This is a genomic window from Myroides marinus (assembly GCF_900109075.1).
Classification (GTDB): domain Bacteria; phylum Bacteroidota; class Bacteroidia; order Flavobacteriales; family Flavobacteriaceae; genus Flavobacterium; species Flavobacterium marinum_A.
The window spans coordinates 57,672-115,342 of record NZ_FNYS01000010.1 but is presented as its reverse complement, the minus strand read 5'-3'; the positions used below and the strand labels follow the sequence as shown (position 1 = coordinate 115,342).

The window sequence follows — 57,671 nt, the reverse complement described above, 5'->3', positions numbered from 1 at the left end:
TACACTACTAGAAGACTTTGGTTATCTACCCCGAGTAGCTTTTAATTTAGACAGGCTGTTTAAAGGAGCTGGTGCACATGGTAAGCAGGCATTGACTATGAGTATGGGGTTTGGGTGTAATGCAGCAGGAGTAGTAGCTACACGTATTATCAATAGTCCAAGAGAAAAACTGATAGCTATAATCACAAATAATTTTTCTTTGTGTAATGGGCGTTGGCCTACTCAGATATTAATGGCAAGTATATTCATAGGAGCATTAGTACCTTCGTATTTATCACATACTGTGTCTACATTGGCTGTAGTGGGAATTGTGGTGTTAGGTATAGGGTTTACATTCTTTACTTCGTGGATGCTGTCAAAGACAATGCTTAAAGGGCAAGCATCTTTCTTTACACTTGAGTTGCCACCTTATAGACCACCTAGAATACTACAGACTATTTATACATCTTTGATTGATAGAACGCTAATTGTACTATGGAGAGCTATAGTATTCGCTGCACCTGCAGGAGCTATTATTTGGTTAATCTGTAATATCTCTATTGGTGATAAGAGTATTGCTTTATGGACTATACATGGTTTAGATCCTATTGGTCTTTTCTTGGGGTTAAATGGAGTTATTTTATTGGCTTATATAGTAGCAATACCAGCTAATGAAATCGTTATTCCTACGGTACTTATGCTTACTGCTATGGTATTAGGAGACGCATCTATAGGTGAAGGAGCAGGAGTAATGTTTGAAGTATCAGATGGAGAGATAGCTAATATATTACATATGGCTGGTTGGACGACATTAACAGGAATAAACTTAATGTTATTTAGCTTATTACATAATCCTTGTAGTACAACGATTTATACAATTTATAAGGAAACTAATAGCGCTAAGTGGACAGCAGTAGCTTCATTATTACCTATTTTATTTGGTGTAATAGTATGTTTTGTTGTAGCACAAATATGGTATTTATTGACTTAAAATTGTTTTTATTATATAAAAGAGCCTCTTAAAGTTTATTTTAAGAGGCTTTTTTAAAGGTTTTACGGATGGATTTGGGAGTAAACATTGACAAATTGATGTGTTATTGGCTTAGTTTTACTGTAATGTTAAACAAAGTGAGTGTTTAATTGTCAAATTATGTGAATTAACTATTTATAGTTGTCTAATTCTGTGCAAGTTGTTTTATTTGAGTAATCTTTATAAGGATAAAGATTGTTTTTAATTTTAAAACATTTAGCTATGAAAAGAGTTTTATTATTGGGGACATTGTTATTTACAATGCATAATATTTATGCACAGTCTCCAAAGAAGAATGTAGAATCTAATTATGAAAAAAGTTCTTCTGAATTATTAAATAGAAGTGAGTATTATGAGCTTACAGCAGATCAGCGTAATAGAATTATAGAACGTAAACGTTCCATTGGTCGTGAGTTTGCTGCTATTGGAAGAGATCATTCTCTGACAGGAAGAGAAAAAGGCCAAAAGAAACGTCAGTTATCTATGAGCTTTCGAAATGATATTTATGCCATTTTAAATGAATCTCAAAAGGTCAAGTGGGATAAAGAATCTTATAATAAATACCAAGTTAGTACTGCAAAAGCTGAGATAGAGTACAAATTAGAATTATTAGAAATAGAGTATGAGAAAGATATTAAGAATATTGAAACAAAGTACAGAAATAATGATTCTAAAAGAAAGTTAGAGAAGAATAATAGAAAAGCGGAATATAAACTTCAAAAATCTGAATTAAAAAGACTGAAAGATAACTTGTCGTAGATTTTAATAATTGAAGTTATTCGTTTAAAAATGAATTAAATAACAGTATGTTATATACTAAAGCTGTCTCATTAGTGAGGCAGCTTTTTTTGTATGTAGTAATTTTTGGTGTTTTTTTAAGAGTGCAAAACGTGATTATTTTTTCACTGTAAAGGACATTTTAAGAAGAATGTTGTTTTATGAATGAATAAAATCAAATAATTAAAAAAGTAACAAAGAATAAATAGTAACACAGCAAAGTTGAATAATCCCAAAAGAAGGTGTTTTTTTAGTGTGCTTTACTCAAAAAAAACACAGTTTCACATTTTTTTTTACGGTTTTATTGAGATTACAGAGACATGTTTGTTTTGTATATCTTATTTTTTTAAATGTCATGTTGAATTGATATAAATTTGTGTTAAAAGATATTGTAAAAATATTTGTATAACATAATTTATTGAAAAATGAATAAATATTCACTTGTTTTGTTATGTGCGATATTCTCGATTTCAGCACATATTACTTTCGCTAGTAATCCTAAAAAAGAAGCTGCTCAATGGAAATATGACATTGAATGTGCTGGTACCGGAAGTGAAGGAACCTTCTTAGTTAAAATATGGACTTATAGTAATAAAGGTACTATACCTAATGAAGAGGCTAAGAAGAATGCGGTACATGGAGTCTTATTCCGTGGTTTTGCTGCAAATGGAGTTGGTTGTGTTTCTCAACGTCCATTAATCAAGGATGCTTCAATTCAACATGAAAAAGCAGATTATTTCAATTCTTTCTTTGGTAAAGAAAGCCCTTATTTAAAATATGCAACTATTTCATCTTCTGTTCCAGAGGTAGTGAAAGTTAGTAAAAAAGAGTACAAAGTAGGATACGTAGTATCTGTATCTAAAGATTTACTTCGTAAAGATTTAGAAGTAGCTGGTATTGTTAAGAGTTTATCAGCTGGGTTCTAATATATTTTCTATCACCTTACTTAATTTAAAACTTTAGAATGATGAATAGAATACTAAGAATATCTTTTATCCTTTTGGTCTTTGTACTGACTTCTTGCAAAAGTAAACCTACTAATACAATGGCTAGTTTTTATACAGGCAATAATGTTGAATGCATTAGTGCAGATATGTATGGGAATGAGATTGTACAAGTCTTTGCTCAGGGAAGAAATAGAAGTGCAGCTATAGCAGAAGCAAAAGAAGAAGCTATTAAGACTGTTATGTTTAGAGGTATTGTTACTGATAAAAAACAGTGTTCTGTAAAACCTATAGTAAAAGAAACTAATGCAGAGGAAAGATATAAGAAGTACTTCGATAAGTTCTTTAAAAAGGGAGGAAAGAATAGAAAGTATACTTCAGTAAGACGAATAGCCTTTCAGAGTAATGTAATTAAGAATGGGATTACTTATGAGTCTTACAGTGTAGAAGTAACAGTTAATCGTAAAGAAATAGAAAAGCGTCTTGTTAAGGACGAAATAATAAAAATAAATAGCTATGAAAAATAAAATTATGACTATCTGCTTGTGTTTATTTAGTGCAGCACTATTTGCTCAAGCGAAGAAACCTTCATTAATGGTAGTACCATCAGATTCTTGGTGTACAACTAACCGTGTGATGGAAGTATATTATAATCAAGGTGTAGAAGAGTATATTCCAGATTATAAATTAGCATTATTACATGCAGATTTGATGAATGTAATTTCTAAGATAAATATCTTAATGGCTGACAGAGGATTCCCTCTTAAAGATTTATCTGCTACGATGAAGTCAATTAATAAGGTGAATGCAGAGAATAGTCAATTGACAAGTAAAACTTCGGGAGCAGCATTAGCTGAGAGCCCATTGGATCGTATTAGACGTGCTGCTAAATCAGATATTATATTAGAAGTTGACTGGCAAGTAAAATCAACAGGACCTAAAAAATCAATTACTTATAACTTAAGAGCATTAGATGCATATACAAGTAAACAAGTTGCAGGTGCTCAAGGTACAGGTGCCCCTTCATTTTCAGCAGAAGTAGCTGTATTATTAGAAGAAGCAGTATTGGTAAACATGGACAGTTTTGTTAACCAACTTCAAGCGCACTTTGATGATTTATTGACTAATGGTAGAGAGGTAACTTTAGATTTATTAGTATTTGATAATGGTTCAGGAGTTGATTTAGAAAGTGAATTTGGAGGAAGTGAGTTAATCGAATCTATTGATAATTGGATGGCTCAGAATACAGTAAATCATCGTTTTAATAAATCGGATGCTACTGAGACTATGGCATTATATGAGGGTGTTCGTATCCCATTATACAAAGCTAATGGTATGGCTCAAGATACAGATGGTTTTGCTCGTGAATTAAGAAGCTTCTTAAAAAAAGCACCTTATAACTTAGATGTTAAGATTGTAAATAGAGGGCTTGGGAGAGCTGCTTTAGTTATTGGAGAAAAATAACAGTTAAATAACAACTATGAAAAAATTAATAGGAAAGGTATCAACTGTAATAATGTTCTTGGCAGGAGTGGTTAGTTATGGTCAAACAGAGAAATGTGAATTATCTCTTATGGCTTATATACCAGAACAAACTGATGGACTTTATTCAGGAGCTTCTGGTCAGTTAATGACTAAGTTAAAGAGTTTTATTACGGCTAGTGGGCTTGGTTCATCAGATGACTATGCTCAGTTTGCTATTACTCCAGAGTTCAATGTAGTAGAAAAGAATATACTACCTGGCCCACCACGGTCATTTGTATTAGACTTAGAGATGACTCTTTTTGTTGGCGATGCTTTTGGACAAAAGGTTTTTGCATCAACTACAGTACCTTTAAAAGGAGTGGGAGAGAGTGAGACTAAAGCTTATATCAATGCATTTAAAAAGTTAAATCCAAAAAACAAGGAGGTAGCAGCTTTTATTGATGAAGCAAAGAAAAAGATAATAGCATACTATGACAATAATTATACAACTATAATTAAGAAAGCTGAAACTCAGGCTAATCAAAAGAATTTTGAAGAAGCAATGTTTTTATTAATGGCTATTCCTGATTGTAGTAAAGGTTATGATGCAGGTATGAAGTCTGCAGAGAAAGTATATCAGTTATATGTAGATCATACATGTATGGAGAACTTCAATAAAGCTAAAGCAGCGTGGAATTCACAACAGGATGCATATGGAGCACATGAAGCAGGACAATATTTAATAGATATTTTCCCTGAGTCTAAATGTTATTCTGCAGCTATAGCTCTTCAAAGAGAAATGAAAGCTAAAGTAAAAGAAGATCTTGATTTTGAGATTAAGGTATATAATGATGCAGTTAGTTTAGAACAGCAAAGAATAGAAGCGTGGAAAGCTGTAGGTACTGCATTCGCAAAGAGAAAAGGAGACACTTATGTAATCCTTAGAAGATAGTCTTTCACAAAACAATATAAAAAAAATTAGATATGAATAAATTAACATTAATGTTAGCAGCATCATTGATCACTACATCAATAGCTGCGATAGCACAAGATAAAAAACAAGTTACCGAAGATTATATGCGTAGCTCATTGTATACTATTATCGTAGATGATCATGGTATTAATGGTAATGGTAACGCTAAAGGAGCAATTATAAAAGAAACTTTTTATAAGACTCCACTACCTGAGAAGTTTAATGATCACAACTTAGATAAGACATTGCGTTCTTTTAAACCTAGTCAATATCAAGTAACAGATGCTGAGATAGCTGCTGTAGGTGGTAAAGAAGACGGAGGAAAGAAAAAAGGTGGTTTTGGTAAAGCTATGGGTAAGATTGGTAAAAGTGTAGCTAGTGATGTAACAGTAGGCGTTGTAGATACAACAAATACTGATAAAGTGACTGCTCAGTTTATCAAGTTTATGGATCAGAACAATATTGCTGATAGATTAATTGCTAAATGGTTTAACGCTGGTAAATACAATGCTGCTACTCAATCTCCATATAATATGGAATTGATTAAAGAGCGTGGATTGTATAATGCATCTACTTTTGATAAAGATATCGCTGACAAATCAACGAGAGGTCGTGCTATGTTAGAAGATGCAGGTGAGAACTTAATTGGTAATACATTCGTAGTAGGTCTTCGTTTTAACTATGTGAATAAAGAAGAAATGGCTAAAGCATTAGGTGCTGGGTCTAATAGTTTGTTAGGTCAAGCTGCTTCTGTTGCAGGTAGAGGGTATGTAATCAAAACTACTGCTTTCTTGTTTAAATTAGAGTGGAACGAAGAAGCTGCAGCTAATTTCTATACTAAATACTATAATGCTAAAGACGCTAATGCATTCTTAAAATCAGGATTGTTTAAAGTGAAATTAGTAGGTACAGAAACTTCTTGGGCAGATGTACAATCTACTACATTCTCTAAAGTATCTGAAAAAGAGTTAGTAGAGCGTGCTACAGTTCGTGCTATAGATAACGTAATTGCTAAGTTACAACGTAAGTTTGAACCTTTCCGTACTAAAACCCCTCTTGCTACTACTGAACCAGAAATTACTGCATTCATCGGTATGAAAGAAGACGTAGAGTCTGGTGATAAATTTGAAGTTTTAGAGAAAACAGAAGATCCAGAAACTAAAATTGTTAAGTACAAAAGAGTTGCTACAATCAAAGCTGAGAAAAACAAGATTTGGGATAACCGATTTGAAGCTGATATTGAGCAAGCAGAGAATGCTGCTAATAAATCAGGTGAAGTACAAAAAATTAAAGCTACTTCATTCTCAGGTAATGCTAAGAACATTTATCCTGGTATGTTAATTAGACAAATTGACTAATCAGATATTTTTATTAATATTTTTTTGCACACACAGCCTCTAAGTTTACCTTAGGGGCTTTGTTTTTTTAGGTATAAGAAAAGAGCTCAAGATTATTTGTCTTGAGCTCTTTCTTGTATTACTCCTTCACCTATGATAACAGGATCTCCCAGATATTTAGGCTTCTTATTGATTAGATTATCTAGAAGTACTTTTACCCTAGCGAACTTTTCTCTTAGCATCGTTTTAAATCCGTAGTTACGAGAAACATCTTTAGCGTTATAGGCTACTGTTTTTAAGTCTAAGTGATTAGCGATATAAACAGCCCTTTCGTTGTGAAAAGGTTGAGAGATAATCGTAAAACTATCTTGCCCAAATATGGCTTTCATACGATATACAGAATCTAGTGTACGAAGACCAGCATAGTCTAAATATATCTTCTCTTTAGGAATACCATGTTCTATCAGAGCCTGCTCCATATCCTTAGGTTCGTTATAATCATTTCTGCTGTGATCACCACTGACTACGATATAGTCAATTTTACCAGCTTTATATAGTGCAACGGTGGCATCTATACGATAAGTAAAGTAGTAATTCACAAAACCGCCAGCCAATAGTTTAGTAGTACCTAAGACTACACCTACCTTGTTATGTGGTATCTCTGAGACAGAGTTATATAACTGTTCTTTTGTTGTTTTGGTAACTCTGTAATTAGCAAACCAAGTCGTCAGTATTAGAATACACACTAGGTATAATCCGTACTTAATTATCTTTTTCATAGAATAGGAAACTAGCAATTTAGAATCAAATATAAAGTAAAAAACGTTAGTACTAATACCAACGTTTTTTATTCTTTTTAGAGTTCTCTGATTTACGTGAGTTACTTTGACCAGGTTTTTTGCGATAATCCTTTTTAGGAGCTTGTCCATCCTTAGTTGTAACTTCTTTCCATGGGAAAGGATGGTCTGTAATTATCTTTGGTTGTAACCTACCGAACTTGCAGATAGCCTCCCAATATGTCTTTTCTGATTTATCACAGAACGAAAGAGCTAAACCATCGTTACCCGCTCTACCTGTACGACCTATACGGTGTACGAAGGTTTCAGGAATATTAGGTAAGTCATAGTTAATTACTACAGGAAGATTATCTATATCTATACCTCGCGCAGCAATATCAGTAGCTACTAATACCTTTGTTTCCTTGTTTTTAAAACTATCTAGAGCAGCTTGTCTAGCAGTCTGAGACATATCACCGTGAAATGCTTCTGCATTTACATTATTCTTTTTTAATGACTCTACCACATTGTCTGCCCCAGCTTTAGTACGAGTAAAGACTAGTACATCAGATAGTTTCTCGTTGCGTATGATGTGATATAATAATTTTTTCTTATCTCCTTTTTCGACAAAGAATACTTTATGCTTAACAGATTGCGCAGTAGACGAAATAGGATCAACAGTTACATATTCAGGCTTTTGTAGAAACTCATGCGCCAATTCTCTAATCGGCAATGGCATTGTCGCAGAGAATAATAATGTCTGTCTGTTAGAAGGAGTAAGCTGTATAAGTTTTTTAACATCATCTATGAATCCCATATCTAACATTAAGTCAGCTTCATCTAGCACTAAGAAATGCAAGTGATCTAAGTCAAGATGTTTCTGTTTATATAAGTCTAATAGACGACCAGGAGTACCGATGATTACATCAGCCCCTTTGTTTAATTGTTCTATTTGTGGTTTGATAGACATTCCACCGTATAGGGTGATATAAGTAACATTTGTGTACTTAGCATATTTCTCGAAGTTATCACCTATCTGTACAGCTAGTTCACGAGTAGGAGTTACAATCAATACTTTCGCTTTCTTTGCTTTCTTCGTATTTCCTAATTTGTGTAAATAGTGAATAATAGGCATCGCAAAGGCAGCTGTTTTTCCTGTACCAGTCTGCGCACACCCTATCAAATCTTTTTCAGCTAAGATAAACGGGATTGCTTTTTGTTGAATTGGAGTAGGTTCTTTATACCCTAATTCATCTATGGCACGTAAAATGTTTTTGTTTAATTGTAAGTCTTCGAATGTCATATACTTCATCTATTAATTGATACAAAGGTAATTTTTTTATTTTTAATCCTACTGCTAAGAGCTAAACACATCTGTTCAATTTAAGAGTAAGTTAATGGATATAAAATGGCATTAATAGTAAAATAATGCTTACGCTACTTCTTTATTTGAAGAAATGTGTTTAAATTGGAATATTAATTCTCCTTATTATGGTTAAACAACTAGAAAAAATGTTTTATCCTTTGACTGTGTTTATGGTCTTTATAGTACTAATTGGTGTGATGAATAACATGATGTTTCTCTTGTTATTTATACCTGTGTTCTTACTTTTAGGATTTATAAAGAAGTATACGATCAGTTACCGTCTGACGTATAAAGGTGTAACTACTAAGGCTAAGATAATTAAATATGAATCGTATCTAAACTTTGATGAAGATTTAGCTACTAGTAGAAGAGGTGATGTGAAGAAGGAAGTACTTATTATGGAGTTCACCACTAAAAATAATAAAGTAATCAAAGGACAACCGCTTAAATATGATATCAATGTTCCAGAATTAGAAGATAAAGATTTTGAGTATCCTTATAACGAAAAGTTTATTGCATTTAGAGACTTTAATCCAGTAGGACAAGAGTATGAGATTATATATGATAAGAAAAGGCCGACAGTATTTACATTCAAAGAGTTTTTAGGAAAACACCTAAACGTATATCTCAATCTGATCTTTATACTGAGTGCTATTATTATTGCCGCATTTATCTATATCATTATAGAGTATAGTATTGTAGGTACTATAGCTAGCTTATTTAATTAAATCAAGAAGAATATTACTCTAATGCTATAGAACAATAATAAGTTCAGAAAAGCATAGTAGTGTATTAATATATTAGAATTATAGTAAATGAAAAGGGCTGTCTCAGAAGAGGCAGCCCTTTTAGTTTATCATTTATTAAGCATCTTCGCCTAATAGAATTTCTAACATTGTTATAGCAGCATCGCTAATCTTAGTACCAGGACCAAAGACAGCTACTGCACCAGCATCGAATAAGAATTGGTAATCTTGAGCAGGAATAACCCCACCTACGATAACCATAATATCATCTCTACCGTATTTCTTTAACTCCTCGATAACTTGAGGAACTAACGTTTTATGCCCTGCAGCTAGAGACGACACACCTAATGCATGTACATCATTTTCTACTGCTTGTTTAGCAGCTTCTGCAGGAGTTTGGAACAACGGACCTATATCCACATCAAAACCTACGTCAGCATAACCCGTAGCTACTACCTTAGCCCCACGGTCATGACCATCTTGTCCCATCTTCGCGATCATAATACGAGGACGACGCCCTTCTACTTCAGCGAATTTATCAGCTAGATCTCTTGCTTTTTTAAAGCTTTTATCATCTTTTATCTCTTTGCTATACACACCACTTACAGATTGGATTTGTGCTTTAAATCTTCCGAATACGCTTTCTAATGCGTCACTAATCTCTCCTAAAGTAGCTCTATGCGTAGCAGCTTCTACTGCTAGAGCTAATAGGTTACCATCACCAGTCTTAGCACATTCTGTCAATGCAGCTAGAGCCTCAGCTACCTTAGTATTATCACGAGTAGCCTTGATATGGTTTAGTCTATCTATCTGAGCTTTACGCACAGTCTGATTATCTACCTCTAAGATATGTAATGGATCTTCTTTCTCTAATCGATATTTATTAACACCTACGATTACATCTTGTCCACTATCTATACGAGCCTGCTTACGAGCAGCCGCCTCTTCTATACGAAGTTTAGGAATACCAGCTTCGATAGCTTTAGTCATACCACCTAACTCTTCTACTTCTTCTATAAGCGCCCAAGCTTTCTCAGCGATTTCTTGAGTTAAACTCTCTACATAATAGCTACCAGCCCAAGGATCCACTGTTTTACAAATCTTAGTTTCCTCTTGTAAGAATATTTGAGTATTACGCGCTATACGTGCAGAGAAGTCAGTAGGTAAGGCAATAGCCTCATCTAATGCATTCGTGTGTAATGACTGTGTTCCACCAAAAGCAGCAGCAGCAGCCTCGATAGCCGTACGAGCCACATTGTTAAACGGGTCTTGCTCTGTAAGGCTCCATCCAGAAGTCTGACAGTGTGTACGCAGTGCTAACGACTTGTCAGATTTAGGTTCAAACTGTTTTAACAGCTTCGCCCATAACATACGTCCAGCACGCATCTTAGCGATCTCCGTAAAGTGGTTCATCCCTATTGCCCAGAAGAACGATAAGCGAGGAGCGAAGTCATCGATCTTCATTCCAGCATTAAGCCCAGTGCGGATATATTCTAATCCATCAGCTAAAGTATAAGCTAACTCAATATCTGCTGTAGCTCCAGCCTCTTGCATGTGATAACCAGAGATAGAGATAGAGTTAAACTTCGGCATGTGGTTACTAGTATAATCAAATATGTCTGCGATAATCTTCATAGACGGAGTAGGTGGGTAGATATACGTATTACGCACCATAAACTCTTTCAGGATATCGTTTTGTATCGTACCAGATAAGAGTTTTTTGTCTACTCCCTGTTCCATAGCAGCTACGATGTAGAATGCTAAGACAGGTAATACAGCTCCGTTCATCGTCATCGATACAGACATCTCACCTAAAGGAATTTGATCAAATAAGATCTTCATATCCTCTACGCTATCTATAGCCACACCAGCCTTACCTACGTCACCTACTACGCGCTCGTGATCTGAATCATAACCGCGGTGAGTAGCAAGGTCAAAGGCTACAGATAACCCTTTTTGTCCAGCAGCTAAGTTACGTCTGTAGAAAGCATTACTCTCTTCAGCAGTAGAGAACCCTGCATACTGACGTATCGTCCACGGACGGCGTACATACATCGTAGCATAAGGGCCACGTAAGTTAGGCGCAAAACCTGCTCCAAAACCAATGTGTTCTACCTTGTCTAAATCAGCTTCACTGTAAACTTTATTTATATCTATCCCTTCAGCAGTAGTGAAGTCAGAAGCTTCTGACTCTGTTCTCACGGCTGAGGTATTTATAGTCAAGTGTTGTAAGTCCTTTCTTTTCATACCTTATTGTTTAGTAGTTTTTTCTTCCTCTAAGCGTTTTTGCTCATAGCCTTCAGCTAATCTTTTCTCTATAATCGGAGTGATTAACGTCTTGCGAGGGTTCTGTTTAACAAAAGGGAATAGCTCAAGCTCGTGATTCATTACATCTTGAGGATTAGGATACTTATTAGTACCTAGTAAGACTTCTTTACCATTGTTGAAAAGCTCTTGTTCTTTTTGAGCACTTTCATTTATTTTTCTTTGGATAGTTCCTTCGATTAACGAAGTAATTAATCCATCTGCTTTTTCTATTGTTTTAAATAACTCTAGCGCTTTCTCTGCTAGTTGAGCAGTTAAGGTCTCGATATAGTATGCACCCTCAGCAGGATTGTCTACAGTATCGAAGTAACTCTCTTGTTTTAAAATCAACAATTGGTTACGTGATATACGGTCTCCGAACTCGTTTTCTTTGTGATAGATTACATCGTATGCTAAGTTACTCACATAATCAGCCCCCCCTAGTACAGCACTCATACATTCCGTAGTAGTACGCAGCATATTCACATTATAGTCATATAATGTTTTATTGCGTTTAGTAGGTATAGCGATGATTTGTATTTTTTGAGTAATGTTATATTCCTTGCTAACTAAGTCAGCTAGTAGGCGAAGTGCACGTAGCTTAGCTATCTCGAAGAAATAGTTCGTTCCCACTGCAGTCTCTATAAATATAGGAGTATCCTTAAGCTCTACGCGATTTAGGTATTCATTTAGATGAGCTAATGCGTACGCTAGTTGTTGTATCATATTAGCCCCTGCATTTTGATACACAGTAGCATCTATATGTACAGCTACGTTATTAGCTATATTCACACACTCAGTCAGACTACTCATATCACTGTTCAGGTTAGTGTACCAGTTACCATCAGTAGTTAATTGGTGTATAGGGTCTAGTAATATAGATACTTGATATTCATTACTAGTAGCATAAGTAGATAACTTTCTAGTATAAGCAGTATCTAGGAAGTTAAATATGAAGAAATATTGTTGCGTTTTTGGTAGTGCAGTTAATAATTCTGTAGCATCTATAGAAGGATTGTCTATTGTAAAATAGATTACTTCAGCTCCTCTATTCAGCGTATCTAGTGTTTTAGCAATTGATTTCTCAATGTCAAAAACGTAGATGCGTTGTACAATGTTGAAGTTGCTAGTATGAGTCTGTACAGGTATAGGTTTATTATCCGCATCACTGTGATAGAACGGTTTTACCTTAATACCCTCTAGACTTTCCCAAACAAGTGTCTCATTGTAATCAGCGCCTTTTAACTCAAATTGGATTTGGTTCTTCCACGCTTTAGAAGAAACTTTTTCAAATTCTTCAAATAATTGGTTAGTCATAATTTTTGGTTGGTAGTGAAACTTATTTTGCAGGCAACGAATCAAACTCTATGATGAAGACATCCTCATTCTCGCGTTTCATATAGTAATTCTCACGAGCATACTTTTCGGTAGCGTCTCCACTTTTTAATCCTTTGATTGCTTTTTTATCTTTTTCTATTTCTTTTTCAAAATACCTTTTGTTGTCTTCAATCTTTTCGATTTCGGCATTTATTGTCCGCTGTTCTAACAAAGAAGAGCTGTCAAAAAATATTATCCAAATTACAAATAAAAGACCTACTAAAAAAAAAGGATTTTTTAGTAGGCTTACATATTTATAACTTTTAAGGGTATCAACTATTTTCATAGTCTAAAGATAGTAAATTAACCGATTTTTTCATTAATAACTGTACGAACTATATCGATCGCTACAGTATTATATGTATCATTAGGGATGATGATGTCCGCAAATGCTTTAGAAGGCTCGATAAACTGGTCGTGCATCGGCTTTAAAGTAGTCTGATATCTGTTTACCACTTCCATCATATCTCTACCGCGCTCAGCGATATCTCTCTTTAATCTACGAATAAGACGTTCGTCAGAATCAGCGTGAACGAAGATCTTGATGTCACACATATCGCGTAACTCAGGATGACATAGAATAAGAATTCCCTCTACGATCATTACCTTACGAGGATGAGTTAATACATAATCATCAGTACGATTGTGTTTTACGAAAGAATAAACAGGTTGATTGATACTGTTACCTTCTTTTAGTTCTTTAAGATGCTGAACTAATAGTTCAAAGTCAATTGAACGTGGGTGGTCAAAATTGATTAATAATCTCTCTTCTAATGATAGATTATCAGTGGCCTTGTAGTATGAGTCTTGTGATATAACACCAACTTCAGTTTCTGGAAGTTCATTCATAATCTGGTGAACTACTGTAGTTTTACCACTTCCAGTACCTCCTGCAATTCCTATAATAAGCATGTTGTAATATATTTTTAGCAAAAGTATAAATTAATACTCTTGCGTAGAAACATTTTTTATTGATTGACTGTTTTTTAGCTTTTATTATTAAAAGTTTAACCGCCTTGTTTTTCTACTTCTCGACATTGTTCTTTTTTTAAAGTTTAAAAAAGAGGGATGCTTTTTTGTTTTTACTAACCATAATGTTCATTTTTCAGAATGCTTTATAGTAGAAATAACCTATTTTTTTAAAGATAAGCTCTTTTTGAGGGGTATAAAGGACTCTTTTTTAAAAAAAGTACTTCACTTTTTTTTGAGTAAAATTTAGTTAATTGATTGATATGTAATATGTTAATTGTTTTTTGAGTAGAGTAAACAAATGCCTTAATCCCAGTAAAATAGGGTTCTGCGAGGAGATTGTTCTAGAGTTCTCCTAGGATTCTCCGTATTTGCTCTATGTAGAAGGCATTTTGTAAAAGAAGTTTAGAGGAAGCGTAGAAGAATCTTAGGAGGAAGTGAGTGCTGTACTTCCCTAGGAGAGTTGCTCAGAGCATCTAGGGATATATCTTAAAGAGATTGGACAAAGAGGGGTAGATATTGGATAATTATGTGATTTGTGTAGTAGTTTATATTGAATCTAAATAAATAAAGTATATTTGTCTACTTCAAACCAATTAGAATAAAGAATAAACAACAATATGGCAAAGAAAGGTAATATACAACGCAAGGTGTTTACGTTAAAAGATAGAGAGTATATCACACCTCATTATATCCGTATCACATTAAGTGGTAACGATGTATCTGACTTTAAAGAGACAACTATAGGGGTGAATAATAAAATATTTATTGCACCTGAGGGAGTGGCAGAGGTACACTTACCTGAGTTTGATTATGATAAAGGAGCGTGGAAACCTATGGATGAGGCTATCAAACCATATGTTAGAACATATACGCATAGAGGTATCGATCTAGAGAAAAATGAATTATATATAGACTTTGTAGCTCATGGAGACGAAGGACCAGCTTCTAACTGGGCTATTAATGCTGAGATAGGTGCTCCTCTAGGAGTAGCTATGGGATGTGATCCGAGTGAGCTATATCCTGAGGCTGCTTGGTATATCTTAGTAGGTGATGGTACAGCTATCCCTGTGCTAGGGGCTATACTAGAGACATTACCTGCAGAAGCTAAAGTTAATGCGGTGATAGAGGTAGAGAGTGCAGAAGATATTCAAGAATTATCTACTCAAGCACAATCGAAGATAGAGTGGATTATCAATCCTACTTCTGGACAGAATTCTGAATTAGCAAAGAGAGCTAAGGAGATCATAGCTGAGCATGCTGATGAGGTATCTAAGTTCGGATATGTAGCGGCTGAATTTGATACTGTGAAGGAGTTGAGAAATCATTTGCGCAAAGATTTAAACTGGACTAAGGATGAGTTATACGCATATTCATACTGGAAATTCGGTAAAGCTGAGTCTGCATCAGAGGCTGATCGTAGAGCAGAGAAAGCAAGTATGGAGTAATTTTCTCAAGATTGTGTCTTATTCTAAACAACATTACTTTAACCTTGTATGTTGTAAAATAAGTCTTCTTTTATCTTTTACTTTTTTTCTTGATAAAAAAAGTAAAGCAAAAAAATCAAGGCTGTAATTCCTAAATGGTCAATTACGACACAAATTCTTAGAACTAAACAAACTCGCTACGCTCAAACACTGTTTAGTTCTTTAGAATTTGCATCTATTGACACTCATTTATCCATTAAGGCCATTTTTATCGCTTCGCAAGGTTAATATGACTAAATAGTTTATTTATAAAGCGCTTCGCAATCTCAATTCGTTTTATAAGGTTATTCTTATATGACTAAGCAAAAGTATCTTTTACCAAATTTTTACTTTAATGAGATCTTCGGTTAATAGAACTTTTTGTTTTTTTAAAATAACAAAAGGTGCTAGTATAAAGGGTTTATCATAGTATTAATTATATATACGTTATTTTTATAAGTCTTAAGTGAGAGGGGAAAATAGAGTAAATTAGCTGATATAGGGGAGGGAAAGTTCATAGAATTATCTGACTTTTGTACCCGTAAATAAATATAGGATGAAACAAAATGTTGTAATTATAGCTATTGCTCTATTGAGTATTTTTCTAGTACAATGTAAGGAGGGAAAAACGACAGAAGAGACACCCATAACTGTAGAAGAAACTACTCCTGTGTCTACTGAATCAGTGGTAGAACCTGATACTACTAAATCTCTATTAGGAACTTATGAGGGAGTATTCCCATGGGAAGAAGAAGGTGGAGAAGAGATAGAGTCTCTTAAGGTGACTGCTGTGATTAAAGATGGCAATAAATATGTATATAAAGTGGTTAGCTCTACAGGCACGCATACAGAAGAGGGAGAATGGGAATTAGATAAGGATAGACTGTATTTAAGAGAGGATGAGTATAGTGCTGCTCATGCTTTTTTAGTAAAGGAGGGTAAGTTATACTTCTTAGACAGTGAAGGTGAGGTAGTGAATGAGACAGAGAGTGGGGATTATACATTAGTGAAGAAATAATAAGTTTTCTATAAGAGCTTGTTTATGTTTATCAGTTAGACGTAAATAGGCTCGCAATATTATCTATAAATATGACTAGGAGAGGCAAAGCGATATTTCGTTTTGTCTCTTTTTTTTGGAGATATGTGAAGTTGTGTGTTTATAGATAGTATAATAAATTGGGGTAGTACTCGTTATTTAAAATAAAATATTGAAAAAGAGACAAATAGAACTATTATGAAAAAAATATTAAGTGCATTACTTCTTCTGTGTACACTTAGCATCTCAGCGCAGGATACGGTAGATAAATATTTTAAGAAGTATGTGCCTAAAGGTTATGTATTACAGGAGACAATAAGAGGGGATTTGAACAAAGATGGGGTAGATGACTGTGTATTGATTATTAAGGGAACAGATAAGCATATGTTCTTACCTAATCAATGGGAAACTGAGATAGTGGATAAGAATAGAAGAGGTATTATAGTGCTGTTTAAGAAAGGAAATGAATATGAAGTAGCTTCTAAGAACTATTCTTGCTTATCGTCAGAAAATGAAGATGGAGGGGTGTATTATGCTCCAGAGTTAGATTTATTTGTCAAGGATAATAAGCTATATATAAGTTATACTCATGGTCGTTATGGGACATGGGGATATACTTTTAGATATCAACGTGGTGATTTGGAGTTGATTGGGTATGATAGTTATAGTAGTAGAGGGCCAATAAGTTTGTCTATAACAAGTATTAATTTTTCAACACAAAAGAGATTAGATAGAGTAAATGTTAATGCTGAGTTAGGAGATGAGGTAGAAGAAAAGTTTGTAGATACATGGTCAAATATAAATATGCCTAAGCTAATTCGATTATCAGAAATTAAAGATTTTGATGGTTTATATTTTTAATGATTAGGTATAGTATTTGCTATTTAAAAGATGACGGCTAAGTAAAGAGAAGGTTAAGCTTTTGATTTTCTTTTAAAAAAAGTTTTTAAAAATGCTGATAATTAAATAAAGTATTTATATTTGTGGCAAATCAATGAAGAAAATGTTTATATCAATTATAAAGAAGGGAAAGAAACAGTACTTACGTCAAGCATCGTGAGCAGCTTTCCTGTGGATATAAATTAAACATATACAAAAAGGAGCTTGTCATCACGACAAGCTCCTTTTTTTTTGGTCGATTATTATTAACAAATTAATTTTATATGAAAGTTTTAAAATTTGGAGGTACTTCAGTAGGAAGTCCAGAGAGGATGCAACAGTTGTTGCCGATTATTCATTCGCAGCAAAGCGATCGTCATTTAGTAGTGTTATCTGCAGTGTCAGGTACTACTAATGCTTTAGTAGGGATATCAGAAGCTTATACTAACGGCAAAAAGGAGGACGCAAAGAAACAAATCGATAACTTATACGCTACATATAAAACTTTCATAAAGCAATTATTTACAACTGAGGATGGTCTGCGGATGGCGACAGAAGTAATAGATCATCACTTTAATTTGTTAGAGTCTTTTAGTAACGATTTATTTACTTCAATTGAAGAGAGAATAGTATTAGCACAGGGAGAGTTATTATCTACTACACTGTTTCACTTTTATTTAAAAGAGATAGGTGTAAGTTCTGTGTTACTTCCAGCACTTGATTTTATGCGTATCGACGAGGAGCAAGAGCCAAACTTAGAGTATATCCGTACTCAGGCAAGTGCTTTATTAGCTCAGCATCCTGCGGAAACACTGTTTATCACACAAGGTTATATTTGTAGAAATGCCTTCGGAGAGATAGATAATCTTAGACGTGGAGGTTCTGACTATACTGCTTCATTAGTAGGTGCAGTGCTTCAGGTAGAGGAGATACAGATATGGACAGATATAGATGGATTCCATAATAATGATCCTCGCTATGTACCAAATACGAAACCTATTGCTAATTTGAGTTTTGATGAGGCAGCAGAGTTAGCTTATTTTGGAGCGAAGATATTACACCCACAAAGTGTGTTTCCAGCTAAGCGATTTAACGTACCTGTACGTCTTTTAGATACAATGGAGCTTAGTGCACCTGGTACACTTATCTCTGATAACTGCCAGAATGATGATCAGATAGTGGCTATTGCAGCTAAAGATGGGATTACAGCTATTCGTATTCACTCGTCACGTATGTTATTGGCTTATGGATTCTTAAGAAGAGTATTTGAGGTATTTGAACGTTATAAAACACCTATAGATATGATTACTACTTCAGAGGTAGCAGTATCATTAACTATAGATAATACTCAATATTTAAAAGAGATTATCGAGGAGCTTAACTATTTCGGTAACGTTGAGGTAGATAATGATCAGGCTATTGTATGTATAGTGGGAGATTTTCGCAATAATAAATTGGGACATGCTACTATCGTATCAGAGGCTGTGAAGCACCTGCCTATCCGTATGATATCTTACGGAGGAAGTGAGCATAATATCTCTTTATTAGTACCAGCTAATCAGAAGTTAGAGGCTCTGAGATCGTTACATAGTAGATTGTTTTAAAAGTAGGGAATAATGATGACTAAAGATATAATTAAAGAATTAGAAGGAGCTCAGACTCCTCTGTATTACTATGATTTACCTCTTTTAAGAGAGACATTATCTGTAGCTAAGAGTGCTGCTGACCGTTTTGGGTATCACATTCACTATGCTATTAAGGCTAATAATAATCCTCGAATCCTAAGAGAAGTTAGTGCTAAGGGCTTCGGAGCTGACTGCGTGAGTGGTTTAGAGATAGAACGTTCTATAGCAGAAGGATTTAATCCTTCAGATATTGTATTCGCAGGAGTGGGTAAAACGGATAGAGAGATATTAATCGGATTAGAAAATCAGATTATGTCTTTTAACGTTGAGTCTGTTCAAGAGTTAGAAGTAATCGGTGAATTAGCCAATAAACATCAGTTAAAAGGACGTATCGCTCTGCGTATTAATCCAAATGTGGATGCTAAGACGCACCATTATATTACAACAGGTCTGGACGAGAATAAATTCGGTATCATGAAGCACGAACTTAGCAAGTGTATTGAGATTATTAATGCTAATGAGTACTTAGAATTAATTGGACTACACTTTCACGTAGGGTCTCAGATTACAGATTTAAATGTATTTAAAAGTTTATGTCTTAAAGTGAATGAGTGGAATGAATGGTTCTATGAACGTGGACATGATGTGCCTGTATTAAATTTAGGAGGTGGGTTAGGTATTAATTATAGCGAACCAGATGAGGAGGCTATTGTTAACTTCTCTAATTTCTTCTATTTATTTCATGAATTCTTAACTGTGAGATCACATCAGCAAATACATTTTGAGCTAGGGCGTTCTATTATTGCTAACTGTGGTACATTAGTGAGCAGAGTATTATATATTAAAGAAGGAATCAAAAAGAACTTCGCTATACTAGATGCTGGAATGACAGAATTACTTAGGCCAGCTCTTTATCAAGCGTATCACAAAGTAGAATTATTGTCAGATAAGCATACAGAAGAGTCTGATACTAAGGAAGAAGTGAAATATGATGTAGTAGGACCTATCTGTGAGAGTAGTGACTGTTTTGGTAAAGATGTTTTATTGCCAAGATTGAAAAGAGGAGATCTTATCGCTGTTCGTTCTGCTGGAGCTTATGGAGAAGTGATGTCATCTAGATATAACTTGAGACAAGAATTGGAATATTTTTTCAAAGAATAACATTAAAATAGTTTTATATTTAGAATAGTTTGTTAAATTTGGTTTCGAACAAAAGAAATTATAAATTTTAAAAAATAGGACTAATGACATTAGGAGACATCGATGTAGCAGGAGAAATAATTGATTTAAACTTTCAATTATTAAGAACACAAATTTTATTAGAAGAGGTTTTAAAGCACAATGCTGAAACAATGAAACTTCCTTCACCAGAAGCAATGAATGAAATCAATGAGTTCGCTTTGAAATCTATTCAAAAGAAATTTCCAAACATGAATATTGGAAGAAGAGAAGATGAGCAACCTCAAGCTGAACAAGCAGAAGCATAATAAAAAAGCCAAGCATATTGCTTGGCTTTTTTTATGTTTTTAAGTGTTGTACAGTATTATGTAATTAATGGCAGTAATCAGAAGCCCAATCTTGGTGCCCTCTGTTCTTCCAACATTGGTAACTTTCTTTTATAGTTTTTACTCTAAAAGAATCATTCTTTTTCTCTACAGTCATAATAACTTTTAAGGCTTTTAGAGAATCATCATTGATACCATCTTCTAATAGTGATAGTGTGAATTTATTAGGGTCAGTACTTGTAGACTTAGTGATGATATAAGTATAGTTACCTTCAGCTCCCATATCTTCTGGAGCATACTCTTGCATAATCTTTTCGACAGAGTCTATCTTGTGTTCTATAATAGATTTATTAAGAGCATTAATTTCTTCTTGCTCTATTTCTCTGAACTCTCTATCCTCAGCCGTCATTGTAGTTAATAAATTAGGTTGATCCATAGGAGTATTTCCTGCAGTAGCACTATTATTTCCACAACCCATTGAGATGAAAGCAAAAATAAAACCTACTACAACGACTATCTTTTTCATACTTATTTGATTTTAGCTTTTGAACTATGGTCCAAAATTAATCAATAAGAACTTAAAGTTAGGTTATAGTAGGTTAGGGTTATTACTAAATAATAGTTAATTATTTAGAATATATTTTTTAAAATACAATTACAAATTGTGATTTTGGTTATTAAATTCCTATTTCAAACTGAACTCTGAAGTACCAGTTGTTCTTAGTAGGACCTTGGTAAAACTCTTGTTTGTCATAAGTTAACTCAGCTTGTAACTTAAATGTATGCTCCCATAAATACTTGTTTGCACCTAAACTGAATTGCGTAGTATTAGGCATATTTAGAGTCTCGAATAACTGATCTTTCATCTTTTGAGTAGAAACTCTACCTATAACTTCATAGTTGCTAGGGAAGATGTAACTCAATTGGTAGTCCATACCACGTCCTGCAAATACTGCAGAAGTTCCTGTTTTAACATTATTTGCATCATAACTATATGTGATAGCATCATCTAAAGTTCTATCCATATATGAAATCATACCTGCCCATCCGTTGTACTTAACGATACCATCTAGCATAATAGAGTTAAATGATTTAGGATCGTATAACTTACTACCTGTTTGCCCTTGCGTTTTCTGAGCATTGTTGTTTCGGTGATATGTTCCTGACAACATTAGTTTAGGAGATTGTTCTCTAGCTAAATCCCCTTCAAAGAATGCTCCGTTTTTAGAGAAACTACCTAAAGGGAATAATTCTACCCTTCCAGTTAATGCATAACTATCACTTTCACTACCTGAGAAGTTACGCCCTCTACCTGTAGATACAGCCGTTTTAATATTATATCCAAACTCGTTTTTCTTCTCGTGTAAATAGTATGCCTGAATACCGAAGTCACGGTCGATATTAAACTTAGCGTTGTTGATAGAACGGTCTGTTAACTGAAGTGCCCCAGATGAGTTGATACGTTGTCTATTTCCTGGTAATTTAGTTTGTCCAAATATAAAGTTCCAGTTCTCATTAGGACGATAAGTTAAGGCTGCATCACGTATAATATTGATTGGTTCGTTCTCTTTAGTTGTACCTAAGTCTTTTGGAGCAAAAGAAAGTTGGATAACGTAAAGGAATTTAGGGTTACCAACGAAACCATCTAAACGCAAACGAAGTCTTCTGATTTCTCCTTCGTATGTATTCTTTTCTCCATCATTCTCGTTGAAGGTTAATCTATTTTGCATTCTAAAGCGAATGTTCAATTGGAATATACTATCAGCTGATGTCATTCCCAATCCTTTACCGTAACTATAGTAAGGTAATTGTTCTAATTTTAATTCGTTACTCTTAGTGCTATGTTTTAATTCCTGTGCCGCTATGAACATTGGAAATAGCAAGAATAAAACGTGTAAAAGCTTTTTCATAGTGTGTTGTATTTATTTTGCAAAAATAACATTAGTTTTGCAATTGATTTACATATAGTATTATAGCAATGTAAATTTAATGTTACCAAAAGGTTAAGTAATAGTGTTTTAAAAGAAAAATATGGAATATATCGGTTATCACTTTAATGTAGAACCAAAAGAGTTAGGTACTGAAATACTAATAGCGGAGTTAGGAGAGAAGGCATTTGAGAGTTTTGAAGAGACTGCTACTGGGGTAAGTGCTTATGTGCAAAAAGTATTGTGGACAGAGGATATCTTAGAAGATATCTTTATTCTTCAGTCTGATCAGTTTACAATTACGTATAGAAAGGAAGAGATAGAACAAGTAAACTGGAATGAGGAGTGGGAAAAAAACTTTGACCCAATCGATGTAGATGGTGTATGTTATGTTAGAGCTCCTTTTCATGCTAAAACGGATGCTCAGTATGATATCGTGATAGAACCAAAGATGAGTTTCGGTACAGGGCATCACGAAACTACATTTATGATGATTCGTCAGATATTAAGTAATGATATGCAAGGTAAGGAAGTACTAGATATGGGATGTGGTACTGCTATCTTAGCAATTCTAGCTTCTATGCGTGGTGCTAAACATGTGGATGCTATCGACATTGATAACTGGTGTTATTTAAACTCTATAGAGAATGCAGAGAGAAATAATTGTACTAATGTAGATGTATTCGAAGGGGATGCTTCTATTATTACAAAAGAACCTAAATACGATGTTATCCTAGCTAATATTAATAGAAATATCTTATTAAATGATATGGATAAATATGTAGCAAGTTTACATAAAGGTGGGGCTATTTACTTCAGCGGATTCTATACTGAAGATATTACTGCAATAAAAAATTGTGCAGAAAAGATTGGTTTGGTTTTTGAAAGTAATTTTGAAAAGAATAATTGGGTATCTTTGAAGTTCGTAAAAGCGTAAAAAATTCATTATTAGGTATATATTATGAGTACACAAGAACAGATTCAAGAGAAGGTAGATGTATCAGAATTATTGAACGGGAATAGTGAAATTATTCTATACAATGATGATGTAAATACATTTGATCATGTTATTGAGACTCTTATTCGTGTATGTGATCACACATCTGAACAAGCAGAGCAATGTGCTATGTTAGTACATTATACAGGTAAATGTACTGTAAAAACAGGGGAGTTTAAAAAACTAAAATCTCAATGTCTACAATTGTTAGATGCAGGCTTGAGTGCAGAGATAATGTAATTAGTTTTTTTGGTTCGCAATAATATCGCGATGAGAATCTAAAAAGTATAAAGCAGGCTATCTATATTTAGATAGTCTGCTTTTTTTATACAAAAAAGAGGTTGTCTGACTAGACAACCTCTTCTCTTATTATTTCTCTCTAAACTTTATGCCAATGAAAGTGCGTGTAGGATTACCTCTTTCTACTTTCGTTTGGTTTAGCCACGTATTCTTTTCTTCTAGTTTCACTTCATTTAATGCCATATTCTGAAGCTTCTCTATTAGCCTTTCGGTAGCTAATTTTTTGTTTTGATGTTGAGATCTACTATCCATAGCCATTACAGTAATACCTGTAGATAGATGTGTAGCTCTCACAGCAGAGCTAACTTTATTAACGTTTTGTCCGCCAGCTCCCGAACTGCGTACAGCTTGGTATTGAATATCACGGTCAAGAATCGCAGAATCACTTGCTTTAGTGCTTTCAAAAATACCAATGTACCAATTCTTTCTTTTGTGTTTAGGTCTAAATGGGCTTTCACAAATCCATTGTATAGTACCTAACCAGGTTCTCAAAAAAGTATCAACTTCTTTAGACATTTCGACGATTTGGATAAATACCGACGCGCCATGTGCGTCGGTTTCATCCTGTATTGGATCAACTTTAATATTGGATTTGACTGCGTCGTCTATAAAAAGTTGTGCAATCTTCTTAACGGCAAAATCACACTCTTGGGGACCTCTACCTGATGTAATCTGAATAATCTTTGCCATAACTACTTATCCATTCTTACAAATTTAGGGGTAAAGCTTCCCAATACTTTTACTAATTCACTTTGAGCTTGCATTACTGCATTGATGTCTTTATAAGCCATTGGTGCTTCATCAATACTACCTCCTATAAGCTGAACACCAGTAGAACTTAGTTCTTTTTTAATCTCACTCTTGGTAAACTTCTGTTTACATGCCGCGCGTGAGTGTAGGCGTCCCGCTCCATGAGAAGCTGAATTTAAACTCTCTGTATTTCCCAGACCTTCGACTATATAGCCATTAGTAGTCATCGATCCAGGTATAATTCCTAATTGTCCTTCTGCAGCAGGAGTTGCTCCTTTGCGGTGAACAATTAATTCTTTGTCATTTATTATTTCTTTCCATGCAAAGTTGTGATGGTTCTCAATAGTGAAAGCGATTTGCTTACCTAATGCTTTAGCAATACGACGGTGTATATCATCGTGGCAAGCTTTAGCATAATCTCCAGCAAGGTTCATCGCTAACCAATACTCTTGACCATCATGTGTGTTGAGGTCTAACCAAGCTAAATGCTGTGCATTACTTGGTAGAGGGCATTGCTTCGTTGCTAAATATGTATAATGTTTAGCGATGTTAGCCCCTAATCCTCTAGATCCACTATGTGAAAGAACAGCAATGTATTCTCCTGGTTCTAATTTCCACTCCGGTTTAGTCTCTGTCAATCTTACGATTCCGAATTCTACAAAGTGGTTACCGCTACCAGATGTTCCTAATTGTTTATAGGCCTTGTCTAACAAGCCTTTGACAAAAGGGATATTTTTAAATTCCTCTCTGCTGAATACCTCGTGATCAGCTTTTATCTTATGTGTGTCGTACATACCAAATTTAGTGTGTTCTGACAAGATATTTAATAACTGATGGTCTTTACCTTTTAAGAAGTTAGCTGGTAGATTAAAGACTGACATACTCATACGACAACCAATATCTACACCAACTCCGTAAGGAATAACTGCATTATCTGTAGCTAGTACTCCTCCAATTGGCAAACCATAACCATAATGAGCGTCAGGCATTAAGGCTCCCTGTACTGCTACAGGTAGTTTTAAAGCAGTGAACAGCTGATACTTAGTCTGTTCGTCAATAGCATCTTCTCCATAGATAGAGAACGGTACTCTATTGGTATTGAGTTGATGTTTTTTGACTTCTACTTGTTTGATCATACTTTCAGCTACTTTCCCCCAGATACCATCTCCTATAAAGGATTCAGGGTTAAGTAGTACTTGTTTAGCCTCTTCAAGTATGTTGTTTTTATTTTCTTTTTTCTTATATCTATTTACTTGCCCTAAGGCGATGTTTATTGTATTGTTTTGAGGAAACCCTATTTTAATAAAGTCTCTCCCAGAAAGTTTCCTTCCCATGATGTAAAATTTAAATTGACTAAATGCTCAATCCTTATGAATAGGATTGATTTGATTTTTTACTGATGATCTTTAGCATCTATCAGTCAATTCGGGCAGACTAAGAATAAACAATAGGCATAGTAACGAAAGTTAATTATACAGTAGAATTGACTTGTAGTAAATGACTATGTTGATTCTTGGTTTGATCTTGTTAAGGGTCCGGAATAAACAAAAAAAAGCCCGAATTATTCTTCGGGCTTTTCTATTATATGTAAAATTTAGATATTTTAAATAAAAGTAGCACGAAGACACACCCCAGCAATCCCTGCTGATGCGAATGATGTAGAAGTATAATTTAGTACAAACATTGTTCTTCGTTTTTAATGGTTCAACTTTATTTCAGCGCAAAGATTGTGATAAATATTTGAATTATGCAAGAGTTGACTAAAAAAAAATATAAACTAACTGTTTTTTTTTAAATGAAAGTGTTTAAGAATTGTTTGTATGTTACAAAAACATAGTTATATTTTATTTTATGTTAAAATCTTTAATGTTTGGGTTTAAAATATTTAATAATTTAATTTTATTACTTAAAATTGATATTGTTAACATAATTTTGTAGCTATATTAAAGGTGCGTTTACTTTAAACACTCTTTTAATAGAAAGTTGCTATTAAAAAATGTAAAAGAAAAAATATGAAAAAGTTATTACTTATTGGATTGATGTTCATGGGAGCTAATGTTGGAGTGTCTTATGGGCAGGTATTAATAGGAACTCCTGGAGTACCTGTTGAAGGAGCATTACTAGATTTAAGAGATAAAGATGTAAAGGCGGACAACGTGTCGGCAGGAAAAGGTTTTTTGATGCCAAGAGTTATGCTAACTGATTTAACTAAATTAACCCCTTTAGTAAAGACAGAAACTGCTGCAAACAAAATAGAGCATATCGGTTTACAAGTGTATCACATTGGAGGAGGTACAAGCTCTATTACTCCAGGGCTTAAAATTTGGAATGGAACTAAATGGGATGAGATATTTAGCTCTCCAAAAGGGCAATGGATTTATATGCCTCCATTTCCACTAAAAATGTATTTAGATGTTAATCAAGAAATTGATCTTTATGATGAATATAGTAAGCAGATTAATGGAAAAGCTCCATTATGGGAACCTAATGAGGTAACTTTTGTTATAACAGGCTTTGATTCGACTGCTTTTTCTACGCAACCTACTATAGTAAAGAGTACAAGTGGAGCTACTCATACTCACAAGCTTAAATTTAGACCAGCACTTGGAAAATTGACAGCAGCTTCTTATTTAAATATAATCATTGTAAAAAATTAGGGAATGAAAAGATATATTGTATATATATGTAGTATAACTGTTTTTTTTCTCAGTAATATTGCGGCTTTAGCACAATTTCCTTATCAAAGTACATTGACAAAAGGTGATGAATTTAATCAATTTAGTTCTTCTTTAGTTAGTTTTGATACATATGGTGCTACATTAACACCTGCAACTAATAGTACAACAAGAGGATTTTATCTAAATGATTTAGCATTTACGGTTGATAGAGGGTTTATTATTGAATTTGATTATTTAATGACAGGAGGAACTAATGCTCCAAATTTTGCGGATGGTTTAGCGCTTGTTTTATTTGATGGAAGTGTCACAGAACCAAAAATGGGATCTGATGGATCAGGATTAGGTTATTCATACAAGACACCATCATCTAGTGGTTTGACCAAAGGTTTCTTAGCAGTAGGTATTGACTTATGGGGAAGTTTTAAGTTTAGACGTAGTGATAGTGGTGAATATAGAAATGGTATTCGAAATGGTAGTGGAAATAGCACCTTAATTGCCGATCCTGATAGAGCTGGTAAAGAAGGTGAGTCTAGAGATCATATTACTATTAGAGGCCAAGGAGATGGAGGTAAGGGATATCCTGTTTTAATCACACAGAGTACTACAAATTTTGAATCAAGAACTATGCTTAATTTTGCGACTGGTAAATATGATATAAAACCAGATGCTCCTCAAGCAATTCCTTTTAAGTTCTCTTTAAGAGAAAGTAAAACAAATACTACAAGTGATATTAATGCAAGTTATGGAGATTTAGCCTATCGTAGAATTTCTGTTTCTATGTTACCAGGAATAAAGGATAATAAAAAAGGATTCTTTATGACAGTAGATATGACACATGGAAAAATAGTAGATAGAGTTATTAAAGACTTTTTCTTACCAGATAATGAAACTATTCAATATTTAGAAGTTAATGGATCATCCGAAACAAGTAATGTAACTAGACCTTTATTATTAAAAGCACCTACAACATTTAAGTTAGGTTTTGTGGCTTCTACTGGAGGGTATAACCAGCGTCATATTGTTAGAAATTTAAGTTTATATATGCCATTTTCTCCAGCAGTAGAAAATGTTTATATGGAGGATGTATGTAAGGATATACCAACAGAAATAGATGTTTTAGCTAATAGTGTTGGTTTTGATAATAATATATATACTGGAGGAGGTGACCTATATGCATATGGAGATAAAAAACACTTAGATCCCTATAGTTTTCAGTTCCGTACAATTATTGGAGGACTATATGAAGATACAGCTCAACCATATACAGCCATAACTCCTTATGGGACGTATGAATATAATCCAGTAACAGCAAAAGTTTTTTTTATTCCGAATAAAGGAATAACGATGCCAACTTCAGATGAGGTATATTTTACAATTAGAAATAAAGATAAGAAGGTTTCTAATGATGTTAATCTTGGTAGTGAACAGTTTAGATCCAATACAAGTACTATAAAGTTAACTTTTGGAAAAAATTGTAATGATGTATTAATGGTAAACGGAAATAGTATATAATTATGAGAAAGAAAGTATTGTTTGGATATAGTAAAATATATTACTGTTTATTAGTATTATTACTTAATCAGTTGTGTTTTGGACAAAATAAGTTTCCTTATTTTAATACAGGACAAAGTGAAGAGGGATTTAAGAAATTAGGAGAAAGTAAATTGGGTTTAATTACTTATGGACCAAATGGGATTAAATTAGTAGATAATACAAGTCAGTTTGCTGGAGTAGCTTTAAACGATTTGTCTTTTAGTACTGAAAAAGGATTTATTCTAGAGTTTGAGTTTGCATTAGATATGGGTACAACATTTAGTGGTAGATATGGGGATGGTATAGCTATGGTACTATATAATTCATCATTAACTCAACCTGTAATGGGAGATAAAGGAGGGGCTCTAGGATATGCACATACAAGAAAAAGTAGTGGTGTAAATATTGCTGGATTTACTAATGGTTTCTTGGGATTAGGGCTTGATTTATTCGGAAATTATAAAAACATTATGAATGTTAGTGATGAAATTAGAAATGGTATTGTAGCAGCAGGTAGTAGTGATAGTAATGAAGGGAATTTTGTTGTTTTAAGAGGACCTACATCTTTAATGGCAGCAGAAGGATATCCTGTTCTATTTGCTATACAAACTGAACAAGGGAAGAATAAAAATCTATATTTAGACCGCTCCAGTGGTACGCCTGTTACAAAACAAAGGGGGTTAGTAGGACAACGATTTAATTTAAGAGGAAATGTTCTCAATGCAAAACCTGGAGATACAGGATATCGTAAAGCAATTATTTCTTTAGTACCTGGGGTAGATGTTGATGCAAATAATGAAAGTGGTTTTTTTATCACAGTTGAAATGATTAATGATTCGTATAATAGTACAGTTATCAAAAATTACTTTATACCTAAAAATGGAAATATTAAATATACCGAACAAACTACTACAAGTTCTTCTATAGTAAAGAATTTATTTATAAATACTCCTACTGAGTTAAAAATGGCATTTACAGCTTCTACTGGTGGGGCTTCAATTCGTGCTCATATTCGTAATATTGCATTAAGTCTGCCTTTTTCACCTGTAGCTAATGATATGTCAGTACAAGGTGTTTTAATTGATGCACCTAATACTATTAAACCACTCTATTTAGCATATGGATATAATAGTAATGTATATTCTGTATTAAATCCTCCTATAAAGTCTTTTTTATATTTAGATAAAAAGAGTTTTAGATTTAAAAAATATGACCCTGTTTCTAAACAACCTGTATTAACACCTGATAACTATACTTTAAATGAACCAGGAATAGGTATTTTTAAATATGATGAGAATACTGGAGAAATAACTTTTACTCCAGAAACTGGATTTAAAGGAGATGCTCCTTATACATTCTATTATGATATTAAAAATGTAAAACCAGCTTCAGGGACAGATATCAGTACTGAGGAGTATAGATCTAGAACGGCTGCAATTACTTTAAACTTTGTAAAGAAAGGAACTGGAGTTGATGTTTATCCTACTTTAATAATCAATAGAGGGCTAAAAAACACAAAGAATTAAAACCTTAAGTAATAAGGATAAGGTATATTTTATAAACAGTAGTAGACTTGGGTTTACTGCTGTTTTTTATTTTATTGTTATCTGTCATACTTATGTTAAAAGCTTACCTTTGTGTATCGAAAAAATTAAACAGATGAAAAAGATTTATTTATTGTTTTTAGGGGTAGTATTATCTCTGCAATCGTGTGTGACGAAAGAAGAGATTTACGTAAAAGAGAATGGAGCTGTAGATTATGCTTTTAAAATGGACTTTAGAGAGTTATTACAGAGTGTACCTGATAAGAAAGCTATCTTCAAAGGAGATGCTGATAAGATAGAGATGTTAAGTGGTCAAGAGTTTACTATTGAGCAATTAATAGAATTCGCTATGTTAAAGGAGAAGAATGGTGAGCAGAAGAAAGATAGTATTATAAAAGCAAACAAAGAGCTTTTTGATAGTACTAAGAATATTCGCTTTATGGTTAATATGAAAGATTCTTTAGCTGATTTTAATTTTAAAGTGAATGCAAAAGATATTGCAGATTTGAACCAATCTCTTTTGAATATAAATAAGCTTACTGAGAAAACAAGAGACTTTGAGAAAGGTAAAAAGAGTAATACACCTATGTTATTAAAGGATAGTGAATATAGCTTAACGTCTAAATCTTTTGAGAGAAAGTTAATTGCTGAAGAGGTGAAAGACGATAAGAAAGCAAGTGAAATGGGAGGTATGGAAGGGATGTTTACTTATATCCTAAAAACCACTTTTGATAAACCGATTAAATCAGTGTCTTACCAAGATGCTGTAATTAGTAAAGATGGAAAATCTTTTGAGAAGAAGTTTTCTATGGCAGAGATTATAGAAAATCCTAAAGTATTAGAATATAAAGTAGAGTTTAAGTAATGTACACTTAGATAAGAATAATAAAAAAGAGCTGTTTTAAAATTAAAAACAGCTCTTTTTGTATATTATAATTTATTCATATTTCCAGCTAATGCTTCGATAAATTTACCGATAGGTCCTTTTACCATCATTGCCATCATAGGGTTGAAACTACCTTCAAATTGAAGTTGTATTTCTGTATTGTTAGCATCTACCTCAGTGATATTCCCAGTTAATGTAAAAGGAAGTTTATCACTAGCAGCTCCTAAGATTACTTTAGAGTTAGGAGTTTGCTCTTTTTTCTTCAATTTAATTTCAGGCATTCCTTTAAGTGCGAATATAAAAGAATCATCTCCTGTAACTTCAAATTTAGCAATTGATTCAGGCATTAACTTCTCAAAGTTTTTTACGTCTGTCAAAGCGTTGAAGATATATTCAGCTGATTTAGCTACGGTTACTTTTGGACTTTCTAAGTTCATATATTCTGTTTTTAGGATATTGTTATTGATTCCACTCTGATGGATTCTTTCTCCACTCTTGTAGAGTTTCAAAGTCGCTATCAGAAATGTACTTTTGATTTACTGCATTTTCTAATAAAGAAGTGTAGTTGCTCAATGTAGTTAGTTCTATTCCTGCATTTTTGAAATTATCTTCTGCAACTTGGAACTCATAAGTAAAGATAGCAGCCATACCTAAGATGTTTGCCCCGTTTTCTTTTAGAGCTTCTACTGCTTGTAAGCTACTTTTACCAGTACTGATAAGATCTTCGATTACTATTACAGATTTACCTGCTTCTAATTGTCCTTCGATTTGATTTTGTCTTCCATGTTTTTTAGGTTCAGGACGAACATATACGAAAGGTAATTCTAAAGCTTCTGCTACTAATAGACCTATACCAATAGCTCCTGTAGCTACACCAGCGATAACATCTGGTTTACCATATTTAGCAACGATGTTTTCAGCAAACTCTTTTTGTAAGAATTTTCTGATCTCTGGATAAGACAATGTAATACGGTTATCACAATAAATTGGAGATTTCCATCCTGAAGCCCAAGTAAAAGGATTTTTAGGATTTAATTTAATTGCGTTAATTTGCAGAAGTGACTCGGCAGTTTTGTGTGCTGTTTCTTTATTAAAAATCATAATACAAATGTATAAAGTTTTTGTAAACGACAAACCATTGTTCCTGACAGATAAAATCGAGAAAGAAACCGATTTCCAACTGTTCTTATTAGATAGTGTCGATATTGACAAAATTATCATTAAATATTTTCAAAATAAAATTGATAAGGCTTTTTTATATCATCCTGACGAAAAAGAGATCTTAAAGAAGATAAAAGAGAAGATACCAGTACAGAAAGCAGGAGGGGGAGTTGTGTTTAATCCTAAGGGAGAAGTGTTGTTTATTCTTCGCAGTGGTAAATGGGATTTACCTAAGGGAGGTATAGAGAAACACGAGGAGATGGAAGAAACTGCTATCCGTGAAGTAGAAGAAGAAACAGGTGTATCTCAATTAAAGATTGTGCGTAAGTTGCCTAAGACTTATCATATCTTTAAACGAAATGGTAAGTACAGATTAAAAATTACTACTTGGTACGAGATGACTTCTGACTTTGATGGTCCTTTAGTTGGACAGATAGAAGAAGATATAGAGCAAGTAGCTTGGTTAAATAAAGAACAAATCAGAGAAGCAATGAATAATTCCTATGAGAATATTAAGTTACTTATAGATGAATTAGGGATTTTAAAAGACTAATTAAAGAAGTCTCTGATAGTAAATATAAAAGCCTATCTAATAGAATACTTAGATAGGCTTTTTTAGTATTTTAATATTGTGATTAGAACTTCACTGTTGGCGGAACTAGTTTAGAGTAGTCTCCTTTATTGCGTATAACGTCTCTAACGATACTAGAACTAATAAATGATGTACTAGCAGCTGTTAATAAAAAGACAGTCTCTAACTTCGTTAAAAAACGATTTGTATGAGCAATAGCTTTTTCAAACTCAAAGTCAGCTGGGTTTCTCAATCCTCTTAAGATAAATTGTGCATCTACTTTAAAACAGAAGTCAGTTGTCAATCCTTCATAAGTAGCTACTTTAATCTTAGGTTCATCTTTAAAAGTATCTTCTATAAATTTCTTTCTGTCTTCTAGTGAGAACATATACTTCTTATCATTGTTTACTCCTATTGCTACGATTATCTCGTCAAATAGAGGTAATGCTCTTTTGATAATATCGTAGTGTCCATTAGTGATAGGATCAAAAGAACCTGGTAATACTGCTCTTCTCATATTCTTTTCTGTATAATTAATTTGCTTTTTGCAAAGCTAAAACAATTGCATTGTCAAACAAGTCTGCTAATGGAATGTTAGCCGCTTTAGCTTGTTGAGGTAAGATACTTTCATTCGTAAGTCCAGGTACAGTGTTCATTTCTAGTAAGAATGGTTCACCATCTACAATAATAAACTCACTGCGAGAGAACCCTTGCATATTTAAGATCTTGTATATTCTACTAGCAACTTCTTCTATTTTGATTCGAATAGTATCATCGATTCTAGCAGGAGTAATTTCTTGAGATTTACCTAAATATTTAGCTTCATAATCAAAGAAGTCATTCTCTGATACGATTTCAGTCATAGGTAATACTTTAATTTCTCCTTTATAGTTTATAACCCCTACAGATACTTCTGTTCCATTTAAGAAGCTTTCGATAATGATTTCATTATCCTCTTTATAAGCTACTTCTATAGCAGTAAGTAATTCTTCTGTTGTTTTAGGTTTAGAGATACCAAAGCTAGAGCCTGAACGATTAGGTTTTACGAAACAAGGTAATCCTACGCGTTTGATGATTTCTTCAGTATTGATAGCATCTCCTTCATTTAAGTAATATGATATAGCAGTCTTTATTCCGAAAGGTCTAAGAACAGATAACATATCTCTTTTGTTCATAGTTAACGCAGCTTGGTAATAGTCACAAGAAGTATGAGGCATACCGATTAAAGTAAAGTATGCTTGTAGCAATCCATCTTCTCCAGGAGTACCATGAATAGCATTGAACACTACATCAAAAGTGATCTTACTACCTTTATATTGTACAGAGAAATCATTCTTATCGATAGGGAATTCTTCATTGTTATCATCAACATATACCCATTTGTCTTCGAATATATGGACAGGGTAAGGAATATATTTAGAACGGTCTAAAGTATTACATACTACTTTACCACTGTTTAAAGATATTTTGTACTCACTAGAGTACCCTCCCATTATTACTGCTACGTGCTTCATATAGAGCTAAAATTTAATACGTTAGTATGTTTTTCAACATTGTATTTGTTCAAAACAAATTTATAATAAAACATAGAAACAAAAAATGTTTTCGATTTTATATCTTTGCTCAAAATTAATAGATATGAAATTAACTGATTTTCTAAAGAGCAAACCTTTTTTTCTTTCTTTAGCAGCTGCACTTATTATCCTAATAGTAGGTGTTTTCTTAACGCTTAAATGGTTAGCACACACTACTAATCATGGAGAGAAAATAGAAGTGCCAAATTTAATCAAATTAGATACAGACCAAGCTAAGCAGTTATTAGAGAAGAACGAGCTTGATATGGTGATATTAGATACATTAGATTACGACAAAGATTTTCCACCATTGAGTATTATTGAGCAAGATCCTGCTCCTAAAACAGGTGTGAAAACAAATAGAAAGATCTACGTTAAGATTAATGCTTCAGGATTCGGTAAAGTAAAGTTGCCTAATCTAGAAGAGTTAACATATCGTCAGGCACTTTCTACTATTAAGTCTTTAGGATTAAAAGAAGGAACAATTACATATCAAACGTATATAGGTAAAGATGTAGTTCTAAAAGTTTATCAAAATGGTAAAGTTTTAAGAGAAGGTGATAAGGTAGCTAAAGAGTCTAGAATTGACTTCGTATTAGGAGATGGAAGAGCAGGGATGTCAGAAGAAGAATTAGACGTAGCACCAGCAGTAGAAGACGCAAGTGGAAACACAACAGCTACTTCTAATGAATTTGATTTTTAAAAGTATTTAAATAAGATTAATGCAAGAAGATAATGTAGAAATGTTCGATGACTTAGAAGGTGAGTTATTTGAGCATTATCGATTTGAAGCAGGTAAGGGGCAAGCTCCTCTTAGAGTAGATAAGTTCTTAATGAACTTGGTAGAAAATGCTACTCGTAATAAAATCCAACAAGCAGCAGCTAATGGAAATATATTTGTTAATGATGAACCTGTAAAGTCTAATCATAAAGTAAAAGCGAATGATGTAGTACGAGTGTTGATGAAACAACCTCCGTTTGAAAACATTATTATACCAGAGAACATCCCTTTAGATATAGTATATGAAGATGATTCTCTGTTAGTAGTTAATAAACCTGCAGGTTTAGTAGTACATCCAGGGCATGGTAACTATACAGGAACTTTAGTAAATGCATTAGCATATCACTTTGAGAACCTACCATTAAATAGTAGTGAAAGACCTGGTTTAGTTCACCGTATTGATAAAGATACTAGTGGATTACTTGTAGTTGCTAAGACTGAGTGGGCTATGACAGAACTTCAAAAACAATTTGCAGAGAAGACATCAGAGCGCGAGTATATTGCGATGGTATGGGGAAATGTAGAAGAAGATGAAGGTACTATAGAGAGCTATATTGGACGCCATGTTAAAGATAGAATGCAGATGGCAGCTTTTGATGATGAGAGCATGGGTAAATGGGCAGTGACTCATTATAATGTGCTTGAACGTTTAGGTTATGTTACATTGGTTTCTTGTCGTTTAGAGACAGGACGTACACACCAGATACGTGTTCACATGAAGCATATCGGTCATACATTATTTAATGATGAGCGTTATGGTGGTAACTTGATATTGAAAGGAACTACGTTTACTAAGTATAAGCAATTTGTTGATAACTGTTTTACAGTTTTACCTAGACAAGCACTTCATGCTAAGACATTAGGATTTACGCATCCTATAACAAAAGAAAGAATGAGATTTGACTCAGAAATACCTACTGATATGGTAGAGTGTATCGAGAAATGGAGAACTTATGCTCAAGCTTCTAATTTTGGAAATAAAGTAGATGGACTATAATCCGTACTAAATATAAAAAGCCTCATCATCAGATGAGGCTTTTTTTGTGCTTAAAATTTGTATTAAAAGATATCTATACGAGCACCTACTTGCCCTTTTACTCCATACCATTCATAAGAGGTAATACGGCGTTTGTCTCCCATATATTGTTTTAAAGGTTCGTTTGTTAAGTTGTTTAACTCGACAAAGAACTTAATCTTCTTGTTTAGTGTGAATGTAGCCGAAGCATCTAATGTAAAGTTACTATCTGTCCATACATAGTAATCTTTTCCTAAGTTCTGATTAATAGCATTGATAGATTTACCTCTGTAATTACCAGCTAATCTAACCATAACTTTTCCTTTTTCATAGAATAGAATTATGTTTCCTAAGTGTTTAGATTGGTCAGGAAGAGATGTTTTGTCTGTTACTGTAAGTAATTGACCATTTTCTCTGTATTGCCTAGGTACATTTACTTTACTATCAATGAATGTGTAGTTAGCTTCTATACCAAATCCACTCCAAAAACCAGGTAGAAAATCAAAACGTCTATTCATTCCTATTTCTAATCCTGCTACTGTCGCATCTTCTAAATTTTTAGCTTCCTTAACGATATAGGTAGAGTTGTTTTGAGTGAATTGAGATTCATTAGTAAAAATTACATTCTTTATTTTTTTGTAAAAAACACCTCCTGATAATAAACCTACATTGTCAAAGTACCTTTCATACATCAAGTCAAGATTATTAGAGATAGTTGGTTTTAGATCTGGATTACCTCTTGTAATTACCACATCAGCTCCTGTCGTATTGATCGATTCTCCAGGTGTCATATCACCAAAGTTAGCTCTATTAAATGTTTTAGTATAAGCGAAACGTAGATTAGAACTTTCATCAAGATTGTAACGTAAGTGTAACATAGGTAAAAATACGTTATAGTCATTTTTGATTTCTGATGCTGACAGTACTGTCTGTTTGGTATTCTGATCAGTACTAGCTTTAGTTCCAGTTAATTTTGTAGTCGTATATTCATTTCTAAGACCTCCTGTTACAGTAAGGGCATCTGTAGCTTTGTAAGTTGCCATTACATAACCAGCATATACATTTTCTCTTGCTTCATATACATTAGTAGGATTTGTTGCAGGAGTATAGTCTTGGAAATTATGAGACTTTAGGTAATCTGGAGTAAATAGTTGATATAGCTGATTTTTAGTAAGAGGATCAATAGCTAAAGCATAATAGTTATAATCTCCTTTCATATTGGTGAAATAACCGTTTCCTTTAGAGAATCCCTTTCTATTAAGATCACTTAGTTTATCTCCTTTACCTGCATAAGTGTATAAAGATCCATAAGTACTGTTTCTAAGTTTTGTTCTGAATTTAAAACCTCCTTTAAAAGTTAACTTGTCAGATAATTCATTCTTTACATTTATTTGAGCTATTATATCATTTTCTTTATTGTCTAATTGCATGATAGTTAAGCTACTCAAGTATAGTTTTTCTGGATTAAGTGTCTCATTAGGGTTCTTTAAACCAGGAGTGAATTTTAAAGGATCATATCCTGCATTACCCCCATCAAATCCCCAGTATAGTAATCCATCTTGTGATAAGTTATTAAATCCACCAGTGATAGGCTGGTAAAAACTAGCAATTGGCAATCCTTTTTTATCTGTTGTAGATGGAGTGTCTAAGAAATATTTAGAGGTATAATCGCTAAAAGACCAATCAAGCTTTGTCTTGTCCGATAAACTGTGTACTCCTCCTAATTCTCCTCCTGTTAATCTAGTTTGATAATAAGAATATCTATAGTTGTACTGATAGCGACTTTTTGAATAATCAATATAAGATTCATATACTGGGCGTATATCATTAAACTTGTCATAAAGTCCTCTAAAATAAACTTTGTGATCGGCATTAAACTCATATTCGAGACCTAGATTAACACCATAAGTTTGGCGTTTTCCCATATATCTTTTGAACATTACATTATTTATTGCATTGCGTTCATTTTCGTTTTTACTACCTGTATTGTATTTCACATCAAAGGCATCAGACCCCCACTGTCTATCCCATATAGCACCTACTAGTATAACACCTAGTTTATTGTTTAAAAATCTATCTCCATATACTAAGGATCCATTGTATGTAGTTTTACCTGAGAAGTCATTATAACCACCAGCTAAACTTCCTCCAAGCTTTTTAGAAAAAGGAGCAGTACGAGTGATGAAGTTGATAGAACCTCCGATAGCATCTCCATCCATGTCAGGAGTAATCGCTTTAGAGACTTGTACATATTGTATTAATTCTGAAGGGACAGCATCAAGTACAGTTGATCTATTCCCCATAATATTAGAGCTAGGTAATCTGTTTCCATTAAATAAGGTAGAAGTCCAAGAGAAAGGAGTTCCTCTAACTGTTGCTGCATCAGCCTCACCATGATATCTAGCAACAGCTACTCCTTGTATACGTTGTACTGCCTCAGCAGCATTTCTATCAGGTAGTTTTCCCATAGCATCAGCGGCAACAACATCCATTATAGCTTGAGAATTCATTTTGATACTATAGGCTTTGGCTTGTGAATTGGCCATAGGACTTTTAATCACAACTTCATCTAAAACAGAGTCATCAGCCTCTAGTTTAATAGGCCCTAAATTATTTAACCCTTTATTTATTTTTAGTTGTAACTTCTTGTCGGTATAACCAATAAAAGATAGTACTAATTCACAATCTCCTTCTTCATCAGCGATAAGAGAAAAACTGCCATCTAATTCAGTAGCTGTGTTTTTATTTTGATTTGGAATACTGACGATTACCCCAGGCATAGCACCATCTTCAGTGATTACAGTTCCTTTTATTTGTTGAGCAGTAATATATTGAACACTTCCTAGAAATAAAGCACCACAGACAAAAGCTAGTTTAGTATAATTCTTTTTCATAACTATTATTTAGTGTATTTCTGACGTAACTTTTCAATGTCAGTTGAAGTGATATTCATTTCTTTCTTTAGGAAATTCTCTACACTTCCGTATTTAGTGTTTATGGCCTCAAAGAAAGCCCTGATATACTTTGGTTTTAGAGCCATTCTTTCTTCTATTGTTTCTTTTGACAGTCCTGTTGCTTTTACCATAGCAGCATATGTTTGTTCAGACTTGTCTCCACCTACTTTTTTCTTCTCTTTTAAGAATACATTAGAAGCCACATAATCTTCCTCTATTGTTTCCATTGGTACCTGTAATATGTAGTATATTAATGCAGTAGCCATACCTGTTCTATCTCGACCACCTGTACAGTGATAAAGAATAGCTTCCTTGTCAGAATTGTTTAATAATTTATCAAACATCAGTCTGTATCTATCTCCAAAGTATTGTACACCTTTTTCTCCATAGAAATCCATAAGAAAACTATCGTCATTGTTCTTTATCTTTTCTATGAAATCTCCATAGTTTCCATTAGCAACATTTTCACTGCCTGCAGGACATAGATAGTATTGTGCACCTTCGGGTAATTTATCTGGAGCTTGTTTAGCTTCGTCTGTCCCTCTAAAGTCAATCACGCTAGTAATGTGTAAGTCTTTTAATTCCTTTAAATCTTTATCAGTTAATGTGCTTATTTCTGCAGATCTAAATATTTTGTCTGTAAGTACTTTTTTACCTGTTGTAGTTGTATATCCACCGATATCTCTAAAGTTTATAGCACCTTCTAGAGGTAGTAAGATTGGTTTCTGTGTTTCCTGAGCAAAAATTGAGGTTGACTGTAATACAAGTAATCCAAATGCTAGAATAAATTTTTTCATAATAATATAGGCTGTTAATTATTTTTAGCAAATCTATGATTACTTGTTATTTGTTAAGTTAATTGAAAATAAATAGAATGTTAATTAATGTGTTTGTTTTTATGTTTTTTTATTGTGTTAATGTTGTTAATTGTAGTTAATAATTAAATTAATGTTGTGTATTTTTTTTGGTGTCTGTTTCTTTTTAAGGATAGTTGGGATAAGGTACTTTTTTGTTGTGTAGGGAAGGATACTGAAGAGGGGACTCTTCTTATAATCTGAAAAAAAGCATTTTTGGGTTTGGTTATAATCTTTTCAACTATTTGTATAATCTTTTATATAGTAAGACTTATAGTCTTAATCTAGGTTAAAAAAACACAAAAGAGGGGAGAGTAATTAAATTATTTTAGTTACTTTGTTGACTTTAGTATAAAATGTTTAATCAATTTAAAGAACACGTAGAGAATAACTTTACAGAGTTATTAGACCAACCATTACTTTTAGCAGTTAGTGGGGGGATAGACAGTATTGTCTTAGTACATCTATGTCACAGATTAGAACTAGATATTGCCATTGCACATTGTAATTTTCATTTAAGAGGTGAAGACAGTAATGGAGATCAAGCTTTTGTAGAAGAGTTTGGTGACAAATTAGGAGTGCCTGTTTTTGTTGCAGAGTTTGACACAGAACAGTATGCCAGTGAGAATAAAGTCTCAATACAGATAGCAGCACGAGAGTTGCGTTATAATTGGTTTAGAGAATTAGCAGCACGAGAGAATAAGACTTATTTACTGACTGCTCACCATTTAGATGATTCTATGGAAACTTTCTTGATTAACTTATCAAGAGGAACAGGAATAGAAGGATTATTAGGGATACCTGCTCGTAATGGTTACATTAGAAGACCATTGTTGCCATTTACTAGAGAGGATATTGCTAATTATGAAGCAGAGAATCAAATAGGTTGGAGAGAAGACATAACGAATAGTCAAACAAAATATTTGCGCAATAAGATTCGTAAGAATATATTGCCATTGCTTAAGGACACTAATACACATTTTAGTCAATCCTTTATGCAGACAGTAGAGTATCTACAGCAGACAGTAGATTTGAGTAATGATGCTAGTAACTATTTTTATAATCAAGTAGTCAAAGAAGATGAAGAAGGACAACTTATAATTAATTTAATAGCACTAAAACAACTGTCTAATCCTAAAGCATATTTATACAAGTGGTTGTCACCATTAGGATTTACAGCTTGGGATGATATAGTAGAATTAATAGACGGAATGTCAGGTAAGACTGTATATTCATCTACACATATACTACTGAAAAATAGAGAAGAGTTTATCATTAAACCTGTCTCTAAAGAAAAAGAGAATAAAGAACGAATATATTATTTAGAGAACAAACAAACATTAACCCAACCACTAAAGATCAGTATTACACCTTATGAAGAAAAAGAGTTAAAGATTGATACTTCGACTATTTATGTAAATGGAGACTTACTAACATTTCCATTGACTATACGCAAATATCGAAGTGGAGATAAGTTTATTCCCTTTGGAATGAAAGGAACTAAGAAAATAAGTAAATTCTTTAAAGACGAAAAGTTTAGTCAATTTGACAAAGAGAATACTTGGCTTCTATGTTCCAATGAAGATATTGTATGGGTTATCGGTAGTCGAATGGATGAACGATTTAAGATAAAAGATACAACAACCAATATTATTAAAATTCAAATTAACCTATGAGAAAATTAGCTTCTTTGCTACTTCTTTTAGTGTCATTTGTGACGGTTCAGGCTCAAGTAGCTAACCCAGCTAAATGGCAAACTAAAATCGAGAAAAAGTCCGATACAGAATATACGATCACTTGGGATGGTATTATTGCTGAAGGATGGCATATGTATTCTCAGTACACACCAGAAGGTGGCCCCCTACCTACAGAGTTTCTTTATAATAACCAAGAAGGGAATTATGAATTAGTAGGTAAAGCTAAAGAGAGTGAAACGAAGACTACATTTAACGATGTATTCGGAGTAGATGAGACTTACTATGTAGGACCTGTAAAGCTTGTACAGGACATTAAATTAACAAACGCTGCTACTGAAAATATTCAAGTAGAGTTAGCATACCAAGTATGTGAAGAGATGTGTATAAGTCAGAGTAATTTATTTGTTTATGACTTAAAGACTTTGACTGCAAAAGAAGTTAAGAACTTCGAAGAATTAAATACAACTTCTGTAGATACAAAGTCAACAGAAGACACTACTAATAATGCAGTTGCAACAGATGCGAATAACAAGCAAGAGAAAAAAGGATTGTTTACTATCTTTTTCTTAGCTTTCTTATCTGGATTCGCTGCTTTATTAACTCCATGTGTATTCCCTATGATTCCTATGACTGTAAGTTTCTTTACTAAACAGTCTAAAACTAGAGCTAAAGGGATTAAGAATGCTATTATTTATGGATTATCTATTATCCTTATCTATGTAGTATTAGGAACTATTGTGACTGCAATATTTGGAGCAGATTCATTGAATGCACTTTCTACGAATGTGTATTTTAATATAATCTTCTTCGTTTTATTAGTTGTATTTGCGACATCATTCTTAGGAGCATTTGAGATTATGTTACCTAATTCATGGGCAAACAAAGTAGATTCACAAGCAGACCGTGGAGGTATTGTAGGTATTCTATTTATGGCATTAGCACTAGCTATTGTATCATTTTCATGTACTGGACCTATCGTTGGAACATTATTAGTAGAAGCAGCATCTAAAGGAGGTATCGCACCTATTGTAGGTATGTTAGGGTTCTCTCTAGCATTAGCATTACCATTTATGTTGTTTGCTATGTTCCCAGGATGGTTAAACTCTATGCCACGTTCAGGAGGATGGTTAAACACAGTGAAAGTATCATTAGGATTCTTAGAGCTTGCTTTAGCATTCAAATTCTTATCTAATGCAGACCTTGTATTACAAGCACATTGGTTAGAAAGAGAAGTATTCTTAGCGATCTGGATTGCTATTTTTGGAGCATGGGCATTGTATTTACTTGGCAAAATCAAATTGCCACACGATAGCCCTACAGAGAGTATATCAGTAGGTAGATTATTTATGGCTTTAGTAGTTTCTATATTCACTATCTATATGATTCCAGGATTATGGGGAGCACCTCTTAAGATTATCTCAGGTTTCCCACCTCCGATGACGTATTCAGAGAGCCCTTATGGAGTAGGTGGTAAAGGCGGTTCTGCAGATGCTGTAACTATTCCTGATGGAGCTAAATTAGGAGCACATGACATCATTGCTTTTACAGACTATGAAAAAGGTATGGCTTATGCTAAGTCAGTAAACAAACCAGTTTTACTTGATTTTACAGGTTTTGCTTGTGTGAATTGTCGTAAAATGGAAGACTATGTATGGTCAGAACCTGCAGTGTTAGGTGTTCTAAAGAATGATATTGTTCTTATCTCATTATATGTAGATGATAAAAAAGAATTACCTGAAAGTGAACAATATATTTCAGAGACTACAGGTAAGAAAGTAAAAACTATTGGTAACAAATGGAGTGATTTCCAAATGAAAAATTACCACGCTAATGCACAACCTTACTACATCGTTTTAGATAAAGATGGTAACCGTCTTAATGAAGCAGTAGGTTATACTCCAGATGCAGAAGAGTATAAAACTTGGTTAGAAAGCGGAATTAATAAAGTAAAATAAGTTTTACAATTTATACTTAGAGAAGCCACGTGACTATCACGTGGCTTTTTTGTTTACCATAATTTGTGTACTAAATATATCACATAACACCCTTACTTCGTTTAGATAAAAAAAACGAGGTCGTTTTGAGAAAATTTTAAGAAGAAAGTTAATACATTTGATAACCTTCCTTTTAGGAATAAAAAACACAATATTTAATAAATGACTTTCTCCAGTTTTGTTGTGTGATATAAGTTAATATATCACTGTGGAGAAGTTCATAAAAATAAGCTTAGAAAGATGAAAAGAAGTTTAGTTGCATTGTCATTTGCATTGTTTACACTATGTACACAAGCACAAGTTCATACCCCACCTACGAGTACTAAAGCAGAGTCGCATCAAGTAGTAGGACTTACAGATGTGAAGATAGATTACTCTAGACCTAATATGAGAGGACGTCTTGTATTCGGTGATTTAGTACCTTATGGTAGAATGTGGAGAACAGGAGCTAATATGAATACAGTAGTTACTTTTGGTAATGATGTAGAGATAGGTGGTAAGAAGTTAAAAAAAGGATCATATGCATTATATTCTATTCCTAAAGTAGAGGAGTGGGAGATTATCTTCTATGCAGATACGAATAACTGGGGATTACCAGATAAATGGGATGAGAGTAAAGTAGCGCTATCAACTAAAGTGAAACCTATTGGATCAGATCGCAAATTTGAGACGCTTACAGTAACTGTAAACAATGTGAACATTGATTATGCAGACTTAGAGATTATGTGGGAAAAGACAGTAGTTCCTGTTCGTTTTAAAGTGCCAACTGATCAATTAGCTATGCAAAGTATAGAAGAGACATTTGACGGGCCTACAATCGTTGATTACTATGGAGCTGCAGAATACTACTTCTTAACGTCAAAAGACCTTACAAAAGCCTTAAATTGGGTAGATAAAGCTATAGAGAAATCAGCTGATAAAGTTCCTTACTATTTCGTACGTCTTAAATCTCAAATTCAAGCTAAAGCTGGAGATAAGATAGCGGCAGTAGAAACAGCTAAATGGGCTTTAGAGTTAGCGGAGAAAGCAAATAACTTAGACTATATCAAGATCAATAAAGACGCGATTAGAGAATGGTCTAAGTAATTAAGAATGAACAATGAATAGTTAAGAATACCTACCTTCTGTATTATTGATTTGGGGTATTCATAATTATACATTGATTGCAAAAAAATATAATGACTAAAAAAGGGGGGCTTAAACAAGCCCCCCCTTTTTGTTATATTGATAAATATTTTTATTTCATTTGCATAATGCCATTTGTTATAAATTCTAATTTATTACTTTCATAATAGTCACCATTGGCTAATAATGCTTTATATTGGAAGTAATATTTTCCTTTAGGCATTAAATTAGTATAATACTGTATAGCATAAAATTGTTGTAAACTACGATCTCTTACTAAAGCTGGTACATTAGGAGTCCAAAATGTCTCGAAAGTATTCATTGTTCTAGAAGGAATAGTAACATCTTTATTATTAGATGTTTCCATATATATTGTTTTTTGATCTTCTAAGTAGATTACTAACGTAGTGCCTAGAGCTTCGTATTTTTTAGCGCAATTTGAAGTTCCTACTCTGTATACACCATACATATTACCATGTATTAGGATAGTAGTGTATTTATTGTCAGAAGATCTAATTGCTTTTACACTGTGTAGTCTAGGAGTAGTATTCTCTACATATATACCAGGAGCTATATTATTTAATAAATCTTCATATCTCCTAGCAGGTACATATCTTTTCTCTTTATACTGATTAAAGTCAAACATTGAATTAAAGTAATAATCCATTTTATCACCCGCTTTAAAACCTAGATAGGTTAGTTCAGGCATATTCGTATCATAAAAGACAGTATCAGGTATTTTAAAGTGAATAGATTTTTTATCTGTTCCTATTTTTGTGCTTATTTTAATACTATCTGTAAAGGTTTTATTGATCAGATACATATCTATAGTAGTGTGTTCTATAGGGTCTTCAGTATAGAAAGCATATTCTCTATTAGTATGTAACATTCTTTCATTGAAAAAACAGCTTTGCTCTTTAGTTATTTTATTGTAATCAAATTCAAAAGCCTTTGTAGTATATGTATATACCTGAGATGAGTTTTTCTTATTTTTGTAAATCAGTTGATAAGTTGTTCCAGGTTTTAGGCCAGTCACAGAGCTGTTCGTAATATCTGTTTTTGTATAATTAGCGTCTCCCTTTGCTTTATACTCCCACCATCCACCAGAGAACCCACCATTAAACTGGAGTCTATCTACACAGATACCTATAAGAGGTATCTCATTATTAGTTTGTAACTCTGGAATAGAATCATCAGATGATTGACAATTCGTTAAACATAAACTAATTAGAGCTATGTAAATAATTTGTTTTATTTTCATATTTTTTTAAGCAAAAATAGTTATAAATATATGTTTTTTGATAATTTTAGATAAAATATTTTTTAATTACATATATAGTGATGTTTCGCTTAATTTAAAGAAATAGACATTTATTAAATTTTATTTATGCTATGGTGAAGGCAAACACCACACACCACATACCATCAAAGAAAAACTAATATCAATCATCTTTTTTATTTAAGTTTTTTCTATTCTATGTCGAATACTTTATCTTTGTCCTTTAACAACACAATCTAAAATATGCTAACAGAATTAAATGCTATTTCGCCTATCGATGGGCGTTATAGAGGTAAGACCAACGCACTAGCTAATTACTTCTCAGAAGAAGCACTTATCAAGTACAGAGTACTAGTAGAAGTAGAGTATTTCATTTCATTATGTGAGCACAACGTACCTCAATTAGCGAATGTTCCAGCTTCTGTCTTTCCAGAATTAAGAAAGATATACCAAGAGTTCTCTACAGAAGACGCTCTATGGATTAAGGAAATGGAAAAGACTACGAATCACGATGTGAAAGCAGTAGAGTATTTTATTAAAAGCGCATTTGATATTTTAAAACTAGAAGAGTACAAAGAGTTTATTCACTTTGGACTTACTTCTCAAGATATAAATAATACATCTATTCCTTTATTGACTAAAGAAGCATACGAAGATGTATATAAACCTTCTTTAATATCAGTTATTGACCGATTAAAAGAGTTGAGTTTAGAGTGGAAAGACGTACCTATGTTAGCTCGTACACACGGACAACCAGCTTCACCTACTCGTTTAGGTAAAGAGATTTACGTATTCGTAGAGCGTCTAGAGCAACAGTTAACTCTATTAGAGCAAGTACCTTTTGCTGCTAAGTTTGGTGGAGCTACAGGTAACTTTAACGCACACCATATCGCTTACCCAAAACAAGATTGGAAGCAGTTCGGTACTGACTTTGTTGAATTGACGTTAGGGTTAAAACACTCTTTCCCAACAACACAGATCGAGCACTATGACCATTTCGCTGCATTCTTTGATGGATTAAAACGTATCAATACTATCCTTATTGACCTAGACAGAGATATCTGGACGTATGTGTCTATGGATTACTTCAAACAAAAGATTAAAGCAGGTGAGATCGGTTCTTCAGCTATGCCACATAAAGTAAATCCTATTGACTTTGAGAACTCAGAAGGAAACTTAGGTATTGCTAATGCAATCTTCGAACACTTAGCAGCTAAATTACCTATCTCTCGTCTTCAACGTGATTTGACAGATAGTACTGTGTTGCGTAATGTAGGTGTACCATTCGGACATACACTTATTGCTTTTGAATCAACTCTAAAAGGATTGAATAAGTTGTTGCTTAACCCAGACAAGTTTGAACAAGATTTAGAAAACAACTGGGCAGTAGTAGCAGAAGCTATTCAGACAATCTTAAGAAGAGAAGGATACCCTAATCCTTACGAAGCATTAAAAGATTTGACTAGAACAAATACAGTGATTAATAAGACTTCTATTCACAGCTTTATCGATACATTAAATGTATCAGATGTGATTAAGACAGAACTTAAACAAATCACTCCAGCTAATTACTTAGGTGTAGATGTCTTATAATTAGTGCAGTTGACAATATAACAATAAAAGCCTCTCGAGTGAGAGGCTTTTGTTATTTATATGCTTTTGCAATTATAACCCATAAAAAAATAGGCTACCTTCTGGTAGCCTATTTTATATTTAGAATAATCTAATTCTTATAAGTGGATTACTTCACCGTAAGCGTCAGCTACAGCTTCCATCACAGCCTCACTCATAGTAGGGTGTGGGTGAACTGCTTTAAGGATTTCGTATCCAGTAGTCTCTAATTTACGAGCTACTACAGCCTCAGCGATCATATCAGTAACACCAGCTCCGATCATATGGCATCCTAACCACTCACCGTATTTAGCATCAAAGATAACTTTAACGAATCCGTCAGGAGTACCAGCAGCTTTTGCTTTACCTGAAGCAGAGAATGGGAACTTACCAACTTTGATTTCGTATCCAGCCTCTTTCGCTTTTTTCTCAGTCATACCTACAGAAGCGATCTCTGGAGTAGCATAAGTACATCCTGGGATATTTCCGTAATCTAATGGCTCTACATGGTGTCCAGCGATTTTCTCAACACATAAGATACCTTCAGCAGAAGCTACGTGAGCTAAAGCTTGTCCAGGTACTACGTCACCGATAGCATAGTATCCAGGAACGTTAGTTTGGTAGAAGTCATTAACTAAGATTTTATCTCTATCTGTCGCGATACCTACTTCTTCTAATCCGATGTTCTCGATATTAGTTTTGATACCTACAGCAGATAATAAGATGTCAGCTTCTAATACTTCTTCACCTTTAGCTGTTTTTACATAAGCTTTTACTCCTTCACCTGTAGTATCGATACGCTCTACAGAAGAGTTAGTCATAATGTTGATACCATATTTCTTTAAAGAACGCTCAAATTGTTTAGAGATATCTTCATCCTCTACAGGAACGATATTTGGCATAAACTCAACAATAGTTACATCAGTACCCATTGATTTATAGAAGTAAGCGAACTCAACTCCAATAGCACCAGAACCAACAACAATCATTTTCTTAGGTTGTTGAGGTAATGTTAATGCTTGTCTGTATCCGATTACTTTTTTACCATCTTGAGGTAAGTTAGGTAACTCTCTAGAACGAGCACCTGTAGCGATGATAATATGATCAGCAGAAAGCTCAGTTACTTTACCATCTTTGTCAGTAACATCTACTTTCTTACCTGGTTTAACTTTTCCGAATCCATCGATAATCTCGATCTTATTCTTTTTCATTAAGAATTGAACTCCTTTGCTCATTCCATCAGCTACGCTACGAGAACGTGCGATAACAGCATTGAAATCTTTATCTACATCACCATTAATAGTCAATCCGTAGTCAGAAGCGTGTTTAAGGTACTCAAACACCTGTGCCGATTTAAGAAGAGCTTTAGTTGGGATACATCCCCAGTTTAAGCAGATTCCTCCTAAATTTTCTTTTTCAACAACTGCAACTTTAAAACCTAATTGAGAAGCTCTAATCGCAGTAACGTAACCTCCAGGGCCACTTCCTAAAACAATAATATCGAATTTCATATATGTATATATTTCTATATTTTATGCTACGAAAATAATCATTTATTTCTGTTATTGAAACTTTCAATGCGAAAAGTTGATAGTCTGTAACTAAGAGAATTGCAAGGAGTGTGGCTTATTTAGCTATTCGAATATGACATTTATTATCAAAAGAATGATTTTGTTGATAATCTTTTAAAAAAGCACCGATGATTATTGAAGTAAAAAAGATTGAAATTTTTGTAATAACCCATTTGTATGACGGGTGTTTAAGTCAGTATACAAAAAAAGCGATAAACATCTGTCTATCGCTTTCTGCATTTATATATTATAATTCTTTGTTGAATTGTGATTCATATAGATTCTTATAGTATCCATCAGCGATTTCTAGAAGATCTTTATGCGTACCTTTTTCTACTATTTTTCCCTTGTCCATCACGATGATTTGATCTGCATTTACGATGGTCGCTAGGCGGTGAGCGATGATTATCGATGTCCTATCTTTAGTTAGATAATCAGTTGCTTTTTGTAGTAATTCCTCAGAATGCGTATCTATCGAAGAAGTTGCCTCATCTAATATTAAGATACTAGGATTACTCACATAAGCACGTAAGAATGCGATTAATTGGCGTTGCCCAGATGATAGCATTACTCCTCGCTCTTTTACGTTGTAATCATAACCACCAGGTAGCTGCATAATGAAGTCGTGAATACCAATCTTCTTAGCAGCCTCAATTACAGTTTCTCTAGAGATACTCTCATCGTTTAGCGTGATATTATTATAGATTGTATCGCTAAATAAGAATACATCTTGAAGTACCACAGCCACTTGTTTGCGTAGCGTAGCTAGCTTAAATTCATTGATATCTACACCATCAATACAGATAGAACCACTATTGATGTCATAGAATCTATTCAATAGATTAATGATAGTCGATTTACCCGCACCGGAACTCCCCACTATAGCAATAGTAGTACCTGGTTCGATATCTAGATTAATACCTTTTAATATTTCAATTCCTTTGATATAACTAAAGTGTACATCTTTAAGCTCTATCTTTCCTTTAAACTGTGGAGCTACGATAGTCCCATTATCATCTATCTGTTCTTCTGTCTCTAATACATCGAATACACGCTCAGCAGCGATTATTCCCATTTGCATCACGTTAAACTTATCCGCGATTTGTCTCAATGGGTTAAACAGCATTGTGATTAACATCGTATAGGCGAATAAATCTCCAAAAGAAGTCAGGTTATCTCCCTGTACAATAGACATTCCGCCATACCAAATCACAAAACCAAGCGTCAGAGAAGACACTATATCTGCGATAGGGAAGAAGATAGAGTTGTATAATATATTCTTTAACCAAGCCACATTGTGCTTATGGTTAATCTCTTTAAATTTTTCGTATTCTATTTCTTCTCTACCGAATAGTTGTACAATCTTCATTCCTGTCAATCTCTCCTGTACGAATGTATTCAGGTTAGAAATCTGCGTACGTACTTCTTGGAATGCTGTTTTCATGTGCTGTTGGAATACGCGAGTAGCGTATAACAGTATTGGCATAGCGACTAGTACGATGCAGCTCAACTTCCAGTTCATATAGAACATAATACACAGTACTACGAACATCTTTAGCAAGTCACTCACGATCATAAATAATCCTTGACTGAATATACTAGCGATAGACTCGATATCTGATACAGCACGTGTCACTAGTTTTCCCACAGGCTCGTTATCGAAGTATCGCATTCTGAAACTAATGATTTTATCAAATAGTTTTTCACGCATATCCTTGACGATATCTTGTCCTAGCCAACTAGCCCAATAAGTAAAGAAGAATTGAGAAAGTACTTCTAATAAAAGTACGATTCCCATTAATCCGATATACAGTAATAACCCCGTTTTGTTTTGAGGTTGTACATATTCATCTACAGTTATCTTTAGCATATACGGGCGAATAGCAGCGAATATGGAAAGAGATATAGCGAATGCAACTACCCAATTAAAACGTCTTTTATAGGGTTTAGCATAGTCTAATATTTTTTGTAGTGATAGTGATTTTAGTCGTTTCATAAGTAAGGGTAACTAACTTGAGTTAAATAAAGACCTTTTCCAGGTACAGAGAATCCCGCTTGTCCTCTGTCTTTACTTTCTATTATTTGTCTGAAGTCATCTAGTGTTATTTTTTCTAGACCTACGTTTACTAAAGTACCAACAATTGCTCTAACCATATTTCGCAAGAATCTGTTAGCAGATACCGTAAATACGAGTTTATTACCAGGTAATACATCCCACTGAGCCTTATAGATAGTACAGTTAAATGTAAATACATCTGTATGTGTCTTAGAGAAACATTCGAAGTCTTCGTATTCAAACAGGATTTGAGCTGCCTGATTCATAAGTTCGATGTTCAGAGGTCTAAAGTGGTAGTAGCTACCCGCATTACAGAATGCGTCTTTAAACTGGTGTATGTGGTACTCATAAGTACGAGCAGTAGCGTCAAAACGTGCGTGAGCATCATCAGCTACTGTATGTATATCATAAACAACAATGTCTTCAGGTAAAAAAGAATTCATTCGCTGTACTAGAGAATTCTTATCAAAAGGCTGATCATAATCAAAATGGGCATACATCTGCTTAGCATGTACTCCAGCATCTGTTCTACCTGCACCTACTAATTCTATAGGGGTACGCAGTAGTGTACTGATAGCCTTAGTCAGTACCTCCTGTACTGTTATGGCATCAGGCTGTAGTTGCCATCCGTGATAATCTGTTCCGTTATAAGCGAATTCTAAAAAGTATCTCAATGTTTATTCTTTTTGTAAAAAGCAAATATACTTCAAAATCACGACTAGGTAGTTTATGTTATTATAAAATTAGGATGTCTATCAATGTATTTATATAACCCAATCAATGATAGTAAGCTAGCGAGCTCATCTTAATAAACCTTTTTGAAGTTATATACTAGTAGTTGGTAATCGAGATATGAGTACTTCTATATTGTACTACACCCTGATGAGATATAGCGCTGTTGTTGAGTTTTGAGCTAATTATTATTAGACGAAAAGTAATAATAATTCAAAAGGCCTTGTAGATGCGCTTTGTTGGAGAATAAGAGAAGTATAAAAGGACAATTGTTCGACAAAAGTTGTTTCTAGTCAACTAAACTCGAGGTATTCTCCATGAATTGTCCAAGGAAGTGGCTAGAGTACCCGTTTTTATTGACATTAGTAGGCTATTAGATTTTGGGATCAAATTAATTATTTCTATTATGTTGTTGATATATAGTGATTTGTGGTTTTTTAGGCTAAAAAATGGAACACTGTTTTTTTTTGTATTTTGAGTCAAAATAGATGTAAACAAGTTTTTTTTGAAAAAAAGTGTAATATAAAATACTTTTTTAAGCACCTTGAACTGCTTTTTAGGCTTAAAAATAAAAAAGTATATCTGTTTTTTTTGAAAAGGAAGTAGGAGTTTGAACCTGTGCAAGCGTTAAAAGAAATGAATAGTTTAGAATTATGTTTATTTTTACCACTTTGTGAGTAATCGCAATGACTAACCAATTAACCTAACTATATAAATAATGAAAAAATTACTAGTAATGCTAGGCTTGTGTGTAAGCTCTTTAGTACAAGCACAAGATTTTAATCAATATTTTGAAGACAAAACGTTGCGTCTTGATTATATTTTCGGAGGAAATAACGATAGACAATTTATTTTACTAGATGAGTTAGCTTCTTTGCCTACTTGGGCTGGGCGTACTCATAACCTAGGAGAGAATGCACTTAAAGGCAATGGACAAGTAAGAGTATTCGATGAGAAGACTAATACCTTAATTTATACGAATAGCTTTAGTACGCTATTCCAGGAATGGTTATCTACTGATGAAGCTAAGGATCACACTAAGAGTTTTGAGAATGTGTTTTTAGTACCATTTCCTAAAGATAAAGTGAAAGTAGAGTTAGTGTTATTTGACGCTGATGGTAAGGAGAAGGATAAGTTAACCCATAAAGTAGATCCTAAAGATATACTAATCCACACTAAGGGAGTTAAAGATGTCACTAAACACGAGTATGTGCACAAGGCTAAAGATGCGTCTAAGGCTATCAATGTAGCATTCGTAGCAGAAGGGTTTACAGATGCAGAGATGGGAAAATTTATGGATGCAGTGAAGGTGTCTATAGAACAAATATTAGCCCATAAACCTTTTGATAAATTTGCTGATAATTTCAATTTTATCGCAGTACAGAGTACTTCTAAAGATACAGGTGTTAGCGTGCCTCGTCAAGGAGATTGGAAAAAAACAGCAGTAGAGTCTAACTTTGATACTTTTTATTCTGAGCGTTATTTGACTACGAATAGAATTAAAAAACTTCATGATGTATTAGCAGGTATTCCTTATGAGCACATCATTATATTAGCGAATACAGATGTGTACGGAGGAGGGGGTATTTATAATTCATATACTTTGACTACTACTGGACATAAAGACTTTAAACCGGTAGTAGTACATGAGTTTGGACATAGCTTCGCAGGTTTGGCAGATGAGTATTTTTATCCTAATGATGTTTTGAGTGATTTAATTTCGAATCAGACAGAACCTTGGGAGCAGAATATTACAACTTTAGTTGATTTTGATAGCAAGTGGAAAAAAATGTTGAAAAAAGGGACTCCTGTACCAACACCTTTAAATGAAGCAAAAAAATATCCATTAGGAGCATATGAGGGACTAGAGGGACGTAAGATATATAAAGGTACTCTAGACTGTAGAATGAAAACAAATCAATATCCAGAGTTTTGTCCAGTTTGTCAGAATGCGATTGAAGAGTTAATTTTGTTTTATACAAAATAGAAGAATAGAAGCCTCTCTTTTGGGAGGCTTTGTTTTTTATAAAAAGTGATCAAGTGAAAAAAATATTGTTATTGTCAGATACACATGGATGTATAGACGAGTCTATTCTTAAGTATGTACGGCAGGCAGATGAGGTATGGCATGCTGGTGATATAGGAGATCTTACAGTTACAGATACTATAAAAGCGATCAAGCCACTTAGAGGGGTGTATGGTAATATAGATGGTACGGAGGCTAGACTAGAATTTCCTGAAGAATTAATCTTTGACTGCGAAGGGATGAAGGTATATATGATCCATATCGGTGGATATCCTGGTAAGTATAGGACTGTGGTTAAGGATAGAATTAGTAGAGAGAAACCTAATATCTATATATGTGGACACTCACATATACTAAAGGTGCAGTATGATCAGATGATGGGAACACTACATCTAAATCCTGGAGCTGCTGGTATTAGTGGTTTTCACCAGGTGAGAACGATGCTTCGTTTCACGATAGATAATGGGAATATCAAAGATATGGAGGTTATAGAATGGCCTAAAAACAAAAAAGCCGAACTCATATAGGTTCGGCTTTTTTAACGCACTAATAAACTAAGATGTTAGGTTTATCGTAAACGATCCACAGATTTTACGAGATCTTCATCCTTCTTAATGGCTCTGTTTGCTAAGACAAGCAACAGGATAGAAATAATAGGGAGGAACATCCCAATACCTTTCTCAGAAATAGCTTCCGCAGTTTCTCCAGATACTGTTAGTGTACGAAACACAAATAATCCTAATAGTATAACGTTTAATATCATATTAAGTCTGTTCATTACGAACTGACGTTGTCTATTCTTATAAGCTAGTAAACTCACAATACTTAAAGCAGCTGATGCTCCGAATAAGATAGCAACGATAGGAGAGTTACCTACCATTACTTTTTCATTTAGTCCGTTTGTCCAAAGTGGGATAAATAAAGATAGAGCCCCCATCAGTACAAAAACTAACAATAAGTATATGCTTTGAATTCTTTGTATCATAATTAATAAAAAGTATGAAGCACAAAAATAGTGTTTCTTTTTTATAAAAACCTATTGTTTATAAAATTTTATTCGTAATATTGCATCAGTACTGTCGTAAGTTCTTCATAATACGGCAATTCTATTTTAAATTTCCATTCTTATTTAAAATTACACAACTCAATATTTTTATAATCTATAAACATTTATATGTTTGAAATTTCCGAACTAAAAAAAATGAAGGTTTCTGACCTTCAGGAGATTGCTAAGAAAGCAAAAATTGCTAAGGTGGCTTCTTTGAAAAAGGACGAACTTATAGGGCAGATATTAGAACATCAAAAATCGACTAATGCAGAAGGAAAAAAGGCGCCTGTAAAAGCTAAAGCTGTAGAGAAAGCTCCAGTAGAGGAAAAGAAAGCTCCGACAGTGGCTAAGAAAGCTGCTGTAGAACCTGCTAAGAATGATGTAAAAACAGAAAGAACAGCACAAGAGAAAACAGCTGCTTTAGTAGAGAAATCTAAAAGACCTAGAGTTAATAAAGCTGGGGAAGAAGAAGGTAAGGTAGAGAGCAAAGTAGAACAAGTTTCTCGCATTTTATCAGAAAAGCCTCAACCTAAAGCGGTAGAACAAAATAAAGAAACTGGACAGAATCAAGCACAGAAGAAAGAAAATGTAGGTGAGCAGACTGAGTCTAGAACAAATAATAATAACGAGAACCGAAGAGATTTCAAAAAGAAACAACAAGGTGATAATAATAATCGTCGCGATGGTCAAAAGCGCGATTTTAAATCTCGTCAACAACAATCTCAACAAAAGAATACAAATGCTTCGACTGAAACTAGTATACCTGTACTAGAAAGTGATGTAACTAAAGAAGAAGCTCCTATAGCTGATAATACTAATGCCACACCTAATGAAGGGGAAGCTAGAAAGAATAATAATCAGCAAAATAACAATCAACAGAACAAGAATAATAACAACAAAAAAAATAACTTCAGAGAACCTGATTATGAATTTGATGGTATTATAGAGAGTGAAGGGGTATTAGAGATGATGCCTGATGGATATGGATTCTTGCGTTCTGCGGATTATAACTATTTATCTTCTCCTGATGATATTTATTTATCTCAATCACAGATTAGATTATTTGGTCTTAAAACTGGAGATACTGTAAAAGGTGTGGTGCGTCCTCCTAAAGAAGGAGAGAAGTTCTTCCCTTTAGTGAAAGTATTAAAGATCAATGGACATGATCCACAAGCGGTGAGAGATAGAGTGTCTTTCGAGCACTTAACTCCGCTATTCCCTAATGAGAAGTTTAACTTAGACGCTAAGAGTAGTACTATCTCTACGCGTTTAATGGATATGTTCGCTCCTATCGGTAAAGGTCAACGTGGTATGATCGTAGCACAACCTAAGACTGGTAAGACGATGTTATTAAAAGATGTGGCTAATGCTATTGCTGCTAATCATCCTGAGGCTTACTTAATCGTATTACTTATCGATGAGCGTCCAGAGGAGGTTACAGATATGCAACGAAGTGTAAATGCTGAGGTTATCGCATCTACATTCGATGAGCCAGCAGAAAGACACGTAAAAGTGGCTAATATCGTTTTAGAGAAAGCGAAGAGATTAGTAGAGTGTGGTCATGATGTAGTGATCTTATTAGACTCTATTACTCGTCTAGCTAGAGCATATAATACGGTACAGCCAGCTTCTGGTAAGGTGTTAAGTGGAGGGGTAGATGCTAATGCTCTACAAAAACCAAAGCGCTTCTTCGGAGCTGCACGTAATATAGAGAATGGAGGTTCATTAAGTATTATCGCTACTGCGTTAGTAGATACTGGATCTAAGATGGATGAGGTAATCTTCGAAGAGTTTAAAGGAACGGGTAATATGGAGTTACAGTTAGATCGTAAATTGGCTAATAAACGTATCTTCCCTGCTATCGATATTACTTCTTCTAGTACTCGTAGAGATGATTTACTATTAAATGAGTGGGAACTTAAACGCGCATTAATGGTAAGACAGTATATAGATGATATGAACTCTGTAGAGGCAATGACATCTATAATCGGAAATGTGAAAAATACTGCAAATAACGATGAGGTATTAAAAACATTAAGCAAGTAAAATAACCTGTATGTATATTGAGAAAGAGGACATTCATTATGTATGAATGTTCTCTTTTTTTTTGATGACACTCTGTATGGCTTGATTAAGTATTAGTTATAGGGTGTATCTAGTAGTTTTTAACGAATTGGCTGTAGTAGTAAAATATAAAAAAGTAGTGTAAGAGTTTTGCAAATAAAACAAAAGTTGTTTCTTTGAGTACTCTTTATGAATGGGTAAAGGGTAAGAATAGAGATTGTTAGAAGTTAAAAAATAATGGGGTATGTATGAAGTAACGATTTTTATTGTAGTTGCTTTTGTTGTTTTTATGATAGCAAGAAAGTTTTTTAGCATCAAGAGTTTTGATACTAAGGAGGAATATTTGCAATATAAAAGGGAGAAAGAAAAGGCATTGCAAGAAGAAGAGG

General features: G+C 33.7%; 52 protein-coding genes (2 of these 52 cut by a window edge). 31 read left to right on the top strand and 21 right to left on the bottom strand.

Features of this window, described 5'->3' with window-relative positions:
- The 7 genes from feoB to BMX53_RS11585 all read left to right on the top strand — a co-directional run.
- On the top strand, nt 1-970 hold the end of the coding sequence (feoB, locus tag BMX53_RS11615) for a ferrous iron transport protein B (protein WP_038985788.1). 1,208 nt of this gene lie to the left of the window's left edge; the window shows 970 of its 2,178 coding nt (coding positions 1,209-2,178); its start codon lies beyond the left edge, outside the window; it ends in the stop codon at nt 968-970.
- Nucleotides 971-1,231: 261 nt separating this feature from the next.
- On the top strand, nt 1,232-1,768 hold the full coding sequence (locus BMX53_RS11610) for a hypothetical protein (RefSeq protein ID WP_074746474.1): 537 nt from the start codon (nt 1,232-1,234) through the stop codon (nt 1,766-1,768).
- Nucleotides 1,769-2,211: 443 nt separating this feature from the next.
- Nucleotides 2,212-2,712 carry a hypothetical protein gene (locus BMX53_RS11605; RefSeq protein WP_074746472.1) on the top strand — a complete coding sequence of 167 codons (501 nt, stop codon included), beginning with the start codon at nt 2,212-2,214 and terminating at the stop codon, nt 2,710-2,712.
- Nucleotides 2,713-2,753: 41 nt separating this feature from the next.
- Complete coding sequence (locus tag BMX53_RS11600; protein WP_244154503.1) at nt 2,754-3,257, top strand: hypothetical protein; 504 nt, start codon at nt 2,754-2,756, stop codon at nt 3,255-3,257.
- Complete coding sequence (locus BMX53_RS11595) at nt 3,247-4,194, top strand: DUF6175 family protein (RefSeq protein WP_063176581.1); 948 nt, start codon at nt 3,247-3,249, stop codon at nt 4,192-4,194. The genes BMX53_RS11600 and BMX53_RS11595 overlap by 11 nt, the downstream gene beginning before the upstream one ends.
- A 16-nt stretch (nt 4,195-4,210) precedes the next feature.
- The gene (locus tag BMX53_RS11590; protein ID WP_074746470.1) at nt 4,211-5,146 is read left to right on the top strand and encodes a hypothetical protein; all 936 of its coding nucleotides are present in this window, start codon (nt 4,211-4,213) and stop codon (nt 5,144-5,146) included.
- A gap of 32 nt (nt 5,147-5,178) precedes the next feature.
- On the top strand, nt 5,179-6,525 hold the full coding sequence (locus tag BMX53_RS11585; RefSeq protein WP_074746468.1) for a hypothetical protein: 1,347 nt from the start codon (nt 5,179-5,181) through the stop codon (nt 6,523-6,525).
- Between the two features lie 92 nt (nt 6,526-6,617).
- Here the strand turns inward: BMX53_RS11585 and BMX53_RS11580 are convergent, their stop codons facing one another.
- Both BMX53_RS11580 and BMX53_RS11575 read right to left on the bottom strand, forming a co-directional pair.
- On the bottom strand, nt 6,618-7,283 hold the full coding sequence (locus BMX53_RS11580) for a SanA/YdcF family protein (RefSeq protein WP_038985797.1): 666 nt from the start codon (nt 7,281-7,283) through the stop codon (nt 6,618-6,620).
- Nucleotides 7,284-7,335: 52 nt separating this feature from the next.
- Nucleotides 7,336-8,583, bottom strand: a complete 1,248-nt coding sequence (locus tag BMX53_RS11575; RefSeq protein ID WP_038985798.1) for a DEAD/DEAH box helicase — start codon at nt 8,581-8,583, stop codon at nt 7,336-7,338.
- 188 nt (nt 8,584-8,771) lie between these two features.
- Here BMX53_RS11575 and BMX53_RS11570 point away from each other — a divergent pair, with 188 nt between their 5' ends.
- Nucleotides 8,772-9,374: a hypothetical protein gene (locus BMX53_RS11570; protein WP_074746466.1), complete on the top strand. Its 603-nt coding sequence runs from the start codon at nt 8,772-8,774 to the stop codon at nt 9,372-9,374.
- 135 nt (nt 9,375-9,509) lie between these two features.
- Here the strand turns inward: BMX53_RS11570 and scpA are convergent, their stop codons facing one another.
- From scpA to udk, 4 genes are read right to left on the bottom strand one after another with little or no spacing between them, the layout of a single operon-like run.
- Nucleotides 9,510-11,639, bottom strand: a complete 2,130-nt coding sequence (gene scpA / locus BMX53_RS11565; protein WP_074746464.1) for a methylmalonyl-CoA mutase — start codon at nt 11,637-11,639, stop codon at nt 9,510-9,512.
- A gap of 3 nt (nt 11,640-11,642) precedes the next feature.
- Entirely contained in the window at nt 11,643-13,013 is a 1,371-nt protein-coding gene (locus BMX53_RS11560; RefSeq protein ID WP_074746462.1) for a methylmalonyl-CoA mutase subunit beta, read from the bottom strand.
- 22 nt (nt 13,014-13,035) lie between these two features.
- On the bottom strand, nt 13,036-13,359 hold the full coding sequence (locus BMX53_RS11555; RefSeq protein WP_038985803.1) for an FtsB family cell division protein: 324 nt from the start codon (nt 13,357-13,359) through the stop codon (nt 13,036-13,038).
- Nucleotides 13,360-13,376: 17 nt separating this feature from the next.
- Entirely contained in the window at nt 13,377-13,985 is a 609-nt protein-coding gene (udk, locus tag BMX53_RS11550) for a uridine kinase (RefSeq protein ID WP_038985804.1), read from the bottom strand.
- Between the two features lie 677 nt (nt 13,986-14,662).
- On the opposite strand from udk, the gene BMX53_RS11545 reads away from it, so the two are divergent.
- From BMX53_RS11545 to BMX53_RS11520, 6 genes are all read left to right on the top strand, one after another.
- A complete protein-coding gene (locus BMX53_RS11545; RefSeq protein WP_063176590.1) occupies nt 14,663-15,490 on the top strand; it encodes a siderophore-interacting protein in 828 nt (275 codons plus the stop codon).
- Between the two features lie 574 nt (nt 15,491-16,064).
- Nucleotides 16,065-16,526 (top strand): hypothetical protein, encoded by a 462-nt coding sequence (locus BMX53_RS11540; RefSeq protein ID WP_074746460.1) that lies wholly within the window; start codon nt 16,065-16,067, stop codon nt 16,524-16,526.
- Between the two features lie 216 nt (nt 16,527-16,742).
- On the top strand, nt 16,743-17,405 hold the full coding sequence (locus BMX53_RS11535) for a hypothetical protein (protein WP_074746458.1): 663 nt from the start codon (nt 16,743-16,745) through the stop codon (nt 17,403-17,405).
- A 302-nt stretch (nt 17,406-17,707) separates the two neighbouring features.
- Nucleotides 17,708-19,027, top strand: coding sequence for an aspartate kinase (locus BMX53_RS11530; protein WP_074746456.1), 1,320 nt, complete (start codon nt 17,708-17,710; stop codon nt 19,025-19,027).
- 15 nt (nt 19,028-19,042) lie between these two features.
- A complete protein-coding gene (gene lysA, locus BMX53_RS11525) occupies nt 19,043-20,209 on the top strand; it encodes a diaminopimelate decarboxylase (RefSeq protein WP_038985808.1) in 1,167 nt (388 codons plus the stop codon).
- A gap of 83 nt (nt 20,210-20,292) precedes the next feature.
- A complete protein-coding gene (locus tag BMX53_RS11520; RefSeq protein ID WP_038985809.1) occupies nt 20,293-20,535 on the top strand; it encodes a hypothetical protein in 243 nt (80 codons plus the stop codon).
- A gap of 64 nt (nt 20,536-20,599) precedes the next feature.
- Here BMX53_RS11520 and BMX53_RS11515 read toward each other — a convergent pair whose 3' ends face one another.
- Nucleotides 20,600-21,079, bottom strand: coding sequence for a hypothetical protein (locus BMX53_RS11515; protein ID WP_063176596.1), 480 nt, complete (start codon nt 21,077-21,079; stop codon nt 20,600-20,602).
- Between the two features lie 151 nt (nt 21,080-21,230).
- The gene (locus BMX53_RS11510; protein WP_038985811.1) at nt 21,231-22,463 is read right to left on the bottom strand and encodes a porin; all 1,233 of its coding nucleotides are present in this window, start codon (nt 22,461-22,463) and stop codon (nt 21,231-21,233) included.
- A 121-nt stretch (nt 22,464-22,584) separates the two neighbouring features.
- Between BMX53_RS11510 and prmA the strand changes: the two genes are divergently transcribed.
- Both prmA and BMX53_RS11500 read left to right on the top strand, forming a co-directional pair.
- Nucleotides 22,585-23,418 (top strand): 50S ribosomal protein L11 methyltransferase, encoded by an 834-nt coding sequence (prmA, locus tag BMX53_RS11505; RefSeq protein WP_074746454.1) that lies wholly within the window; start codon nt 22,585-22,587, stop codon nt 23,416-23,418.
- Nucleotides 23,419-23,442: 24 nt separating this feature from the next.
- Nucleotides 23,443-23,718 (top strand): ATP-dependent Clp protease adaptor ClpS, encoded by a 276-nt coding sequence (locus tag BMX53_RS11500; protein WP_063176598.1) that lies wholly within the window; start codon nt 23,443-23,445, stop codon nt 23,716-23,718.
- A 129-nt stretch (nt 23,719-23,847) separates the two neighbouring features.
- Here the strand turns inward: BMX53_RS11500 and prfH are convergent, their stop codons facing one another.
- Both prfH and BMX53_RS11490 read right to left on the bottom strand, forming a co-directional pair.
- Nucleotides 23,848-24,468, bottom strand: a complete 621-nt coding sequence (gene prfH, locus BMX53_RS11495) for a peptide chain release factor H (protein WP_074746452.1) — start codon at nt 24,466-24,468, stop codon at nt 23,848-23,850.
- Between the two features lie 2 nt (nt 24,469-24,470).
- Nucleotides 24,471-25,862, bottom strand: coding sequence for an RtcB family protein (locus BMX53_RS11490; RefSeq protein ID WP_074746450.1), 1,392 nt, complete (start codon nt 25,860-25,862; stop codon nt 24,471-24,473).
- Nucleotides 25,863-26,540: 678 nt separating this feature from the next.
- Between BMX53_RS11490 and BMX53_RS11485 the strand changes: the two genes are divergently transcribed.
- The 4 genes from BMX53_RS11485 (at nt 26,541) to BMX53_RS11470 (ending at nt 31,148) form a co-directional block, all read left to right on the top strand.
- Nucleotides 26,541-27,185, top strand: a complete 645-nt coding sequence (locus BMX53_RS11485) for a hypothetical protein (RefSeq protein WP_074746448.1) — start codon at nt 26,541-26,543, stop codon at nt 27,183-27,185.
- Between the two features lie 3 nt (nt 27,186-27,188).
- On the top strand, nt 27,189-28,718 hold the full coding sequence (locus BMX53_RS11480; RefSeq protein WP_074746446.1) for an L-type lectin family protein: 1,530 nt from the start codon (nt 27,189-27,191) through the stop codon (nt 28,716-28,718).
- A gap of 2 nt (nt 28,719-28,720) precedes the next feature.
- Nucleotides 28,721-30,265 carry a lectin-like domain-containing protein gene (locus BMX53_RS11475; RefSeq protein WP_074746444.1) on the top strand — a complete coding sequence of 515 codons (1,545 nt, stop codon included), beginning with the start codon at nt 28,721-28,723 and terminating at the stop codon, nt 30,263-30,265.
- 133 nt (nt 30,266-30,398) lie between these two features.
- The gene (locus BMX53_RS11470; protein ID WP_074746442.1) at nt 30,399-31,148 is read left to right on the top strand and encodes a hypothetical protein; all 750 of its coding nucleotides are present in this window, start codon (nt 30,399-30,401) and stop codon (nt 31,146-31,148) included.
- A 65-nt stretch (nt 31,149-31,213) separates the two neighbouring features.
- On the opposite strand, the gene BMX53_RS11465 is transcribed toward BMX53_RS11470, so the two are convergent.
- Both BMX53_RS11465 and pyrE read right to left on the bottom strand, forming a co-directional pair.
- Nucleotides 31,214-31,606, bottom strand: coding sequence for a hypothetical protein (locus BMX53_RS11465; RefSeq protein ID WP_038985820.1), 393 nt, complete (start codon nt 31,604-31,606; stop codon nt 31,214-31,216).
- A 22-nt stretch (nt 31,607-31,628) separates the two neighbouring features.
- Complete coding sequence (pyrE, locus tag BMX53_RS11460) at nt 31,629-32,270, bottom strand: orotate phosphoribosyltransferase (RefSeq protein WP_074746440.1); 642 nt, start codon at nt 32,268-32,270, stop codon at nt 31,629-31,631.
- A gap of 7 nt (nt 32,271-32,277) precedes the next feature.
- Between pyrE and BMX53_RS11455 the strand changes: the two genes are divergently transcribed.
- Nucleotides 32,278-32,883: an NUDIX hydrolase gene (locus BMX53_RS11455; protein WP_038985822.1), complete on the top strand. Its 606-nt coding sequence runs from the start codon at nt 32,278-32,280 to the stop codon at nt 32,881-32,883.
- A gap of 82 nt (nt 32,884-32,965) precedes the next feature.
- Here BMX53_RS11455 and coaD read toward each other — a convergent pair whose 3' ends face one another.
- Together coaD and BMX53_RS11445 are read right to left on the bottom strand one after the other, a co-directional pair.
- Nucleotides 32,966-33,418 (bottom strand): pantetheine-phosphate adenylyltransferase, encoded by a 453-nt coding sequence (coaD, locus tag BMX53_RS11450; protein WP_038985823.1) that lies wholly within the window; start codon nt 33,416-33,418, stop codon nt 32,966-32,968.
- A gap of 16 nt (nt 33,419-33,434) precedes the next feature.
- Nucleotides 33,435-34,415, bottom strand: a complete 981-nt coding sequence (locus BMX53_RS11445) for a D-alanine--D-alanine ligase (RefSeq protein WP_074746438.1) — start codon at nt 34,413-34,415, stop codon at nt 33,435-33,437.
- 124 nt (nt 34,416-34,539) lie between these two features.
- Here BMX53_RS11445 and BMX53_RS11440 point away from each other — a divergent pair, with 124 nt between their 5' ends.
- Both BMX53_RS11440 and BMX53_RS11435 read left to right on the top strand, forming a co-directional pair.
- The gene (locus BMX53_RS11440; protein ID WP_038985825.1) at nt 34,540-35,178 is read left to right on the top strand and encodes a PASTA domain-containing protein; all 639 of its coding nucleotides are present in this window, start codon (nt 34,540-34,542) and stop codon (nt 35,176-35,178) included.
- Nucleotides 35,179-35,197: 19 nt separating this feature from the next.
- Nucleotides 35,198-36,253: an RluA family pseudouridine synthase gene (locus tag BMX53_RS11435; protein ID WP_038985826.1), complete on the top strand. Its 1,056-nt coding sequence runs from the start codon at nt 35,198-35,200 to the stop codon at nt 36,251-36,253.
- Nucleotides 36,254-36,315: 62 nt separating this feature from the next.
- Here the strand turns inward: BMX53_RS11435 and BMX53_RS11430 are convergent, their stop codons facing one another.
- Both BMX53_RS11430 and BMX53_RS11425 read right to left on the bottom strand, forming a co-directional pair.
- Nucleotides 36,316-39,165: a TonB-dependent receptor gene (locus tag BMX53_RS11430; protein WP_074746436.1), complete on the bottom strand. Its 2,850-nt coding sequence runs from the start codon at nt 39,163-39,165 to the stop codon at nt 36,316-36,318.
- A 5-nt stretch (nt 39,166-39,170) separates the two neighbouring features.
- Nucleotides 39,171-40,022 carry a tyrosine-protein phosphatase gene (locus tag BMX53_RS11425; protein WP_074746434.1) on the bottom strand — a complete coding sequence of 284 codons (852 nt, stop codon included), beginning with the start codon at nt 40,020-40,022 and terminating at the stop codon, nt 39,171-39,173.
- Between the two features lie 413 nt (nt 40,023-40,435).
- Here BMX53_RS11425 and tilS point away from each other — a divergent pair, with 413 nt between their 5' ends.
- The 3 genes from tilS to BMX53_RS11410 all read left to right on the top strand — a co-directional run bounded on the left by tilS (nt 40,436) and on the right by BMX53_RS11410 (nt 44,856).
- The gene (gene tilS / locus BMX53_RS11420) at nt 40,436-41,755 is read left to right on the top strand and encodes a tRNA lysidine(34) synthetase TilS (RefSeq protein WP_074746432.1); all 1,320 of its coding nucleotides are present in this window, start codon (nt 40,436-40,438) and stop codon (nt 41,753-41,755) included.
- Complete coding sequence (locus tag BMX53_RS11415; protein WP_074746430.1) at nt 41,752-43,731, top strand: protein-disulfide reductase DsbD family protein; 1,980 nt, start codon at nt 41,752-41,754, stop codon at nt 43,729-43,731. The genes tilS and BMX53_RS11415 overlap by 4 nt, the downstream gene beginning before the upstream one ends.
- 279 nt (nt 43,732-44,010) lie before the next feature.
- Nucleotides 44,011-44,856 (top strand): DUF2911 domain-containing protein, encoded by an 846-nt coding sequence (locus BMX53_RS11410; RefSeq protein ID WP_074746428.1) that lies wholly within the window; start codon nt 44,011-44,013, stop codon nt 44,854-44,856.
- Between the two features lie 151 nt (nt 44,857-45,007).
- On the opposite strand, the gene BMX53_RS11405 is transcribed toward BMX53_RS11410, so the two are convergent.
- Nucleotides 45,008-46,156 (bottom strand): hypothetical protein, encoded by a 1,149-nt coding sequence (locus BMX53_RS11405; RefSeq protein WP_074746426.1) that lies wholly within the window; start codon nt 46,154-46,156, stop codon nt 45,008-45,010.
- A gap of 261 nt (nt 46,157-46,417) precedes the next feature.
- On the opposite strand from BMX53_RS11405, the gene purB reads away from it, so the two are divergent.
- Nucleotides 46,418-47,767 carry an adenylosuccinate lyase gene (gene purB / locus BMX53_RS11400; protein ID WP_074746424.1) on the top strand — a complete coding sequence of 450 codons (1,350 nt, stop codon included), beginning with the start codon at nt 46,418-46,420 and terminating at the stop codon, nt 47,765-47,767.
- A 137-nt stretch (nt 47,768-47,904) separates the two neighbouring features.
- Here purB and lpdA read toward each other — a convergent pair whose 3' ends face one another.
- The 3 genes from lpdA to truA form a co-directional block, all read right to left on the bottom strand.
- Nucleotides 47,905-49,296 (bottom strand): dihydrolipoyl dehydrogenase, encoded by a 1,392-nt coding sequence (lpdA, locus tag BMX53_RS11395; protein WP_074746422.1) that lies wholly within the window; start codon nt 49,294-49,296, stop codon nt 47,905-47,907.
- 307 nt (nt 49,297-49,603) lie between these two features.
- Nucleotides 49,604-51,352, bottom strand: a complete 1,749-nt coding sequence (locus BMX53_RS11390) for an ABC transporter ATP-binding protein (RefSeq protein ID WP_074746420.1) — start codon at nt 51,350-51,352, stop codon at nt 49,604-49,606.
- The gene (gene truA, locus BMX53_RS11385; protein WP_038985833.1) at nt 51,349-52,086 is read right to left on the bottom strand and encodes a tRNA pseudouridine(38-40) synthase TruA; all 738 of its coding nucleotides are present in this window, start codon (nt 52,084-52,086) and stop codon (nt 51,349-51,351) included. The genes BMX53_RS11390 and truA overlap by 4 nt, the downstream gene beginning before the upstream one ends.
- Before the next feature lie 776 nt (nt 52,087-52,862).
- On the opposite strand from truA, the gene BMX53_RS11380 reads away from it, so the two are divergent.
- Together BMX53_RS11380 and BMX53_RS11375 are read left to right on the top strand one after the other, a co-directional pair.
- A complete protein-coding gene (locus BMX53_RS11380; protein WP_074746419.1) occupies nt 52,863-54,131 on the top strand; it encodes a M64 family metallopeptidase in 1,269 nt (422 codons plus the stop codon).
- A gap of 53 nt (nt 54,132-54,184) precedes the next feature.
- Nucleotides 54,185-54,697, top strand: coding sequence for a metallophosphoesterase family protein (locus BMX53_RS11375; protein WP_074746417.1), 513 nt, complete (start codon nt 54,185-54,187; stop codon nt 54,695-54,697).
- A gap of 41 nt (nt 54,698-54,738) precedes the next feature.
- Here BMX53_RS11375 and BMX53_RS11370 read toward each other — a convergent pair whose 3' ends face one another.
- Nucleotides 54,739-55,155, bottom strand: coding sequence for a DUF4293 domain-containing protein (locus BMX53_RS11370; protein WP_038985835.1), 417 nt, complete (start codon nt 55,153-55,155; stop codon nt 54,739-54,741).
- A gap of 189 nt (nt 55,156-55,344) precedes the next feature.
- Between BMX53_RS11370 and rho the strand changes: the two genes are divergently transcribed.
- Together rho and BMX53_RS11360 are read left to right on the top strand one after the other, a co-directional pair.
- A complete protein-coding gene (rho, locus tag BMX53_RS11365) occupies nt 55,345-57,264 on the top strand; it encodes a transcription termination factor Rho (protein WP_074746415.1) in 1,920 nt (639 codons plus the stop codon).
- 262 nt (nt 57,265-57,526) lie between these two features.
- On the top strand, nt 57,527-57,671 hold the 5' portion of the coding sequence (locus tag BMX53_RS11360) for a hypothetical protein (protein WP_038985837.1). It continues 185 nt past the right edge of the window; only the first 145 of its 330 coding nucleotides appear in the window; it begins with the start codon at nt 57,527-57,529; the stop codon falls past the right edge of the window.

Coding starts and splice junctions, on each gene's coding strand:
- BMX53_RS11410 (WP_074746428.1), top strand. CDS start 44,011: ATGAAAAGAAGTTTAGTTGCATTGTCATTTGCATTGTTTACACTATGT.
- BMX53_RS11415 (WP_074746430.1), top strand. CDS start 41,752: ATGAGAAAATTAGCTTCTTTGCTACTTCTTTTAGTGTCATTTGTGACG.
- tilS (WP_074746432.1), top strand. CDS start 40,436: ATGTTTAATCAATTTAAAGAACACGTAGAGAATAACTTTACAGAGTTA.
- BMX53_RS11405 (WP_074746426.1), bottom strand. CDS start 46,156: ATGAAAATAAAACAAATTATTTACATAGCTCTAATTAGTTTATGTTTA.
- BMX53_RS11485 (WP_074746448.1), top strand. CDS start 26,541: ATGAAAAAGTTATTACTTATTGGATTGATGTTCATGGGAGCTAATGTT.
- BMX53_RS11455 (WP_038985822.1), top strand. CDS start 32,278: ATGTATAAAGTTTTTGTAAACGACAAACCATTGTTCCTGACAGATAAA.
- BMX53_RS11445 (WP_074746438.1), bottom strand. CDS start 34,415: ATGAAGCACGTAGCAGTAATAATGGGAGGGTACTCTAGTGAGTACAAA.
- rho (WP_074746415.1), top strand. CDS start 55,345: ATGTTTGAAATTTCCGAACTAAAAAAAATGAAGGTTTCTGACCTTCAG.
- BMX53_RS11610 (WP_074746474.1), top strand. CDS start 1,232: ATGAAAAGAGTTTTATTATTGGGGACATTGTTATTTACAATGCATAAT.
- BMX53_RS11545 (WP_063176590.1), top strand. CDS start 14,663: ATGGCAAAGAAAGGTAATATACAACGCAAGGTGTTTACGTTAAAAGAT.
- BMX53_RS11425 (WP_074746434.1), bottom strand. CDS start 40,022: ATGAAAAAATTTATTCTAGCATTTGGATTACTTGTATTACAGTCAACC.
- BMX53_RS11500 (WP_063176598.1), top strand. CDS start 23,443: ATGAGTACACAAGAACAGATTCAAGAGAAGGTAGATGTATCAGAATTA.
- BMX53_RS11530 (WP_074746456.1), top strand. CDS start 17,708: ATGAAAGTTTTAAAATTTGGAGGTACTTCAGTAGGAAGTCCAGAGAGG.
- pyrE (WP_074746440.1), bottom strand. CDS start 32,270: ATGATTTTTAATAAAGAAACAGCACACAAAACTGCCGAGTCACTTCTG.
- scpA (WP_074746464.1), bottom strand. CDS start 11,639: ATGAAAAGAAAGGACTTACAACACTTGACTATAAATACCTCAGCCGTG.
- BMX53_RS11510 (WP_038985811.1), bottom strand. CDS start 22,463: ATGAAAAAGCTTTTACACGTTTTATTCTTGCTATTTCCAATGTTCATA.
- purB (WP_074746424.1), top strand. CDS start 46,418: ATGCTAACAGAATTAAATGCTATTTCGCCTATCGATGGGCGTTATAGA.
- BMX53_RS11470 (WP_074746442.1), top strand. CDS start 30,399: ATGAAAAAGATTTATTTATTGTTTTTAGGGGTAGTATTATCTCTGCAA.
- prmA (WP_074746454.1), top strand. CDS start 22,585: ATGGAATATATCGGTTATCACTTTAATGTAGAACCAAAAGAGTTAGGT.
- BMX53_RS11490 (WP_074746450.1), bottom strand. CDS start 25,862: ATGGGAAGGAAACTTTCTGGGAGAGACTTTATTAAAATAGGGTTTCCT.
- BMX53_RS11575 (WP_038985798.1), bottom strand. CDS start 8,583: ATGACATTCGAAGACTTACAATTAAACAAAAACATTTTACGTGCCATA.
- BMX53_RS11380 (WP_074746419.1), top strand. CDS start 52,863: ATGAAAAAATTACTAGTAATGCTAGGCTTGTGTGTAAGCTCTTTAGTA.
- lpdA (WP_074746422.1), bottom strand. CDS start 49,296: ATGAAATTCGATATTATTGTTTTAGGAAGTGGCCCTGGAGGTTACGTT.
- BMX53_RS11540 (WP_074746460.1), top strand. CDS start 16,065: ATGAAACAAAATGTTGTAATTATAGCTATTGCTCTATTGAGTATTTTT.
- BMX53_RS11590 (WP_074746470.1), top strand. CDS start 4,211: ATGAAAAAATTAATAGGAAAGGTATCAACTGTAATAATGTTCTTGGCA.
- BMX53_RS11465 (WP_038985820.1), bottom strand. CDS start 31,606: ATGAACTTAGAAAGTCCAAAAGTAACCGTAGCTAAATCAGCTGAATAT.
- udk (WP_038985804.1), bottom strand. CDS start 13,985: ATGCTTATTATAGGAATTGCAGGAGGTACTGGAAGTGGTAAAACTACA.
- BMX53_RS11370 (WP_038985835.1), bottom strand. CDS start 55,155: ATGATACAAAGAATTCAAAGCATATACTTATTGTTAGTTTTTGTACTG.
- BMX53_RS11390 (WP_074746420.1), bottom strand. CDS start 51,352: ATGAAACGACTAAAATCACTATCACTACAAAAAATATTAGACTATGCT.
- BMX53_RS11475 (WP_074746444.1), top strand. CDS start 28,721: ATGAGAAAGAAAGTATTGTTTGGATATAGTAAAATATATTACTGTTTA.
- BMX53_RS11515 (WP_063176596.1), bottom strand. CDS start 21,079: ATGAAAAAGATAGTCGTTGTAGTAGGTTTTATTTTTGCTTTCATCTCA.
- BMX53_RS11520 (WP_038985809.1), top strand. CDS start 20,293: ATGACATTAGGAGACATCGATGTAGCAGGAGAAATAATTGATTTAAAC.
- lysA (WP_038985808.1), top strand. CDS start 19,043: ATGACTAAAGATATAATTAAAGAATTAGAAGGAGCTCAGACTCCTCTG.
- BMX53_RS11595 (WP_063176581.1), top strand. CDS start 3,247: ATGAAAAATAAAATTATGACTATCTGCTTGTGTTTATTTAGTGCAGCA.
- coaD (WP_038985823.1), bottom strand. CDS start 33,418: ATGAGAAGAGCAGTATTACCAGGTTCTTTTGATCCTATCACTAATGGA.
- BMX53_RS11430 (WP_074746436.1), bottom strand. CDS start 39,165: ATGAAAAAGAATTATACTAAACTAGCTTTTGTCTGTGGTGCTTTATTT.
- BMX53_RS11535 (WP_074746458.1), top strand. CDS start 16,743: ATGAAAAAAATATTAAGTGCATTACTTCTTCTGTGTACACTTAGCATC.
- BMX53_RS11605 (WP_074746472.1), top strand. CDS start 2,212: ATGAATAAATATTCACTTGTTTTGTTATGTGCGATATTCTCGATTTCA.
- BMX53_RS11435 (WP_038985826.1), top strand. CDS start 35,198: ATGCAAGAAGATAATGTAGAAATGTTCGATGACTTAGAAGGTGAGTTA.
- BMX53_RS11580 (WP_038985797.1), bottom strand. CDS start 7,283: ATGAAAAAGATAATTAAGTACGGATTATACCTAGTGTGTATTCTAATA.
- BMX53_RS11555 (WP_038985803.1), bottom strand. CDS start 13,359: ATGAAAATAGTTGATACCCTTAAAAGTTATAAATATGTAAGCCTACTA.
- BMX53_RS11600 (WP_244154503.1), top strand. CDS start 2,754: ATGAATAGAATACTAAGAATATCTTTTATCCTTTTGGTCTTTGTACTG.
- BMX53_RS11480 (WP_074746446.1), top strand. CDS start 27,189: ATGAAAAGATATATTGTATATATATGTAGTATAACTGTTTTTTTTCTC.
- BMX53_RS11560 (WP_074746462.1), bottom strand. CDS start 13,013: ATGACTAACCAATTATTTGAAGAATTTGAAAAAGTTTCTTCTAAAGCG.
- BMX53_RS11585 (WP_074746468.1), top strand. CDS start 5,179: ATGAATAAATTAACATTAATGTTAGCAGCATCATTGATCACTACATCA.
- prfH (WP_074746452.1), bottom strand. CDS start 24,468: ATGGCAAAGATTATTCAGATTACATCAGGTAGAGGTCCCCAAGAGTGT.
- BMX53_RS11570 (WP_074746466.1), top strand. CDS start 8,772: ATGGTTAAACAACTAGAAAAAATGTTTTATCCTTTGACTGTGTTTATG.
- BMX53_RS11440 (WP_038985825.1), top strand. CDS start 34,540: ATGAAATTAACTGATTTTCTAAAGAGCAAACCTTTTTTTCTTTCTTTA.